At 64.4% G+C, this 57033-nt stretch carries 52 protein-coding genes and 1 tRNA gene (2 of these 53 cut by a window edge); 44 read left to right on the top strand and 9 right to left on the bottom strand.

Going from position 1 to position 57033, the window contains the following annotated elements:
* Together C1926_RS17990 and C1926_RS17985 are read left to right on the top strand one after the other, a co-directional pair.
* Positions 1-224: the end of a M61 family metallopeptidase gene (locus C1926_RS17990; protein WP_108760140.1), read on the top strand. Its footprint begins 1660 nt before the window's first position; the window shows 224 of its 1884 coding nt (coding positions 1661-1884); its start codon lies beyond the left edge, outside the window; it ends in the stop codon at positions 222-224.
* Positions 221-898, top strand: coding sequence for a lysoplasmalogenase (locus tag C1926_RS17985; protein WP_108760139.1), 678 nt, complete (start codon positions 221-223; stop codon positions 896-898). Before C1926_RS17990 ends, C1926_RS17985 begins: the two co-directional genes overlap by 4 nt.
* 125 nt (positions 899-1023) lie before the next feature.
* Here the strand turns inward: C1926_RS17985 and treA are convergent, their stop codons facing one another.
* From treA to C1926_RS17965, 4 genes are all read right to left on the bottom strand, one after another.
* Positions 1024-2643 carry an alpha,alpha-trehalase TreA gene (gene treA / locus C1926_RS17980; RefSeq protein ID WP_108760138.1) on the bottom strand — a complete coding sequence of 540 codons (1620 nt, stop codon included), beginning with the start codon at positions 2641-2643 and terminating at the stop codon, positions 1024-1026.
* Between the two features lie 166 nt (positions 2644-2809).
* Positions 2810-5587, bottom strand: a complete 2778-nt coding sequence (locus C1926_RS17975) for a TonB-dependent receptor (RefSeq protein WP_108760137.1) — start codon at positions 5585-5587, stop codon at positions 2810-2812.
* A 10-nt stretch (positions 5588-5597) separates the two neighbouring features.
* A complete protein-coding gene (locus tag C1926_RS17970; RefSeq protein ID WP_108760136.1) occupies positions 5598-6566 on the bottom strand; it encodes a FecR domain-containing protein in 969 nt (322 codons plus the stop codon).
* Complete coding sequence (locus C1926_RS17965) at positions 6563-7165, bottom strand: sigma-70 family RNA polymerase sigma factor (RefSeq protein WP_174214103.1); 603 nt, start codon at positions 7163-7165, stop codon at positions 6563-6565. Before C1926_RS17965 ends, C1926_RS17970 begins: the two co-directional genes overlap by 4 nt.
* A 162-nt stretch (positions 7166-7327) precedes the next feature.
* Here C1926_RS17965 and C1926_RS17960 point away from each other — a divergent pair, with 162 nt between their 5' ends.
* The 13 genes from C1926_RS17960 (at position 7328) to C1926_RS21875 (ending at position 24033) form a co-directional block, all read left to right on the top strand.
* On the top strand, positions 7328-10213 hold the full coding sequence (locus C1926_RS17960) for an autotransporter domain-containing protein (RefSeq protein ID WP_108760135.1): 2886 nt from the start codon (positions 7328-7330) through the stop codon (positions 10211-10213).
* Positions 10214-10287: 74 nt separating this feature from the next.
* A complete protein-coding gene (locus C1926_RS17955) occupies positions 10288-11292 on the top strand; it encodes a 2-hydroxyacid dehydrogenase (protein WP_108760134.1) in 1005 nt (334 codons plus the stop codon).
* A 36-nt stretch (positions 11293-11328) separates the two neighbouring features.
* Positions 11329-11404, top strand: a tRNA-Thr gene (locus C1926_RS17950).
* Between the two features lie 359 nt (positions 11405-11763).
* Positions 11764-12135, top strand: a complete 372-nt coding sequence (locus tag C1926_RS17945; protein WP_254057322.1) for an RHS repeat-associated core domain-containing protein — start codon at positions 11764-11766, stop codon at positions 12133-12135.
* Between the two features lie 18 nt (positions 12136-12153).
* Entirely contained in the window at positions 12154-12492 is a 339-nt protein-coding gene (locus C1926_RS21625) for a hypothetical protein (protein WP_159095149.1), read from the top strand.
* Positions 12489-13016: a hypothetical protein gene (locus C1926_RS21620; protein ID WP_159095148.1), complete on the top strand. Its 528-nt coding sequence runs from the start codon at positions 12489-12491 to the stop codon at positions 13014-13016. The genes C1926_RS21625 and C1926_RS21620 overlap by 4 nt, the downstream gene beginning before the upstream one ends.
* A 460-nt stretch (positions 13017-13476) precedes the next feature.
* Positions 13477-14409: an RHS repeat-associated core domain-containing protein gene (locus C1926_RS17935; protein ID WP_108760132.1), complete on the top strand. Its 933-nt coding sequence runs from the start codon at positions 13477-13479 to the stop codon at positions 14407-14409.
* Positions 14409-14765: a hypothetical protein gene (locus tag C1926_RS21615; RefSeq protein WP_159095147.1), complete on the top strand. Its 357-nt coding sequence runs from the start codon at positions 14409-14411 to the stop codon at positions 14763-14765. Before C1926_RS17935 ends, C1926_RS21615 begins: the two co-directional genes overlap by 1 nt.
* 211 nt (positions 14766-14976) lie before the next feature.
* On the top strand, positions 14977-15216 hold the full coding sequence (locus tag C1926_RS17930; protein WP_108760131.1) for a hypothetical protein: 240 nt from the start codon (positions 14977-14979) through the stop codon (positions 15214-15216).
* A 184-nt stretch (positions 15217-15400) separates the two neighbouring features.
* Entirely contained in the window at positions 15401-16042 is a 642-nt protein-coding gene (locus C1926_RS21880; RefSeq protein ID WP_301554047.1) for a putative toxin, read from the top strand.
* Positions 16039-16473: a hypothetical protein gene (locus tag C1926_RS21605; protein ID WP_159095146.1), complete on the top strand. Its 435-nt coding sequence runs from the start codon at positions 16039-16041 to the stop codon at positions 16471-16473. Before C1926_RS21880 ends, C1926_RS21605 begins: the two co-directional genes overlap by 4 nt.
* A gap of 894 nt (positions 16474-17367) precedes the next feature.
* Positions 17368-22617: an RHS repeat domain-containing protein gene (locus tag C1926_RS17920; RefSeq protein WP_159095145.1), complete on the top strand. Its 5250-nt coding sequence runs from the start codon at positions 17368-17370 to the stop codon at positions 22615-22617.
* Between the two features lie 516 nt (positions 22618-23133).
* Positions 23134-24033, top strand: a complete 900-nt coding sequence (locus C1926_RS21875) for an RHS repeat-associated core domain-containing protein (RefSeq protein ID WP_254057321.1) — start codon at positions 23134-23136, stop codon at positions 24031-24033.
* 146 nt (positions 24034-24179) lie between these two features.
* On the opposite strand, the gene C1926_RS21600 is transcribed toward C1926_RS21875, so the two are convergent.
* Complete coding sequence (locus tag C1926_RS21600) at positions 24180-24401, bottom strand: hypothetical protein (RefSeq protein ID WP_159095144.1); 222 nt, start codon at positions 24399-24401, stop codon at positions 24180-24182.
* A gap of 608 nt (positions 24402-25009) precedes the next feature.
* Between C1926_RS21600 and C1926_RS21870 the strand changes: the two genes are divergently transcribed.
* The 11 genes from C1926_RS21870 to cyoD all read left to right on the top strand — a co-directional run bounded on the left by C1926_RS21870 (position 25010) and on the right by cyoD (position 34586).
* Positions 25010-25471, top strand: a complete 462-nt coding sequence (locus tag C1926_RS21870) for an RHS repeat-associated core domain-containing protein (protein WP_254057319.1) — start codon at positions 25010-25012, stop codon at positions 25469-25471.
* 310 nt (positions 25472-25781) lie between these two features.
* Positions 25782-26174: a hypothetical protein gene (locus C1926_RS21595; protein WP_159095143.1), complete on the top strand. Its 393-nt coding sequence runs from the start codon at positions 25782-25784 to the stop codon at positions 26172-26174.
* Between the two features lie 443 nt (positions 26175-26617).
* A complete protein-coding gene (locus C1926_RS17895) occupies positions 26618-27217 on the top strand; it encodes a hypothetical protein (RefSeq protein WP_159095142.1) in 600 nt (199 codons plus the stop codon).
* Between the two features lie 65 nt (positions 27218-27282).
* Positions 27283-27708, top strand: coding sequence for a hypothetical protein (locus C1926_RS17890; protein ID WP_159095141.1), 426 nt, complete (start codon positions 27283-27285; stop codon positions 27706-27708).
* A gap of 570 nt (positions 27709-28278) precedes the next feature.
* On the top strand, positions 28279-28635 hold the full coding sequence (locus C1926_RS17885; protein ID WP_079221112.1) for a hypothetical protein: 357 nt from the start codon (positions 28279-28281) through the stop codon (positions 28633-28635).
* A 115-nt stretch (positions 28636-28750) separates the two neighbouring features.
* A complete protein-coding gene (locus tag C1926_RS17880) occupies positions 28751-30001 on the top strand; it encodes a hypothetical protein (RefSeq protein ID WP_159095140.1) in 1251 nt (416 codons plus the stop codon).
* 33 nt (positions 30002-30034) lie between these two features.
* Positions 30035-30313, top strand: coding sequence for a hypothetical protein (locus C1926_RS17875; protein ID WP_159095139.1), 279 nt, complete (start codon positions 30035-30037; stop codon positions 30311-30313).
* A 253-nt stretch (positions 30314-30566) separates the two neighbouring features.
* Positions 30567-31610 (top strand): ubiquinol oxidase subunit II, encoded by a 1044-nt coding sequence (gene cyoA, locus C1926_RS17870; protein ID WP_108760123.1) that lies wholly within the window; start codon positions 30567-30569, stop codon positions 31608-31610.
* Positions 31611-31612: 2 nt separating this feature from the next.
* Positions 31613-33610 (top strand): cytochrome o ubiquinol oxidase subunit I, encoded by a 1998-nt coding sequence (cyoB, locus tag C1926_RS17865; RefSeq protein ID WP_108760758.1) that lies wholly within the window; start codon positions 31613-31615, stop codon positions 33608-33610.
* Positions 33607-34245, top strand: coding sequence for a cytochrome o ubiquinol oxidase subunit III (gene cyoC / locus C1926_RS17860; protein WP_108760122.1), 639 nt, complete (start codon positions 33607-33609; stop codon positions 34243-34245). Before cyoB ends, cyoC begins: the two co-directional genes overlap by 4 nt.
* Positions 34245-34586 carry a cytochrome o ubiquinol oxidase subunit IV gene (gene cyoD / locus C1926_RS17855; RefSeq protein WP_079221116.1) on the top strand — a complete coding sequence of 114 codons (342 nt, stop codon included), beginning with the start codon at positions 34245-34247 and terminating at the stop codon, positions 34584-34586. The genes cyoC and cyoD overlap by 1 nt, the downstream gene beginning before the upstream one ends.
* Before the next feature lie 607 nt (positions 34587-35193).
* Here cyoD and C1926_RS17850 read toward each other — a convergent pair.
* Positions 35194-37251: an EAL domain-containing protein gene (locus C1926_RS17850; protein WP_108760121.1), complete on the bottom strand. Its 2058-nt coding sequence runs from the start codon at positions 37249-37251 to the stop codon at positions 35194-35196.
* A 204-nt stretch (positions 37252-37455) separates the two neighbouring features.
* Here C1926_RS17850 and radA point away from each other — a divergent pair, with 204 nt between their 5' ends.
* The 4 genes from radA (at position 37456) to C1926_RS17830 (ending at position 43900) form a co-directional block, all read left to right on the top strand.
* Positions 37456-38835: a DNA repair protein RadA gene (radA, locus tag C1926_RS17845; RefSeq protein ID WP_079221118.1), complete on the top strand. Its 1380-nt coding sequence runs from the start codon at positions 37456-37458 to the stop codon at positions 38833-38835.
* Positions 38836-39109: 274 nt separating this feature from the next.
* Entirely contained in the window at positions 39110-40966 is a 1857-nt protein-coding gene (locus C1926_RS17840) for an ATP-binding protein (protein ID WP_108760120.1), read from the top strand.
* 56 nt (positions 40967-41022) lie between these two features.
* Positions 41023-43329 carry a tetratricopeptide repeat protein gene (locus tag C1926_RS17835; protein ID WP_108760119.1) on the top strand — a complete coding sequence of 769 codons (2307 nt, stop codon included), beginning with the start codon at positions 41023-41025 and terminating at the stop codon, positions 43327-43329.
* 103 nt (positions 43330-43432) lie between these two features.
* Positions 43433-43900 carry a hypothetical protein gene (locus C1926_RS17830; RefSeq protein WP_108760118.1) on the top strand — a complete coding sequence of 156 codons (468 nt, stop codon included), beginning with the start codon at positions 43433-43435 and terminating at the stop codon, positions 43898-43900.
* Positions 43901-43995: 95 nt separating this feature from the next.
* Here C1926_RS17830 and ccsA read toward each other — a convergent pair whose 3' ends face one another.
* Positions 43996-44790, bottom strand: a complete 795-nt coding sequence (ccsA, locus tag C1926_RS17825) for a cytochrome c biogenesis protein CcsA (RefSeq protein ID WP_108746211.1) — start codon at positions 44788-44790, stop codon at positions 43996-43998.
* Positions 44791-44912: 122 nt separating this feature from the next.
* Here ccsA and ffh point away from each other — a divergent pair, with 122 nt between their 5' ends.
* The 11 genes from ffh (at position 44913) to C1926_RS17770 (ending at position 52420) form a co-directional block, all read left to right on the top strand.
* Positions 44913-46289: a signal recognition particle protein gene (ffh, locus tag C1926_RS17820; RefSeq protein ID WP_079221123.1), complete on the top strand. Its 1377-nt coding sequence runs from the start codon at positions 44913-44915 to the stop codon at positions 46287-46289.
* A 91-nt stretch (positions 46290-46380) separates the two neighbouring features.
* Positions 46381-46815 carry a hypothetical protein gene (locus C1926_RS17815; protein ID WP_152027057.1) on the top strand — a complete coding sequence of 145 codons (435 nt, stop codon included), beginning with the start codon at positions 46381-46383 and terminating at the stop codon, positions 46813-46815.
* Positions 46816-46933: 118 nt separating this feature from the next.
* Entirely contained in the window at positions 46934-48010 is a 1077-nt protein-coding gene (locus C1926_RS17810) for a nitronate monooxygenase (RefSeq protein ID WP_108760117.1), read from the top strand.
* The gene (locus tag C1926_RS17805; protein WP_108760116.1) at positions 48007-48819 is read left to right on the top strand and encodes an aminotransferase class IV family protein; all 813 of its coding nucleotides are present in this window, start codon (positions 48007-48009) and stop codon (positions 48817-48819) included. Before C1926_RS17810 ends, C1926_RS17805 begins: the two co-directional genes overlap by 4 nt.
* A 99-nt stretch (positions 48820-48918) precedes the next feature.
* The gene (rpsP, locus tag C1926_RS17800) at positions 48919-49179 is read left to right on the top strand and encodes a 30S ribosomal protein S16 (RefSeq protein WP_079221127.1); all 261 of its coding nucleotides are present in this window, start codon (positions 48919-48921) and stop codon (positions 49177-49179) included.
* 44 nt (positions 49180-49223) lie between these two features.
* Positions 49224-49736, top strand: coding sequence for a ribosome maturation factor RimM (gene rimM, locus C1926_RS17795; RefSeq protein WP_108760115.1), 513 nt, complete (start codon positions 49224-49226; stop codon positions 49734-49736).
* Positions 49737-49744: 8 nt separating this feature from the next.
* Complete coding sequence (gene trmD / locus C1926_RS17790; protein WP_079225157.1) at positions 49745-50503, top strand: tRNA (guanosine(37)-N1)-methyltransferase TrmD; 759 nt, start codon at positions 49745-49747, stop codon at positions 50501-50503.
* A 154-nt stretch (positions 50504-50657) separates the two neighbouring features.
* Positions 50658-51059, top strand: coding sequence for a 50S ribosomal protein L19 (gene rplS / locus C1926_RS17785; RefSeq protein ID WP_079221128.1), 402 nt, complete (start codon positions 50658-50660; stop codon positions 51057-51059).
* A gap of 82 nt (positions 51060-51141) precedes the next feature.
* Positions 51142-51522, top strand: a complete 381-nt coding sequence (locus C1926_RS17780) for a DUF6404 family protein (protein ID WP_108760114.1) — start codon at positions 51142-51144, stop codon at positions 51520-51522.
* 24 nt (positions 51523-51546) lie between these two features.
* A complete protein-coding gene (locus C1926_RS17775; RefSeq protein ID WP_079221130.1) occupies positions 51547-51978 on the top strand; it encodes a DUF1801 domain-containing protein in 432 nt (143 codons plus the stop codon).
* Between the two features lie 34 nt (positions 51979-52012).
* Positions 52013-52420, top strand: a complete 408-nt coding sequence (locus C1926_RS17770) for a DUF1801 domain-containing protein (protein WP_108760113.1) — start codon at positions 52013-52015, stop codon at positions 52418-52420.
* Positions 52421-52589: 169 nt separating this feature from the next.
* Here C1926_RS17770 and C1926_RS17765 read toward each other — a convergent pair whose 3' ends face one another.
* Positions 52590-54044, bottom strand: coding sequence for an MATE family efflux transporter (locus C1926_RS17765; protein ID WP_079221132.1), 1455 nt, complete (start codon positions 54042-54044; stop codon positions 52590-52592).
* A 62-nt stretch (positions 54045-54106) separates the two neighbouring features.
* On the opposite strand from C1926_RS17765, the gene C1926_RS21950 reads away from it, so the two are divergent.
* The 3 genes from C1926_RS21950 (at position 54107) to C1926_RS17750 (ending at position 56117) form a co-directional block, all read left to right on the top strand.
* Entirely contained in the window at positions 54107-54343 is a 237-nt protein-coding gene (locus tag C1926_RS21950) for a hypothetical protein (protein WP_108760112.1), read from the top strand.
* A 9-nt stretch (positions 54344-54352) separates the two neighbouring features.
* Positions 54353-54760, top strand: coding sequence for an RNA-binding S4 domain-containing protein (locus C1926_RS17755; RefSeq protein WP_079221134.1), 408 nt, complete (start codon positions 54353-54355; stop codon positions 54758-54760).
* A gap of 163 nt (positions 54761-54923) precedes the next feature.
* Positions 54924-56117, top strand: coding sequence for a cellulase family glycosylhydrolase (locus C1926_RS17750; protein ID WP_108760111.1), 1194 nt, complete (start codon positions 54924-54926; stop codon positions 56115-56117).
* Between the two features lie 242 nt (positions 56118-56359).
* Here the strand turns inward: C1926_RS17750 and katG are convergent, their stop codons facing one another.
* Positions 56360-57033, bottom strand: the 3' end of a protein-coding gene (katG, locus tag C1926_RS17745) for a catalase/peroxidase HPI (RefSeq protein WP_108760110.1). The gene runs 1567 nt beyond the window's last position; the window shows 674 of its 2241 coding nt (coding positions 1568-2241); the start codon falls outside the window, past its right edge — the gene reads right to left on this strand; the stop codon is at positions 56360-56362.

Here is a 57033-nt window from a genome sequence, read left to right as displayed (position 1 = left end):
GCATGAAGGTGATTGCCGTCGGTGGACGCGAGTACAGCAGCGAACGCCTGAAGGATGCGGTGTCCTCCGCAGGCAAGGACAAGGCGCCCATCGTGCTGCTGGTCAAGCAGTTCGACCGCATCGACACGATGAACATCGACTACCACGGTGGCCTGCAGTACCCGGTGCTGGAACGCATCGCCGGCAAGCCGGACCGTCTTGCCGAGCTGTGGAAGGCACGATGATGTCGTGGCGCCGCGAAGGCCTGGTCCTGCTGGCAGCGATCCTGGCCATCGTCGGCGCCTTCCTGCACGGTGATGGCCGTTGGCTGCACTGGCTTGCCAAGCCGGCAACCACGCTGCTGATCGCAGCCATCGCCTGGCAGGCACGACCGGCGGCATCGCCGTCGTACCGGCACGCGGTGCTGGCCGGCATGCTGCTGTCCTGCGTGGGCGATATCGCACTGATGCTGCCGGTGGATGCGTTCGTTCCGGGGCTGGTGGCATTCCTGCTGGCCCACGTCTGCTACATCGTGGCCTTCCGTGCTGGCCTGCGTGCGGGCGCTGGGTTGTGGGGTGCGTTCGTGCTGCTGGGCGCGTTCGCCACGCTCAACGTGCTGGGCCTGTGGCCGCACCTGCCGGCGCCGATGCGAGTTCCGGTGCTCGCCTACGTGGTGGTGCTTGCCGCGATGGCGGTGCTGGCGCTGGCACGCGCGTGGGCGCGGCCGCAGCCGGCAGCTCCGGAATCGTGCAGCGCACGATGGGCCGCGATCGGCGCCGTGCTGTTCGTCGCCAGCGATTCACTGCTGGCCTGGGACCGTTTCGCTGGCGGCCTGCCGCTGGCCAGTCTGCTGGTGCTGTCCACGTACTATGCCGCGCAGTACGCCATCGCCCGTTCGGTGGGCAGGCGGCCTTTGTAGAGTCGAGCTTGCTCGACTTTGCCCTTTGTAGAGTCGAGCCATGCTCGACTGCTTCTGCCAACAGCAGTCGAGCAAGCTCGACTCTACAAAAGCGCAGCCGAGCACGGCTCGGCTCTACAACGCGCTCATTCGACGTCGGTCGCGCTTTCGCAGGTGCGCTCCGGTGCGCACAGGCGATCAAGCAGGGCCAAGGTCACGCCGTTGCTCCAGCCGAAACCATCCTGCAGCGGGTATTCACCGCCACCGCCGCCGCTGGCCGAGCCATCCACCACGTACTTCTCCACCAGCTTGCCGTCGCGGTCATAGACCGATTGCACCGTGCGCAGGAAGCGCACGCCCAGCGTCCGCGCCAGCGCCTGCTGGCCGTACTGCTGCAGCCCATCCACGGCCACCCACTGCAGCGGCGCCCAGCCGTTCGGGGCGTCCCATTGCTGCCCGGTATCGTGCTGCGTCGTCAGCAGGCCGCCTGAGCGCAGCAGGCCGGCTTCCACGGCATCGGCGGTGCGCCGCGCCTGTGCTGCATCGGCGATCTTCAGCCATAGCGGGAACAGCGCTGCGGCGGTGAGGGCAGGGCGTTGCTGGCCGCTGTCCAGGTCGCGGTCGACGTAGTAGCCCTGGCGCGCGTCCCACAACTGCGTATTGATGGCCGCGCGGCGCGAGGCCGCCAACTGCTGGTAATGGCGTGCATCGTCACGCGCGCCTGATGCTGTGCTGGCACGTGCCAACGTCTGTTCCAGCTGGAACAGCAGACTGTTCAGATCCACCGGCACGATGGCGGTCGTGCGGATGCTGGACAGCTGCCCCGGGTCATCCAGCCAGCGCGAGCTGAAATCCCAGCCGGATTCGGCACCGGCGCGCAGATCGCGGTAGACCTGCGATGGCGGTCGCTGCGATGCCTGCGCCGCGGTCGCCAGGTCATCCGTCCACGATTCGGTGCGCGGCACCGCACGCGCATCCCAGTAGCGGTTCAACAGTTGGCCATCGGCCAATCGCACCACGCGTTCGCGCGCCTGGCCCGGTGCAAGGCCCTCGGCGCCGTGCATCCAGAACGCGTGTTCGATGCGCAGCTGCGGCAGGTAGCGCCGGTATGCATCGTCACCTTCGTGGCGGGCCAGCAGTTCCACCATCAGGCTGAAGAACGGCGGCTGCGAACGGCTGAGGTAGTAGCTGCGGTTGCCGTTGGGAATGTGGCCGTACTGGTCCAGCTGCCAGGCGAAATTGTCGACCATGTCGCGCACCTGCTGCCAGCGTTGGCTGGACGCGAGGCCGAGCAGGGTGAAGTAGCTGTCCCAGTAGTAGACCTCGCGGAAGCGGCCGCCGGGCACCACGTACGGGTGCGGCAATGGCAGCAGCGAACCGTGCGGATCGACGGTGGTGGTGTGCCGCTGCAGCACCGGCCACAGGCCTTCGATGTGCGCGCGCAGTGTTTCCCCTGCGGGTGGCACGTAGGCTGGCGCATCGCCCGGTACCGTGAAGCGGGTCGCGACGAAATCGCGCAACGTGTAGCCGGGTTGCCGCTGTGCGGTCTGCCGGTCGGCCAGCACGGCCGCAGCCGGCTGATGCGGCACGGCATCGGCGAAGGTCTTCTGGTCGGCAAACAGGTGAGCGCGCTGCACCTGCTGGAACAGCGGCGCGAGTTGCTGGTCGGGAGGCTCAGGGGCGCGGGCGGTTTCTTCGGCTGTTGCATTGGCGATGCTGAGCACCAGTGCCAGCGACGCACCGGCCTGGAACATCGAGGGACGCATGGCGTGCCTCCAGAAGGGTGTGCGGCCACTGTAGCCCTGCATGCGTGAAAGCGGTTTGCCTTTTGTAGAGTCGAGCCATGCTCGACTGCTTGTGCCAACAGCAGTCGAGCATGGCTCGACTCTACAAACGCGGCAGCCGAGCATGGCTCGGCGCTGCAAAAACAGGTCAGCGGAACTGCAGGGTCAGCAGGAAGTAGCGGCCCAGCGGATCATCCAGCCCGGCCATCTGCCCGCCGCTGCCAACCAGGTAGTTCACTGGCGCGGTGTCCAGCACGTTGTGCACGTCCAGCGCGGCCACCACGCGCGGGCTCAGCTTGCGCGCCACGTGCAGGTTCCAGCGCAGCTGTGCCGGGTTCATGCAGCGGCGATCATCGTGCTGTTGTCGCGGGCAGTCCTCACCGGCCAGCCACGCACGCGTGCGGCCGACGCGGTTGCCACGCAGGGCGATGTCCCACGAGGGATTCTGCCACTGCACATTGACGATGCCGGCGAACGTGGGCGTGGCGTGGCCGCGCAGGTCCACCGCTTCGCCATGCGCGCGGTCCCGGCGCAGTTCCTGCTGCTTCAGGCCATCCAGCGAGAACAACCACTGGCCATCGCGGCCGGCATCGATGCGGTATTCGCCGCGCAGCACCCAGTTGCGCGAGGTGGTGCGGCCGATGTTGTCGAACGACAGGCGCAGGTCACGCAGGCGGCCCTGCTCATCCAGTTCCCACGTGTCGGGGTTCCACAGTGCATCGCTTGGCTGCAGGGCGAGGATCTCGTTGCGCAGCTCGACGATGTTGTGGGTCAGCGACAGCGAGAACGCGTCGGCGGGCGTCCAGCTGACGGCCAGCGAATGGCTGCGCGAGGTCTCTGCGCGCAGTGCATCGTTCTCCACCACATCCACTTCCACCGCGCAGCCACCGCCGCGCAGCGGCAGTGCGCACGGCGGCAGGGTGTCCGACGCGGGCAGCGCCAGCAGGCCGAAGTAGGCCGGCGGTCGCCGCCGCTCGAACAGGCTGGGCGCGCGGAAACCACGGCCGCTGGCCAGCAGGAACGACCAGTGCGGGCTGGGGCTCCAGCGCAGGCCGGCGCGCGGCGAGAACGCGCTGTCGCCATCATCGCGGTCCAGCCGTGCCGCCAGGTCCAGGCGCAGCGTCGAGGCCAGCGGCAGGCCGACTTCGGCGTAGGCCGCACTGCTCGGCCGCGACAGCCGGCGCTGTTCCAGCGGCAGGCCCAGCGCCAGCTCGCCCTTGCCCAGCAGCGGATCGGGCAGCGACGTCCAGCGCTCCTGGCGCAGGTCGATGCCGGTGGCCAGTTGCGCCTTGCCGCCGGGCAGGTTCATCAGTTCGCGCTGCACGCCCCACCAGCCCTGCAGCTGGCTGGTACGGCCGCGGTTGCGGATGTCGGGGAACAGTTCGTCGGCCAGGCCCGGTGGCAGCGTGGAAAAACCGGGCAGGAAGTCCAGCGCGAGCGCAGCCTCCAGCAGCCGTTCGCTGCGCACGGCGCCTCCGGTGCGCAGGTCCACCTGGCTGCGCTGCGCGCTCAGGCCGGCCTCCCAGCTGCGGCCGCTCTGGTCGCGGCCGATGCCCACGGTCAGGTCGCCTTCGCTGGCCCGCACCCGCGGCTGCACCTCGCCGCCCTCCTGCAGCACCACGTTGAGCAGGGCGTTGCGATTGAAGTTCAGTGCGACTGCGGTCGGCCCCAGTTCGAATCGCTGGCGGTTGTGGCTGGCGCGCGCCTCGACATAGGCATAGCGGCCATCGCCCCGCTCGTGGCGGTAGCGCAGGTAGCCTGCCACGGTGTCCGATGCTGGCTGCAGCGAACGCGGGCGCACGCTGTCGTACCAGCAGCCATCCTCTTCCTCCTGCAGCGGCGCGTGGCATTCGCTGGCGGGGTAGTAATCACCGTTGGCCAGGATCAGCCCGATCGGGTACAGCTCGCTGTCGGCATGCCAGCGGCGGCGGTCACCGGCCACGTGGCGCAGGCGGTGCAGATCGAGGCCGGCAAACCAGCGGTCACCGTTGTCGCGCACGCCACCGTTGGCGGCCTGCACGCGGTGCTGGTCGCCGTCGCCGCGGCTGCTGGCGCCGGTCTGCAGGGTGGCCTCCGGCCCGTCGGCCTGGTCGCGCAGGATGATGTTGACCACGCCGGACATCGCATCGGCACCGTAGATGGCCGATGCACCCCCGCGCACCAGTTCGATGCGCTCGACGAAACTGAGCGGAATGCCGCCCAGGTCGGTCAGGCCACCTTCCTCCAGCGACACCATCGGGTAGCGCGGCAGGCGGCGGCCGTTGACCAGGAACAGGGTGGCGCGCGGGCCCATGCCGTCCAGGCTGGTGGTGGCGGCGGCACCCACCGGCAGGTACAGCGAATCACCGCCGCGCGAGGTGCTCAGCGGCGGGTGGCCGTTCATGCCGGGCAGGTGGCGCAGCAGATCGAACAGCGTGCCGTAGCCGCTGCGCAGGATGTCCTCGCGTTCGATCACCGTCACCGGCAGGGTGGTCTGCACCGAGCTGCGTGGCAGGCGGCTGCCGGTGACATGGATCGGTGCCAGTTCCACCTGCGCCGGCCGCTGCGGTCGCGGTGGCGGGGCCGGGGACGGAGCAACCCGGGCAGGCGGTGCCGCAGCCACGGCATGGCGGCGCAGCACGAAGCCACCACTGGGGGTGCGCAGGATGTTGACCGGCTTGCCGGCCACCAGCGCTTTCAGTGCCGCGGCAGGTTCCTGCGGCCCCTGCGTGCCGGGGGTGCGCAGATCGGCCAGTTCGCGTGCATCGAACACCAGCGCCTGGCCGCTTTGCCGGGCCCACTGCTGCAGCGCCGGCACCAGTGGGCCGGCGGCGATGCGGTACTCGGTGGGTGCGGTGGCGGGCGCATCTGCAGCGGCCGTGGCGCCGGCCAGGGCAAGCCACAGCAGGACCATCAGGCCCTGTCGCAGTGCCCCGGGGCTGGGCATCCGCGCCGCCTCAGTAGGTGCGGCGCAGTTCCAGCGCGCCATCCTTGCGCGGCTGGCCAGCGATCGACCACCCCAGTTCCAGGGCAGACAGCAGTTCGTGCGCATCGCCGGCACGGAAGGTGCCGCTCACCGCCAGGTCGGCGATGTCCGGGTCGGCAATCACCAGCGGCGTGCTGCCGTAGCGGTTCATGCGTTCGACCACGGTGGACAGCGGCGTGGCGTCGAACACCAGCCGACCCTCGGGCCAGGCTTCGGCGGCGGCGGTGGTGGACAGTTGCGGGCCGGGCTGGATGCGGCCGGACGGCGACACCTGCAGCTGCTGGCCGGGGGCCAGCGTGTGCTGGGCGCTGCCGCTGGTCACTTCCACGGCGCCTTCCAGCAGCGCCACTTCCACCCGGCCATCGGTCAGCCGCTCGACCTGGAAGGTGGTGCCGATATCGCGGATGCTGCTGCCGCCGGCCTGCACCCGCAGCGCGCGCGAGGAGGCGGCCACCTGCAGCTGCATGCGGCCACGCTCCAGTTCCAGTTCGCGCTTGCGCCAGCCGAAGCGGGCGCTCAGCGTGGTGCCGGCATCGAGGGTGGCGACGCTGCCATCGGCCAGCGTGCGAACCTGCGGCTGGTGGCTGGCATTGGCGTAGATCTGTGGCGCCGGGTTGCCATCGGTGAAGACCATCCAGCCGATGCCCACCGCCAGGCAGACGCCGGCCGCTGCCGCCACCGAAGGCAGCCAGCGGCGTACCGGCACGCGGGCGGCACGGGCAGCGGCGGTGCGCAGCCACGGGTCACCGGCCAAACCGGCACTGCGCTGGTGCAGCGTCTCGGCCTGTGCCCAGGCGCTGACGTGGGAAGGGTGCTCGGCCAGCCAGTCCTCGAACGCTTCGCGCTCGATCGACGTGCAGTCGGGGGCTTCCAGCCGGGCTACCCAGGCGCTTGCGCGCTCGAACAGCAACGTGTCATCCATGTAGGCGTCGCGGGTCACTCACTATCTCCATCAGTGTGGAGAGGATTGCTGCCCAGCTCCTTGCGCAGGCCCTGGAGGGCACGGGCGATGTGTTTTTCCACCGTCTTGGCGGTGATGCCGCAGTGCCGGGCGATCTGTGCGTAGCTCATCCCGGTGATGCGGTTGAGCAGGTACACCTCGCGGGCACGTTCGGGAAGCTTGAACAGTGCCTGTCGCAGCAGCGCGATCATCTGGCCGGATTCTGCCTGACGCAGTGGATCGGGAGAAGTGCCCTGCGGCTCCTCGCTGCCATCGCGTTCACCGAGCGGCAGGTGGCTGCGCGCCTGCGACGAACGCCCGCGGTCGGCCAGGCGGTTGCGGGCAATGCGGTACAGCAGCAGGCGCAGTTCGTCGGTGCCGTGCCCGCGGTAGCGGATCAGCCGCTCCATGCTGTCCTGTGCAATGTCCTCGGCATCATCCGGGCCGACGCCGCGCATGCGCAGGAAAGCGCACAGCGGCGCGCGTTCCTCGCGGATGAAGGCGATGAAGGCATCCGGAACCCCGGCCGGGTCCGGCGCGCGACGGGGCAGGGGGGAGGGGGCGGACAGGGGAAGGGCCTCGAACGACGAACGCGTCATCGAGTTTTACAAGACGATGACCAAAGGGGGAAGTCCGTGTCGTATGCCAATGCGTTATGTGAACGCATTCAGATTTTCGTGCGCGACGCACTGGGGGAGATCGGCGCGCTGCGGCGTTCTGCTTTCGTCCCGCGTGGTGCGGGTTTGGAGAGAGAGACCGCAATGAAGCATTCGAAGTTGAGCCTGGCCCTGGCCGGCCTGGTGGGCATGGCAACGCTGGGCGCGATCGGCAACGCAGGGGCGATGAACTACCACGTGCAGGACGACCGCGTCGTCCTCAGTGGTGGCGTCACCTTCGCCGACGTGGTCGCGCTGCCGGCCCTGCTGGCCAAGGCACAGGCCGAAGGCCGGCCGATCCGCGAAGTCGTGCTGCGCACCTCCAACGGTGGCGCGCTGATTGCCGGTGAGTGGCTGCAGGCCATCATCCGCACCAACGGCCTGGACACCATCGTGTCCGGGCATTGCATCTCGTCGTGCTCGATCATGCAGTCCGGCGGCGTCAACCGTTACCTAGCGGGCGATCTGCCGACGGTCGACTCGGTGCAGATCCACGCCGCCAGCAGCGGCGGCCGCATCACCTACGCGCCGTCGCCGCGCATGACCCAGATCTACACCGACAACTATGGCGGCGGCATGGATGCCGGCCTGCTGCACAAGGCCATGTACGAAGTGGTGGCGCCCAACGGCCTGCTGGTGTTCCGCGACCCGACCCGCACCAACGGCACGTCGGTCAGCTTCGATCCCGATGGCAGCGGCCGCAACCTGCAGCTCTTCCCGGGCCAGGACATCTACAGCAACAACATCATCACCGAGGCCGGTTACCGCAACCCCGGCGATACCCTGACCGTCGCCGGCAACGTCAGCGGTGACATCAACCCGGGCTACATGTCCACTGCCCGCCAGCTGCAGGCCTTCGTCGAGGACGACTTCTCGCGCTGGAACGACGCCGGCTACGCCACCACCTACATCAACCTTGCGGTCAGCATCTACAACGCCGCCAGCGACGGCCCCAACGGCATCGGCGATGCCTCGGTGCAGGACTACCTCAATGACCCGGGCATCCAGCAGCTGCTGCTGGGCAAGCTGCGCCTGGGTGAACTCGATGCCTCCGCGCTGGCCAACTCGGCCGGCGTGATCCGCGTGGCCAAGGGCGGCACCTGGCGTACCTCGGCCACCACCGGCGCCGATTTCATGCTGGTCGACGGCGGCACCATCGCCCTGGAAGGTGGCGCGCTGCGCGCACCGGAAGTGCGGGTGATGCCCGGTGGCATGGTGGTCGGCCACGGCGACATCGCCTCGCTGGAAACCGATACCGACGCGCTGCTCGGCGCGACCGGCCCGTCGCTGCGCGAGGACGGCTTCAACCGCCTGCGCGTGTACGGCACCCTGATGCCGCGCGGTGGCGACCTGGTCACCCACGGCTACGTCAACATCATGCCGGGCGGCAACGTGCTGTTCGACGTCACCGAAGCCGGTGGCAGCGATACCGGCCGCCTGCGCGTGGGCACCTTCTTCGACGGCGGGCAGACCGACGGCGCGCTGGTGATCTCGCCCGGCGCGCACCTGGAGTTGAACGTCGCCCAGGGCTTCTATGCCGGCAACTACCAGCGCGAACTGGTCACCGGGCCGATCTACGAGGACGGTTTCGCCGATGCCGTGCGCCTGGGTGATACGGGCTACAGCGCCAGCATCACCGACAACGAAGTCTTCCGCCCGCGCCACAACTCGCTGCTCAGCTTCAACATCAACCAGACCGAAGACGGCCTGTCGCTGACCGCCAACCCGGGCTTCGACCAGTTGGCACAGCTGACCGCCAGCAACGGCAACGAGAGCCTGGGCGTTGCCCTGGCTGCGGCGGGTGACCGCCAGGATGCCCGCCTGAAGTCGCTGCTGGGTGCGCTGCAGTTTGCCGACCGCGATGTCATCGCACAGCAGGCCGGTGCCCTGCGTGGTGACGGGCACGCCACCCTGCGTCTGGCCGACAACGCCCTGCTGGGCAGCATCGGCAGCGTGGTGACGCAGCACCAGGCCGGCCTGCGCAGCGGCAGCGGCGATGCCGGCGGCCTGGCAGCGCAGGCGGCACAGTCGGCTGCAGCGCAGCCCGGCATGGCCAGCGGCAGCCTGTTCAACCAGCTGGCCATGCATCTGGTCGAGCCTGCCGCGCAGGCCGTGGCCGGCACTGACAGCGGCGCCGGTGCGCGCAACCACGGCTTCTGGGGCCGCGGCTTCGGCAGCCATGGCCGCATCGATGGCGAAGGCGGCGTGGCCGGCCTGAGCCACACCGTGGGCGGCATCGTGCTGGGCGCCGATACGCGCGTGGCCGATGACCGCGTCAGCCTGGGCGTGAGCGTGGCGGCGGCAGACATGTCGACCAAGGCGCGCGACGGTTCCGGCTTCACCGGTGACGTGCGCGCGCTGGATATCGGTGGCTACATCGATGCCACCTACGCGCGTGGCTACCTGTCGGCCGCCGTGCGCTACACCGACCTGCGCCACGACACCCGCCGCGGCATTGCGGGCATCGACGGCCTGAACGATTCGCTGCGCGCCAAGTACAACAACGATGCGATTTCCGCGCGCCTGGAGCACGGCTTCAGCTTCACCACCGGCAACGGGCTGGTGGTGCAGCCGCTGCTGCCGGTGGTGGACTACGCGCGCACCTCGGCCACCCGCTTCAACGAAGGGCAGGGCGCGGGCGCACTGGCCGGCCGTGGCGACAGCCTGGAAAGCATCCGCGTGGGTGCCGGCCTGCAGCTGTTCAAGACCTTCAACCGTGCCAACGGCGAGCGCATCACCCCGCGCGCGCGCGTGGTCTGGCAGAAGGAACTGGGCGACACCCAGGCCCGCTACAGCACCGGCTTCGCCGCCGCCCCGGACCTGGTGTTCGGCAGCAGCAGCCAGACCCTGGGCGAGCAGGTGCTGGCCTGGAACCTGGGCGTCACCAGTCGCGCCAGTGACCGCCTGTCGGTGATGGTGGACTACGTGGGCGAGCGCCGCGATGGCCAGGTGCAGAACGGCGTGATGCTGGGTCTCGGCTACGCGTTCTGAGTAAAGGGCGCACCGGCGGCAGCATTGCCGCCGGTGCGCTATGGTCTGCGCAGGATTCCCGTGCAGGCCCGCCCATGCAGATCGCCGTCTTCAGCGCCCGTCCCTACGACCGCCGCTTCCTGGAAGAAGCCAACGCGCGCGATGGCGCCGGGCAGGGCTTCCGGTTCGTCCACTTCGATGCCGCGCTGGACGTGCACACCGCCGCACTGGCGCAGGACTGCGCCGCCGTCTGCGTATTCGTCAACGACCGCCTTGATGCCCCCGTGCTGCAGGCGCTGCATGCACAGGGCGTGCGCGCCGTGCTGCTGCGCTGCGCGGGCTTCAACAATGTCGACCTGGCCGAGGCCGCGCGCCTGGGCCTGTTCGTCGCCCGCGTGCCGGCCTATTCGCCCGAGGCCGTGGCCGAACACGCGCTGGCGCTGGTGATGACCCTCAACCGGCAGACCCACCGCGCCTACAACCGCGTGCGCGAAGGCAACTTCATGCTGGATGGCCTGCTGGGCCGCACCCTGCACGGGCGCACGGTGGGCATCGTCGGTACCGGCAAGATCGGCTTGGCCACCGCGCGCATCTTTCGTGGCATGGGCTGTACGGTGCTCGGCCATGACCCGTACCCATCAGCGGATTTCGCCGGGCTGGGGGACATGGTCGCGCTGGACGAACTGCTGGCGCGCGCGGATATCGTTTCGCTGCACTGCCCGCTGACACCCGACACCCAGCACCTCATCAACGACGCCTCGCTGGCGCGCATGAAGCCCGGCGCGATGCTGGTCAACACCTCGCGTGGCGGCCTGGTGGATACCCACGCGGTGATCCGCGCGCTGAAGTCGCGCCGGCTGGGCCATCTGGCCATCGACGTCTACGAGCAGGAAAGCGCGCTGTTCTTCCAGGACCTGTCCGGCGAGATCATCGACGACGAGGCCTTCCAGCGCCTGATGACCTTCCCCAACGTGCTGGTGACCGGCCACCAGGGCTTCTTCACCGTGGAGGCGCTGCAGGAGATCTCGGCCATCACCCTGGGCAACCTGGCTGATTTCGCCGCCGGGCGGGCCTGTGGCAACCGGGTAGGGTCGGATTGACCGGCGGGGTGGGCTACCCGTAAAATCGCCTGCTCAGCCGGAATAGCTCAGTTGGTAGAGCGGCGCATTCGTAATGCGTAGGTCGCAGGTTCGACTCCTGTTTCCGGCACCAGTTGTAGAAAAGCCCCGGCCTTGGTCGGGGCTTTTTTTTGCTCTGGTAGCGCCGGGCCATGCCCGGCGGAATGCTGGTTCTCTGGTAGTGCCAGCCCATGGCTGGCAGCCCCCAATTTCCGAATCTCGCAGCCCACCAGCCCGCCGGCTTCCCAGGCGCTTAGCGCCGCGCCCTGTTCCTGACCTGGCAACCGCAGCCATGCATTCCTGTGCTATGAATATCAAGCCTTGCTTCAAGGCTCTTTCAGGGATTGGAAGGATGCGCAGGCTAGGGGAACTGCAGGCGGTTTGTCGTCCCGCTTCAGGGGATTTGAAGTTCGAATTCGGAAGTCGGGAGCATTAGGCTCCTGGCTGTGCTGCGTGCTGCTCATTGGCCTTGGCGTGTCGACATCCGCTATCGCCCGGACGACGGTTACATACATCCACCCGGACGCCTTGGCTTCGGTTGTGGCCGAGAGCGACGCCAATGGCAACGTGATCAAGCGCTATGACTACGAGCCTTACGGCGCCGTGGTGGGTGGACAGGCCACGGACGGGCCGGGGTATACCGGGCACGTAAGTGACTCGGCTACCGGGCTGAACTACATGCAGCAGCGCTACATGGACCCGCAGTTGGGGGTGTTCCTGTCCGTGGATCCTGTGGCGGCGTATAGCAATCCGATAGGGCAGTTCAATCGGTACCGGTACGCGAACAGCAATCCGTACAAGTTCACGGATCCGGATGGGCGGTAGAGCATTGCTGCATGCGGAATGAATCCTGCAAATGCTGCAGCATGCGCTGAAGCCGGTATCGCGACGGGGGGAGGGGCCTCAGGAGCAGGGGGGACCAGTGGCGGCGGTAACGGCGATGTTCATCCTGGTGGTCAGGAGGCTGCCGACGCGGCATGGGATAGCATCAAAGGTGTAGGTGAAACAAAACGCTATGAAGATCGACATGGCAATGTAACCGAGGTCAAGGATCTCGATGGTGGTGGTGTGGCTGACAGGCACACGAGTACAAAGAGTGATCACAAAGGTGCGCCCACCATTAAGATTCGTGATGCAGAAAGTAAAGTTATTCAAACCACGCGCTATGAGAAGAGTCAATGAATCAGGAATCGAATTGCGTTGATCGCAATGAGGTGGAGAAAATGCTGAGTGATCAGCAGTTCCCAGCTTTCCCTTTCAAGGACGAGACATGGCGAGGGCTGTTCTTCAATCGTGATCTTCATGGGCTTGGAGGGGTGCCAAAAAGCATCTTTGATGCCTTGATAAACCAGCTCGAAGCGCGAGGCGCGATGCCGCTGTGGTTTGTTCCTGCGGTAACAGTAAGCTCGGGCGAGGATGTGTTTCCGTATGCCGATATCGATGGGTGGGGTCGATATGTTGATCTTCTTGGCTGTTTAGGTTTCTTTCCGGAGTACTACTTGGTACCAGCTGATCGATCAATTCTGCTGTGGTTTGATCCTGAGACAGTTCTGGTGGGCGGTGGAGCAGAATTAATCAGCGCGATTGCGGGTAACTGTGGCGGGGAGGAACTGGCGCGACTCTCGGTAAAGGAGTTTGGTGTCACATTGGATGATCACTGTTCTGATGTAGCAGTTTTTATCAAGCGCATCAGTGGCCTGGATTGATCTCGAGAGCTGCTCGTGGAAAATGCGGAATGGGAGCCATGGAAGCAGTCGGTAAACGTTAGACACGGTGCCCCGCAAGTGTGGGTGTTGGACATCCGTTTGGTCACGGACAACAACGTGCAGCTCTACATTGAGGATGGAGAGGTGTTTGAAGTGAACCTGAGTAGAGTGTAGGTCGCAGGTTCGACTCCTGTTTCCGGCACCAGTTGTAGAAAAGCCCCGGCCCAGGTCGGGGCTTTTTTTGTGCTGGTAGCGCCGGGCCATGGCCGGCGGGATGCCGGCCCCAGTAGTGCCAGCCCATGGCTGGCAGCCCCCAATTTCCGAATCTCGCTGCCCACCAGCCCGCCGGCGTCCCAGGCGCTTAGCGCCGCGCCCTGTTCCTGACCTGGCAACCTCAGCCGGCCATTTCCGTGCTATGAATACCCAGCCTTGCTTCAAGGCTCTTTCAGGGATTGGAAGGATGCGCAGGTTCGGGGGAACTGCAGGCGGTGTGTCGACCCGCTTCAGAAGATTTGAAGATCAAATTCGCAAGTTGGGGGCATTTTGCACCTGGCTTTGCTGCGTGCTGCTCATTGGTCTTTGCGTGTCGCCAGCCGCAATGGCGCAGACGACAGTCACCTACATCCACACGGACGCGCTGGGCTCTGTTGTGGCTGAAAGCGATGCCAACGGCAATGTGATCAGACGCTATGACTATGAGCCCTACGGGGCTGTGGTCGGTGGTCAGGTCACGGACGGGCCGGGGTATACCGGGCACGTAAGTGACTCGGCTACCGGCCTGAGCTACATGCAGCAGCGCTACATGGACCCGCAGTTGGGTGTGTTCCTGTCGGTGGACCCGGTAACGGCGTATGAGCAGCCTGTGGGGGCGTTTAATCGCTACTGGTACGCGGCGAACAACCCTTACAGGTTTACTGATCCAGATGGACGGGCGGTCGGTGATCCATTCTTGACGAGAAGAGAGGCCGCTAAGGATGCCATTGTTTCAACGAACCCTAATTCAAAGTCTGAGAATCGAGAATATGCTGCGAGGATTTATAAAGTAGGCGAAAAATACTACTCGAGTCCTGCGGTTCGAGGTTCGGAAGATGGTGCCAACCCTCATGCGAGTCCAGTGCCGGAGGGTGCTGAGGTGGTGGGTGATTGGCATACCCATGCGGAGTACTCAATCAAAAATCCGGACGGAACGATTGTTGCTACAGGTGATCCTGCAAGAGATCATTTCGATAGTGATAATTTTTCGGAGACTGATAGGAGTGGGATAAGGGGGGATGCTGCTGCGAAGGCGCTTGCGGCTCCAGCAGGTTCTGATGATTATCGAGGATATCTGGGGACGCCTGGTGGCGTAGTTAAAGAGTACGATCCGGTTGCGCGTACAACGGAGGAGTTGTGATGAGAATTCTGTGGCATGGGTACATTGCACTTGGAGTGGTGCTTTGGGTTGCACTAATCGTTGGTGCCGTTTCGGCGCGAGAGAGTGATATGCCCAATAATGCAGAAATTGCGCTTGGCGGCACTGAATTGGTGGCGTTGGCTAGCGCGCTCCGTGAATTTCAAAAATTAGGGGCAGCGCTGGAGGGATATTCTGTTGTGATTCGACCTGATGGTGAAGGTTCGGAGTTGATTTTTTTGCCAAAAAGGGCGGTGGGTGATGAGGGGGTTAGGGGGGGCGGGACGCAACATGGAAAAGAAATCCATTACTTTATTTCTTCCGATGGAGTGGTTACTCGAATTTCCTATGCTAGGTAGGATCCGAATGCGGGTTCCCGCATGGGGTTTAGGTCAAAGCGCAGGAGAGGGTGAGTGCGGCAGACAGAATCAAAGACCGGGTTGCCGATCAGACGGAGGCAAAGAGCGCGTTCAATACACCTCAAACCGGGAACAATCCGAACCACCATGCTGTGGAACTCCCCAAGCCAGTAACGGAGAAAGTGGCTCAAAAGTTCAGTGAGGTTTGCAAATGAAGATCGACTTGATTGTGGAATGGTACGACGGTGAGTTGCAGCAAGTCATGGAAGATGGTGGTCGATACTTCTACGCAATCTGTGTGGAGGCGAATTTCAGCAAACCCTTGCAGGATAGAGTCTACTTCGTGATCAATATTATTGCGCAGGAAAAGCACATGATTAAGCGCTTTCTCGCTGATGCAGATATGGATGGCCTTGATCGTCTGCTGCGCGATGAACTGTACGGTCGCTGAGGTGCGATTTTCTTGGGTTGCCCAAACGATTGGAGGTTGGAGTCGGCTGATTTCAGTATTGAGTCAGCCCCCTATCTTAAATTCTTCGCGTTGCCAGTCGTCGACGCGCTGGCGGCCTGAATCTATGGATGGCGGCATCGTTATGGGTAATTTCCGCCCCGCTGGTTAACTAAGGCAGCGGCACATTGACCCGAAGTTGGGTGTGTTCCTGTCGGTGGACCCGGTAACGGCGTATGAGCAGCCTGTGGGGCAGTTCAATCGGTATCGGTATGCGAACGGTAATCCGTACAAATTCACAGATCCGGATGGGCGGCAGAGTCTGCCGCGTTCGGTCTACGAAACGGACTGGACGAAGCCTGAAACTAGACAAGCGTTCCGCGAAGCAGCCTCGATGGTCGCGGACTTCACCCCTATCGTCGGGGACGTCAAGGGGGCGATTACTGCGGTTCAAGATCCTTCTGCTATCAACATAGCTGCCGCAGCCGTTGGCCTAGTCCCCATCGTGGGTGATGGCGCTGGCGCGATGGCACGAGGGGTAGCGTCGGAAGTAAGAGTTCTTGGAGCGATTGGTGAAGTCAAGAATACGGATAAGGCGCTGACCTCGCACGGGGTGACAATTCCTGATTTCGAGAATTCTCGACAGGTTGGCGAAATTAAGGATACAAAACGACTATCTGATTCGTCGCAACTCAGAGCGCAGCGGGAACATGCTCAGGCGACTGGGCGAGAGCATGTTGTCGTCACGGGCACAAATACTAAGGTAAGCTCTACGGTGGAACGGCAGTCAACAGTTGTTCGACGAGATGACTTAGGACCTAAAAGATGACGCCCAAAGAGCAAGTCGAGATAATACTCGAAGACATGCTGAAGTTCGCCAGAAAGATGCTTGCAGAGCATGGAGAGTTTCATCCATTTGGAGTTTACCTTGCTTCTACTGGAGATATGGTGCATACGGGTGTCAAGATGGATGGTGGAGGCGCCGCAGATCGGATGAGGCTGCTTCAGTTGGCGCTGCAGGAGCGGAAGGGTTGTGCGATCGCATACGGCATAGCTTCCAATGTATGGTTGCCGCAGAATGATGGTTCTGGTCTGGATGCGGTTAAAGTGTTCTTGGAGCATCGGGATGGATATTGTGCGGAAGTGTTCTGCCCGTATGACCTATCCAAGAGTGATCCGCTGATAGTTGCGGAAATTTTTGCTCAAGAAGGCGATCCAGTCTTCTTCTCCCGCTCGCCCGCTGACGATGAGAGGTGTTGAGCCTGACCGCTGAATGCCTGGTAGCGCCGTTCGATAGGTGAGTCGTTGTGGCGTAGGTCGCAGGTTCGACTCCTGTTTCCGGCACCAGCTGTAGAAAAGCCCCGGCCTTGGTCGGGGCTTTTTTTGTGCTCTGGTAGCGCTGCGCCATGCCCGGCGGAGTGCCGACCCCAGTAGTGCCAGCCCATGGCTGGCAGTCCCCCGATTTCCGAACCCTCCAGCCTGCTGGCTCCTCCGACCTTCCAGTCGCTTGGTCTCCCCACTGTTTCTGAACCAAAAACCGCAGCCGGCAATACCTTTGCTATGAATACCAGCCTTGCTCTGAGGCATCTTAGGGAATTTCAGCCGCTCTCACGTTCGAGGTCTGATCATGGCTATCGGATCCGGATGGACGGATCCTCAAGTAGGCGGAGTCGACCGACAAGCTCTGGCCTATGGATCTCGTGATTTATCGCACTGCCGAAGAGCCGTTTAGATAAAGTCGGGAATGTAATGAGCCTGGTTGCTGAAAGCAGGGCGCGTCGCGCCTGTGCATGGCCCGTCGATGCTCTCTCCAAGCAAAGATAGGAGTGACTGCGATTGGGCGTGGCTGCCGGGCATCTCGAGAGCGATGGTGACCAGCAGTGCTTCGCATCTGATGGATACCGTCTCCCCAGTCCTGAAAATCCAGCGCTCAGGGTAAATTGTTCAGGGCATCCCTGACGGGGAGCCTCCAGAGCGCCTGGTTCAAGCCGTCCTATGAAAGCTCAAAGCTCATTCTTTCAAGACGAACTTTTGAGGCGAAGGCTGTGCTAACGTCGCGATTGCGAGGCGCTGAGCAGTGCTGCGCTCGCATGGGGCTGGTCCGGCGTAACGCGGGATCTCGGGGTTGATGGATTCATAATCAAGGAAGGCGTTGTGATCAAAGGATTGCATGCTTCTGCAGTGCGTTGTCTCGTTGTTCTGGCTGCAGGCATGGGGCTGCCGTTTCCCGGTGCTCTTTCCGCGCAGACGGTGGCAGACGGAATTCATCCCTATCTGGAGTACCAGAAGCGGGTCAAGGCAGCGGAGTCGCTATCTGCACTCGATACCGGCCTGTTTGGTGAAGGGGTAAGTCTCTACGACGGCAGTACTCAGTTTCGTGTCGTGGAGATTGATCTTCCGGGAAATAGTGAGCTACCGGTCCAGCTATCGAGGCGGCTTAACGTACAGCTGCAGCCTCAGGGAACCATCAGGGATCACGATGCCCGCTTGCTTGGCTTGGGCAACTGGGACATTGATGTTCCTTATGTGACGGCCACATATGCAAGCTCATCCGGGCTTCCTGCTCAGATATGCACTGTCGGTAGCGTTCCTGGTGGAGGAGTGTTCAGTGTCCGCGAATTCTGGAGCGGGTTGAACGTCCATCTGCCTGGGCGCGGCGACACCGCAATGCTTTCCATCGTCTCCGGGACCCCATTGCCTACAGGCGGTGTGAGTACGCGATTGACGACAAAGGAGCGGGATGCGATTGACTGCATCAGCATGAACGGTGGTAGTAGAGATGGTTTTCGACTCACCACGAGCTCCGGTGAGAAGTACTACTTCAACCAGCTCACCACCCGTCGGGAGGCACCGCTGCAAAAGGGAGTTCCGAGGACGGACGGATCGCCTCCGATCTCGATGATGCTTGAACGTACTCGCTACTACATGCTGGCTACCCGAATTGAAGATCGGTTCGGCAACAGTGTTCAGTTCACTTACAACGCCAATGGTCACCCTACTCGTATATGGGCGAACGATGGCCGGGAAATTACTTTTACCTACGACCAGCAACGCATGGCTGGCGCCAGCGTCAACGGACGTTCGTGGACGTTTCAATACAACGATGGGCAGGTCGAAAAACAGTTGATCCGTGTTGTCAGGCCTGACAGTAGTACATGGTCCTACAGCTACTCGGATACATTGCTGCCCGCCGCACCTGCGAACATCGATTCGCTTCCACTGGCACCGTGGTGCAGAAGCGCTCAGCTGCCGCTGTCGGCATCGTACGTGATCGTCGCCACCCATCCTGCTGGAGCCGTCGGTACATTCTCATTCTCCAATCGAAGGCATTGGCGCCAGGGTGTGCACCAGACGGAATGCAACAGGAAGGGCGTAGACCGGGAGAATCCTGAATATGTTCTCGAAGTGCCAAACTACTTCGACGTGTTGAGCATTACGGATAAGTCGATTGCGGGCCCAGGGCTCGATACGATGCGCTGGAGCTATGACTTCGGTGGCACACCTTCGACGTTCTGGGGCACTGAGACGGAGTCCCCCGTGTATCCATGCACTACGTGTACGCGGACGAAGGTAGTGCATGTTGGGCGCCCGGACGGGACAACCCAACGGCTTACCTTTGGCAATCTCTATATGTTCAATGACGGCCAGGAGCTTGGGGAACAGCTGTTGGACGCCCAAGGGCAGGTCGTGCAGAGTCGGACAAATGAGTACCTCGCCGAGAACGCTGTTGCCGGCCAGCCGTTTATTGGTGTGTTCGGCAGCATCCTCGGCGGTTTGAGCGATCCTGCAACTGCTCGTATCCGACCGCTTACGCAGACGTTGCTGCAACAGGACGGGACTGACTATCTTTGGCAGGTCAAAGCATTCGACCGGTTTGCACGGCCCACGGAGCGTGTGCGGACCGGTCCCAGTGGATCCGTGCGCGAGCGCCTTGACTATCATGACAATACTGATCTCTGGGTTTTGGGGCAGCTTGCAAAGCTGACGGACCTTGGCAGTGGCAGGGTCGTTGCCGAGGCCGCGTTCGACGCCAAAGCGATGCCAGCGGAGACCTATGCATTTGGGAGGCGCACGCAGACGAGGACATACCAGCCCGACGGCACGATAGGGGCGCTCTCGGATCCAAACGGAAAGACGACAACTCTGTCTGGATGGAAGCGTGGCATTCCTGCCTTGGTGCAATACCCGGATTCGACCTCGTCGCGCGTCAGCATTGATGATAACGGCTGGATCTTAAGCTCAACCGACGAGAACGGCTTCACCACAAGCTATGGCTACGATGCACTGGGCAGAGTGTCCAGTGTGAGCTATCCGGTGGGCGACTCGGTCGCCTGGGCGCCGATTGGTCGAACGTTTGTCCAGATCGGTCAGGTTGAATACGGTGTGGGCGCCGGCCACTGGCGGCAAATAACGACCATCGGAGGCGGGCGCGCGGAGACCTACTACGACGCGCTTTGGCGTCCGTTGATTACACGTGAATATGACGTATCAGACATACAAGGGACGCAGCGATTCCAGCGCTTTGCTTATGATCATGAAGGAAAGCAGCTGTTCGCCTCATATCCAGGTAGCAGGCATGATCTAGTCACAGGAAACTGGAGCGAGTATGACGCGCTTGGGCGTAGAACGGCGGCTGTCCAAGACAGTGAGCTGGGTGCAATTGTTGCATTGACGGAGTACCTGCCCGGCTCCCGAACCAGATTTACTGACGCGCGTGGAAAGCAGACGACCACCAGTTTCCAATCGTATGACAAGCCCCAGTTTGAGGCGCCCATTGCGATTGCCAAGCCGGAGGGCGTCGTGCTGGACATTGCACGCGACGTCTTCGGAAAGCCGACCAGCGTCACTCAGCGTAGCGCTGATGGTGCGGTTTCCTTGACGCGACGCTATGTGTATGACGCGAACCAGCGTCTTTGTAAGACAGTCGAGCCGGAGACGGGGGCGACAGTTGTGGGCTACGATGCTGCCGACAACGTATTGTGGTCCGCAGCGGGAACAAGTCTGCTGAATGCTACGAACTGTGACAGCGCAGCCGCGTATGCATCCGGCCGGAGGGTGGATCGGACCTATGATGCTCGAAATCGCTTAAAGAGCCTCGCCTTCCCCGACGGTAATGGCAATCAGGACTGGACATACACTGCCGATGGCTTGCCTCAGCAGGTCTCCACCCAGAACGGTATCAGCCTTGGGCCAGTCGTCAATACCTACGTATACAACAGGCGACGCCTGCTGATAGGCGAAAATGTCGCCGTGACAGGCGTGTTCGACTGGGCGATGGGCTATGGATATGACACGAGGGGCGCCGCTGCAAGCGTTCAGTATCCGAGCGGGCTATCGGTCGCAATGGCACCCAACGGTCTGGGGCAGCCTACGCGTGCGGGTGGCTTCGCTCTTGGCGTGTCTTACTATCCTGGTGGTGGCATGCGGCAATTCACCTATGGAAATGGCATCGTTCATTCCATGACGCAGAATGCGCGTCAGCTTCCTGCGAGGTCCACGGACTCGGGGGGAGCCATGGACAACAGCTACAGCTACGATGCGAATGGCAATGTCACCGTGATCGGGGATGCCCTGAGTTCCGTGCGCAAACGTTCCATGCAGTACGACGATCTGGATAGGCTGACACAGGCGGCGTCCATGGCCTTTGGTGGCGATGGTGTGATGCGTTACAGCTACGACGCGCTTGATAACATGCGGTCGGCGCGGCTTGCTGGCGTTAAGGACCATGGTTACTGGTATGACGCAAGCAACCGGCTCACCAATGTGCAGTCCGCGACGGGTTCAACCATTATGGGGTTGAGCTACGACGCTCAGGGTAATCTGGCGTCGCGTAATGGACAGATCTTTCGATTCGATTTTGGTAATAGACTGCGCGAAGTCGTGGGGTCTGAAGAATATGCATATGACGCAAATGGTCGCCGAGTCCTGAGTAAAGCGGCTGGTGGCGATGTCATTTCCATGTACGACAGTGCAGGCGTACTCCGCCGCCAGGAAAGCCAGCGGACAGGCGAGGGCACGGAGTACATTCACCTCAACGGAAGTCTCCTTGCGAAGTCGACAACCTCTGTAGCGCCCGGGGTCCCGGTCGTTTCCGCGCCGTCCTTCAGCAGTAACGGAACTTTCCAGGTCAGTTGGTCCTCAGTCGCCGGCGTCTCTGCTTACGAACTGCAGCAGCGTGCGGGGCAGGGTGAATGGGCTGCGGCCTACCGTGGTGCAGCAAAGACCTGGACTGCTACGGGCAAGGCTGCGGGCAGCTACCAGTTGCGGGCCCGCGCGTGTCGTTCTTCCCTCTGCGGCGGCTGGAGTGCCGTAGCCACTGTCGTTGTGGAGTTGCCGCCAGCGCAAGCGCCTGTATTGACCGCGCCTTCAACCGCCAGTGGCGGCAATTACGTTGTCAGTTGGAGTGCGGTCGCGGGCGCAACTACCTACCGTCTGGATGAACAGAGGGGAGACGGCGCATGGGTGCAGATCCAGGATTCGGCCGAACGCACTCGGTCCTTCAGTGCAATGCCCCCTGGCGTTTACAGGTATGGAGTGCGTGCCTGCAACAATAGCGGATGTGGTAGTTACAGTAGCCGCATCCCTGTGCAGTCTGTGCATCTTCCGACTTCTGCCCCCGCCTTGGCCGCACCGTCAAAGTCGCTGGGTTCGTCCTACTCAATCAGTTGGTCAGCCGTTGCCAATTCTACTTCCTACCAACTTGACGAGCGCTCTAGTGGTGGGAGTTGGGCGACCATTGCCAATGGCTCATCGACGGCTCAAGCAGTTTCTGGCCGTGCTCAAGGAACGTACGAGTATCGGGTACGCGGTTGCGCTTCGGTGGGGTGTGGTCCCTACTCGGCGGTTGCTTCTGTCCAGGTAGTAGTCGCTCCGTCGGCAGTTCCTTCAATCAGTGCGCCTGAATCAAGTGGCACGGGAAGCTATGCCGTGACCTGGTCAACATCGGGACGGGCAACCTCCTATCAATTGCAAGAGCGGATCAACAGCGGGGGCTTTGCTGTCATCCAGAATAGTGGATTGCTGCAGCGCTCTTTCGGCGGCAAGGTCGATGGGACCTATGGCTATCGAGTCGCTGCGTGCAACGAGGCCGGTTGCAGCGGCTTTAGCGCGACGGCTTCCGTGGTGGTGGATCTGCCGCCGCCAGTGCCTGCGGCGCCACAGTTGATCAATGCCATGTACTTCTATTCCGGTGGGAACACCACCTACCAAGGCGGCTGGACGGCAGTTGCAGGGGCTACACGTTACGAGTTCAGCGGGGGTGCCGGCTGTGTCACCACTCGACTACTGTGCTCGGTTACCGTTCGTGGAGCTCCGAAAGTGGTGCCAAGTACCGTTCGCGCCTGCAACGACGTTGGGTGTTCCGTGCCATCGAACGCTGTGATTCCGGATAATGGTCTTGAGTGATCGCCTGTATTTTGTGTGCAGGAAGTTTAGTGGGCGCAGCCAGGTAACGTGCTTTAAATGTGCTTGGTCAGCTGGCTGCTCAAACCCAATCGCCCGGTTCGATCCGGGTTGCTAAGGGCGTTCGCGCTACTGCCGTGCTTCAGGACGGCTATGGCTATGGCGAATGAAGAGCGGATGGTCGAAGGTGTGATCCAAGAACGTCGATGATGCGCGCGCACGGCTCAGAGCTCCAGCCAGCGCGCGGGTCAAAGGACCGATTCGCTACTTCTTGATGAGAAGCCCCGGACTTGGTCGGGGCTTCTCTTTTGCTCTGGTAGTGCCAGCCCTCGGCTGGCAGCCCAGGATTTCCGAGCCTCGCGCTTTCCTCGCTTTACCCGATTCCCAAGTGCTTGCATTCCTGCCGTGTTCTGACATGGAGCCGCACCCGGCCATTTTCGTGCTATGAATACCCAGCCTTGCTTCAAGGCTCTTTCAGGGATTGGAAGGATGCGCAGGTTCGGGGGAACTGCAGGCGGTGTGTCGACCCGCTTCAGAGGATTTGAAGATCGATTTCGCAAGTCGGGGGCATTTTGCACCTGGCTGTGCTGCGTGCTGCTCATTGGCCTTGGCCTGTCGCCAGCGGTAGTCGCACAGACGACGGTCACCTACATCCACACGGACGCGCTGGGCTCTGTTGTCGCCGAGAGCGATGCCAATGGCAATGTGATCAAGCGCTATGACTACGAGCCATATGGGGCCGTGGTGGGTGGTCAGGTCACGGACGGGCCGGGGTATACCGGGCATGTAAGTGACTCGGCCACTGGCCTGAGCTACATGCAGCAGCGTTACATGGATCCGCAGCTGGGGGTGTTCCTGTCTGTGGATCCGGTGACGGCGTATGAGCAGCCGGTGGGGCAGTTCAATCGGTATCGGTATGCGAACGGCAATCCGTACAAATTCAAGGACCCGGATGGCCACAGTGCAACTCTCGTCGCGCCTATCGTGTTGGTGCCGATAATCATCGCCACAGGCTACTACGCGACGACTACCCCTCAGCAGCGTGAAAAAGCGGGCGAAGCTCTCATACGTGGAATAAAAGGCCTATTTCAGAAAAGTGAGTCGAACAATTCGAGTGGTGGGGAAGGTGGTGGCGTAAGACAACTCGGTGATCTGGAGCCAATTCATGATCCAAATCACTCTCAGAATGATCCTGCTATCGGAAAACTCTCTGACAAAGAGTTGGGAGACGCGATCAATAACCCGAAGAATGGCGATGAAGTTACGGTTCGAGGGAATAGGGTGCTCGACGGCAATACTAGGATCAACGAAGCGAAGGCTAGAGGTTGGTCGGATTCGACCAAGATTCCAGTTCGAGAGCTTGATGATAGTCCCATAAATGTTGATGACGATCCCTTGGGTCCATACAGAGGTCTGTGACGTGAATGATGAGTTCGAAGCGAGACGAAAAAGGGATGTAGTCCATCACATGCTTAGCTTGGCGCTTGTTGAAATAAGAGCTGCGGAATCAGGGGATGTTGCTAGGAGGATCGCAGGCGTTTTTCACGCTGTACCGGTAGCGCTCATCAATTGTTCTTCTTCTGAAGACTACGATAGGCAGCTCGATGAGATAATTCAAAGGTCTCGGCGAGCAGGGCTTGAAACTTATGTTCGCGGGTTGCAATCGACTGCGGAACGGTCTGTTGCGAAGTCTCGTCCCGGTGTTTGATGGTGCTGGAACCATTACGTTGGACTAGGCAGGCTTTGGTTGACGCTTTGAAGTCACAATGGATGGCAACGATAGACATGTCTGTATGCAACGAGAGAAAAAAGACGTTGACCGGCAAGGCTTTCGCGGAAATTCATGGGCCGCTTTGCGCGGGTCTGTGCATGGCGCAGCGGTCACTTGGCATCGCCTTGATGAGCTAATGGTGAATTGGGGGGGGCAGTTGTTCCCAGGCACATGTCCCATATCCTCCCGACTCTAAGTCCCGCGGAGGGCAGCCTTTGGCCAGGAGGGCGACGCTGCGGACAATCCTTATCCAAACACAGCCTCGCATCCTGTCCTAAGTTGGCCTTATCGCCACTTACGGACCTCCCGCCCGATGTCATCCGCCCTTACCAAGCGCATTGTTCTCACAGCAGAACCCCGAGATCGCCCCTACGAGCTCAGGGACGCTCAGGTTCGCGGCCTGATTCTGCGAGTGCAACCCTCGGGCCACAAAGCTTGGATTGTCACCTGGGCGCACGGTAAGCGTCGTACCTTGGGGTCGGTCGAGCACTTGACGCTCGACCAGGCCCGGGACTAAGCCCGTCAAGCAGTTGCTGAGTACGTTCAGTCTGGGCTGCCCGCGCTCGCGAGGTCGAAGCCCACTAGTTGCACGCTGGAAACACTGCTCAACGAGCATTTCGAGCCGTGGGCGATGACTATGAGCCCTACGGGGCTGTGGTCGGTGGTCAGGTCACGGATGGACCCGGGTACACAGGGCATGTGAGCGACTCGGCTACCGGGCTGAGCTACATGCAGCAGCGGTACATGGATCCGCAGTTGGGTGTTTTTCTGTCGGTCGACCCGGTGACGGCGTATGAGCAGCCGGTTGGGCAGTTCAATCGGTATCGGTACGCGAACGGGAATCCGTACAAGTTCCTTGATCCTGATGGACGGCAGAGTCTGCCGCGCTCGGTTTACGAGACCGACTGGACGAAGCCTGAAACTAGACAGGCGTTCCGTGAAGCTGCGTCCATGGTCGCAGACTTTACCCCCATTGCTGGCGACATAAAGGGAGGCGTAGAAGCTGTTCAGGATCCATCTGCTGTCAACATAGCTGCCGCAGTAGTAGGGCTTGTCCCCGTGGTAGGGATGGGGCTGGAAAGCTGATAAAAGGTGCCGAAAACATAGCGGATGGGGTCAGATTGAATAAGCAACTTGCCAGCGAGCAGCAGCTTGGCGAGCTGATTTCAGGGCAAGGGGACATCATTGCTGGCGGCCCTAGTGAAGTGTTGCTGCGGGATTCGGCGCGTCTTAGCGCTGTGCACGGAGGCCAGGCGTCAGATTGGACCAAGGTGTCAAGCTCTTCTCATAAGGCGCCAGATGGGCAGCAGTTTTCCACTCACGCATATCGGAATCAGGCGAGCGGACAGGTTGTTGAGCCAAAAACAAAGATCATTGAAGAGGGGGAAGTAGTTCAATGCGAGTTAAAGTTATCGATGAATGGGAGAGCGTTCTCGCTGGTCTCGGTGCAGAGGGTAAGCTAAAGCCTAGATTGTCCGTTACTCGCGGGAGGGAATACACGGTTTATGGGCTTAGCCTGCATGAAGCCTCATCTGTGTATCGGGAAGGTGTACTTACCTGTCAGCTGGTCAGCGATCATGGGAATCTGATTTTTGCGCCGGTTAATATATTTTCAGTGACTGATGGAAAATTCCCGGACTGTTGGAGGGCTGAAATTCGCGGTGGCAGCGTTTTTATCTGGCCAGATATTTTCTACAGGGAATTCTTCTTCGATGACCTGTCAGATGGCGTTCCGGAATGTGTCGCAGCCTTCCGACATCTGCAGTCGCAGCTGGAAGGTGCGGGCTGACTGAATTGTCTGAAATAGTAAAAAGGAAGGGAAGGGCATCGATATGAAGGCTAACGCGGGCACGTTGGTCGCGGACGATCCGCATCCAAACATCGCTTCGCATCCTGTCCTAAGTTGGCCTTACCGTCACTTACGGACAGTCCGCCCGATGTCATCCGCCCTCACCAAGCGCATCGTTCTTACAGCAGAACCCCGTGATCGGCAGGAGTAGCCCGGTTGCATTTACCTGCTCTTTGACCAGAAGATATCGAAGCGAGTGGCGTATTCCTTTCTGGGATGCCTTGAAGAGTGTTTAGCCTGCATAGAGCGGGCGCAGCTCGCCCAGGTGAGAGTCGACCCAGCCGGGGGGGGGGGCAATAGTGGGAGCTGAGGATTACGCCTTTCTTGCACACCTGCTTGAGTCAGGTCTGTTGGCCGTTGGCAGCGGGACCGATCCAGTGCAGATGGACGCGTATTGGTCGGGAGACATCGGGATTCCGGCGCCGATTGATGCGGACGTTGCGACGTATCTGTTGCGTGCGGATTCCGATGCGTTGATCCGCGCCGCCCTGTGGGTCGTGCGAGGTCACTTCCTGTCAGCGACCCATCCCGCATTGCATATGCGCGTCGTTCGCTGGCTGTTCGCCCGGGATCGGCTCGCACGGTCCGAGCTGCCCGGCTTGCTTGCCCTGATGTCGCGCCAAGGGCTGGGCCATGACGGTGAGGCAATCGCCCTGATTGCGATGGACGCGGTGGAAGAGGGAAGGCTGGACGAAGGCGAGGAGCTGATTGTTCCCATGCTGTGGTGCATCGGCGCGTCTTCCGCGAGACTCTTTGTTGATTTCAACAACTGCGATGCCGACGGCCACCTGCGGCTCGATCTATGCGGCATGCAGAACGACGTTGCCGCACAGTCGCTCGTTCTGCAGGATGGGTTGATCGCCACCGGCTACGACGGCGACCTGGCCGCGGCTATCATCGTGATCGGGCCGGGCAGCGAAGGTGTGTGGCGAGCCAGGACCGTGGATGGCCCTTGGGAGGAGTTGCGTACGTTGAATGTGTGAGGTTACGGAGGCGGAAGCCTAGGCTGCCGCAGTTCAATGGAAGAATGTTTCACTTGAGTGCCACGATGAAGATGGTTGGTTTGGTTCTTGCGAGTCTGGTTTTATTGTCATTGTCCGGCTGTGAAGCCCCGCCGCGCTTTGACATCTGTAAGTATCGTGGAAACTCAAGTTCTGAAAATTTCTGCGTTGTCTCCTATGTTTATCTGATGGCACATCCCGAGCAGTTTGAGGGCCGGGATGTGGAGTTCCGGGCCTGGGTTCGCGTGGCCAGTGATGCCACCCTCTTATTCCCGACCAAGGAGGCCATGGACGATGGTGAGTCTGTCTCGTCCGTGGTTGTTTATGGGGAAGCGATGGCTCCTGATCTTCTGCAGAGAGCGCGCGTTGCACGCGTTCTTGTACGGGGCAGGTTCTATCTGTCTGAAGGGAAGGTGCATCCCTTGGACGCCGAGCGACTTGGTGTCATTCAGAACGCCGTGATCCTGCCTTAGGCCGGAGTGCCGCCGGCCCATCCTTCGCCCTGGCTGTCGGTTCCTGCACGCTAAATAGGCCGATTGCGTCATAACGGCCCAAGCCACGCGTTGTCCATCAACGGTGCGAAAATTCGCAGTACAACAATTGGGAAGCGAAAAGCGTCACGTGCCCCGCTGATTTCCGGTCCATTCGCGGCTCCAGATGTCGCATAAGCCTCTACATCAGTGCGCTCGCGACGTTCCTCGTCGCCTACGCCACTCACCCCGCATGCAACACTTCCCACCGCACTCTCGATTCCCTCCGAACCTTTCGGATTTTTCTCATTGAATCGAACGTGCAGGCGTAGACAACATGGCGCGCCACCGGAAAAGGGTGGCCGGGTGTGCAAACCCGAGCATAGCTGTAAACGCTTGCCAGCCGGCACCGTCCTGAAGCGGTGCCGGCTGGCAATCCGTCGGCCTTTATGGCGGGCGGTGCGTGGGGGTCTCCGGACCCACCGGCTAGCTATGCCCGGTTTGCAACCCGCACCGTCCGCCACCCGCCTCCGCGCGGTGGCGTTGTCAAATACAGCCACGGAAGCCGATGCCATGACCACGCGCAAGAACCCGCCGCTCCATGTTGTTGATGCCGTCAACGACGATGAAGACCCCACCTCCGATATCAGCACCTTCCAGGGCTGCCTCACCCGCATCCGGGATGGCGAAGGCTCCGATGGCATGCTCTGGCCAGAAGAGAATCTGTCCGACGGCCGCAGACAATCCCTGGCGCGGATCGACCGTGCGGCCGTGGCCATCCTCACGGCGGCGGAGATGCTGCACGCGGCCAACCGCTGCAAGACCATGGCCACGCCGCGCCGCCACCTCGATGAGGGCGTGGTGGAAGGGCTGTTCTTCGCCTGTCGCGAGCTGGCGGAACTGGTGTGCCGGGAAATCAGGCCGTCCTGACGTCCTGACATCCTGGCGGGGCAAGCGGGATCGTATAAACCCGCTGTCCTGGCCCGGGGCTGCCTGATACGCTGCGCCAGCGCGCCCCGTCGCGGGGCCTCAGGGATCGTGTGCCATGGCATCAGGGAATGTGTTGCGCCGAACCATCCTTGCCGCAGCCCTCGTGGTTCCGGTAGCGCTTCCTGCGCTGGCATGGGCCGCGCAGGAGGCCGAGACCACCCGTTTCGTACGGGAAGCGCGGCAGCTGGAAGCCTCTCCGCTGCAGCCCGGTGCGCAGGACATGCGGCGGTGGCTGCTCAACTGGACGATGGAAACGCCGGATTATCAGGTGATTATCTGCCCTGTCCTTGGGCTGCCCGAGACTGTGGATGAGGAAACCTCCATAGCGCCGGAGGTGCTTGCACAGCAGATGTTCGGAAACCTGGCCTACCAGATCACGCAGGGCAGTGACGGCGACGAGGTGGACCGGCAGGTGGCCGGCGTGGAAAGTGCACTCAAGGCCTACGCGGTGTTTCTGAAGGCTGATCCCTCGTTGAAGATCCCGGGCGTGGATCACCTGGCCGCGTTGCAGAAGGCCGGCACCCTGCGCATGCATGTGGCGGCGGTCCTTGAGGAAAAGTGCAGCGGCGATGCTCCCAGGGAAACCCTGAGACTGGACGCGGACGATGCAGCGCCGTCGGACCTCACGGTGTTTCTGGGCGATTTTCTGCGCGGCACCAGCGTGGTCTATCCGATGCAGGTGGGCCAGTGGCACGCAGTGGATGAGCGCCGGTACGAAGATGTGCTCGGTGGCGCTTCCATCCGCTTCGCGAGGCCGGGCGACACCAGCGGCTGGATCGACCTGTATTTCTATCCCGTCGGCCTGCAGGAGCCGGCCGAGCAACAGACGATGGCCGAGGGCGAGCGCGAGTCGCTGCTGGACGCGCGCAAGGAATTGATGGCCAGCGAACGGGACATGTCCGCGCTGCAGCCGATGGTGGTACCGGTGGCCAGCTTGGGCGTTGGTGGACCGGCGCAGGTGGACGCGAACGCGCTGGACTTCAGCTACAGCAGCAAGGGCAAGGCGTACAGCTCGGTGATGATCTTTGCGGTTGACCGCATGTACGCCATCAAGCTGCGCTACAGCGTGGAGGCGGCGACAGCCAGCCGCCAGCAGGCGAGCCGGGAGGCAGAGGCCTTCTTCAGGAAGATGCTGTCGGGCGTGCAGGTCACCAGCTTCGGAACCTGCGGCCGGGTACCTGCGGCGGATCAGCTGCGGCTGCGCGCCGGCTGCGTGGGCGTCGATCCGCTGCTGCCGGTGGTGGGGGAGGGCCAGCGCGAACTGCGCTTCGAGTACCCCGCGCCCCATGGCGCTGCGGCGCGGTAAGGGGTGCCAGCCATGCAGCCGGACGATCTCTACATGCACCACGCCCTCTGGAAGCGCCTGCCGCACGGCGCCTGCGTGCGCTATACGGTGCTGCACCACCTGGGCAGCGGCCGTTACGCGGTGCAGAGTGCCGATTTCTTCACCGATGACGACCCGGCGGCGTTCACCCGGTTCGAGCGGCAGTTCGTCGAACTGCTGCGCGAGCAGTGCCCGCTGCAGCGCTGCCACTGGTTCGATTCAATCGAGAAGGCGGTGCAGGCGCACGACCAGGACTTCGCGGGGCAGGTCGGCACACCCTGGCTGCATTCCTGAATGCGTTCATCGGGCTTTGCCGATTCCGGCATCCCCGCCCCCTGCGCACCCGGTGCGACAACGTGTCGCAGCGATATCCGGCCACTTCCTGCGCTGGATCATTGTCAATGCCCTTCTTAAATGTTGCGTGACGGCCTAAAATTGAAAGGCTGACTCGACCCCACCTCACTGCCTGTCTCAACCGCAGGCGGGACCGGCTTTGGCCGGAGCGGGCAGGACGGGGAACGGCATTCCCTCGCAATTGGATCGACCGATGATTCCGTTGAAAACCCTTGGGCGCTGGTTGCGCCCGGGCCTGCTGCTGTCGTTGCTGGTGATGCTCACCGGTTGCGATGCAGTGGCCATCCTCAGTCCGAAGGGCCAGATCGGCCAGGATGAGAAGACCCTGCTGATCACGGCTACCGTGCTCATGCTGCTGGTCGTCATCCCGGTCATCATCATGACCCTGACCTTCGCGTGGAAGTATCGCGCCTCCAACACCAAGGCCCGCTACGAGCCGAAGTGGTCCCACTCGACGGCGATCGAGGTGGTGGTGTGGTCGATCCCCTGCATGATCGTGCTGGTCCTGGCGGTGCTGACCTGGCGGTCCTCGCACGCGCTTGACCCGTACAAGCCGCTGGAATCGGACGTCAAGCCGGTCACCATCGAGGCGATCTCGCTGGACTGGAAGTGGCTGTTCATCTATCCGGAAGAGAAGGTTGCGGTCGTCAACGAGATCAAGTTCCCGGTCAACACCCCGCTGAACTTCAAGATCACGTCCGACACGGTGATGAATGCATTCTTCATCCCGCACCTGGGCAGCATGATCTATTCGATGGCGGCGATGGAGACCAAGCTCCACCTGATCGCCAACGAGACCGGTGAATTCCCGGGCATGTCCTCGCACTACAGCGGCCTGGGCTTCGCCAAGATGCATTTCACCGCGTATTCGGTCACCGATGCCGAGTACCGCCAGTGGCTGGACCAGGTCCGCGCCGGCACGGAAACGCTCGACAAGGCCACCTTCAAGGCCCTGGGCGAAGCGAAGAACTCCGAGTGGTACCCGGTCACCTACTACGGCACCGTGGAAGAAGGCCTGTTCAACTGGGTCATCGCCAAGCACATGGGTGACAACAAGCACTACGGCATGAAGCATTCCCACGCGGGTGCTGCTGCGGCAGATGCGGCCAGCCATGAAGCGCACGAGGGGCACGCCCCGATGGACGCGCATGACTCCAAGGAATCCGGGAAGAACCTGGACGCCACCGAAGAACACGAACACGCTGGCCATGAAGGCCACATGGGTTCGGGAGAATGAACATGCTGGGAAAACTCTCTCTTGAGTCGATCCCCCACGATCCGATCGTGTTGACCACCCTGGTCGGCGCGGTGCTGGGTGGCCTGGGCGTCATGGCCCTGATCACCAAGTTCAAGCTGTGGGGCTATCTGTGGAAAGAGTGGTTCACTTCGGTGGACCACAAGAAGATCGGCGTGATGTACCTCATCGTCGCCTTCGTCATGCTGCTGCGCGGTTTCTCCGACGCCATCATGATGCGTACCCAGCAGGCCATCGCCGTCGGCGGGTCCGAGGGTTACCTGCCGCCGCACCACTACGACCAGATCTTCACCGCCCACGGCGTGATCATGATCTTCTTCGTGGCGATGCCGCTCATCACCGGCCTGATGAACCTGGCCGTGCCGCTGCAGATCGGTGCGCGCGACGTCGCGTTCCCGTTCGTCAACTCGCTCAGCTTCTGGCTGTTCGTGTCCGGCGCGGTGCTGATCATGCTGTCGCTGTGGATCGGTGAATTCGCCGCCACCGGCTGGCTGGCCTTCCCACCATTGTCGGGTATCGAGTACAGCAACAATGTAGGTATGGACTACTACATATGGGGCCTACAGGTCGCGGGCCTGGGTACCACCCTGAGTGGTATCAACTTCTTCATTACCATCCTGAAGATGCGCACCCCGAGCATGAAGCTGATGCAGATGCCGGTGTTCACCTGGACTGCCCTGGTGACCAACGTGCTGATCGTCGCTGCCTTCCCGGTGCTGACCATCACCCTGGTGCTGCTGACCCTGGACCGTTACCTGGGTACGCACTTCTTCACCAATGATGGTGGCGGCAACGCCATGCTGTACATCAACCTGATCTGGATCTGGGGCCACCCGGAAGTCTATATCCTGGTGCTGCCGGCCTTCGGCGTGTTCTCCGAAGTCATCGCGACCTTCTCGCGCAAGGCACTGTTCGGCTACAAGGGCATGGTCTACGCCACCGCCTGCATCGGCGTGCTGTCGTTCATCGTGTGGCTGCACCACTTCTTCACCATGGGCTCGGGTGCCAACGTCAATGCCTTCTTCGGCATCACGACGATGATCATCTCGATCCCCACCGGCGTGAAGATCTTCAACTGGCTGTTCACCATGTTCCGCGGTCGCGTGCAGTTCACCACGCCCGTGCTGTGGACCATCGGCTTCATGGTCACCTTCACCATCGGCGGCATGACCGGCGTGATGCTGGCGATCCCGGCCATCGACTTCGTGCTGCACAACAGCCTGTTCCTGATCGCCCACTTCCACAACGTCATCATCGGCGGCGTGGTGTTCGGCATGTTCGCCGGCATCACCTACTGGTGGCCGAAGATGTTCGGCTTCCGCCTGAACGAGTTCTGGGGCAAGTGCGCGTTCTGGTGCTGGTTCATCGGCTTCTACGTGACCTTCATGCCGATGTACGTGCTGGGCTTCATGGGCATGACCCGTCGCCTGCAGAGCACCGTCAACCCGGCCTACGAGCCGTTCCTGCTGGTTGCCGCCGTGGGCGCCTTCATCGTGGGTGCCGGCATCCTGTGCCAGATCATCCAGGTGGCCGTGTCCATCCGCGACCGCAAGAAGACCGCCGACCTGACCGGCGACCCGTGGGATGCCCGTACGCTGGAGTGGGAAACCTCTTCGCCGCCGGCCTTCTACAACTTCGGCGCCCTGCCGGAAGTCACCGAGCTGGACGATTTCTGGGAGCGCAAGCAGCGTGGTGAAGCCTGGCCGAAGCCGGCCAAGTACACCGACATCCACATGCCGCGCAACACCGGCACGGGCGTGGTGATCGGCGCCTTCAGCATGGTCTTCGGTTTCGCGATGATCTGGCACATCTGGTGGCTGGCCATCATTGGCTTCGTCGGCATGATCGCCACGTTCATCTACCGCACCTTCGACCAGGACGTGGACTACTGGGTCCCGGCCGCCGAGGTGGAACGCATCGAGAACGAACACCGCAAGCACCTGGAATCCCAGGGCCTGGTGAAGTCGGAGCTGAAGGCATGAGCACCAATACCTCGACCCTGAGCCACGGGCACGCCGCGCAAGCGGCGGCCCATGGCCATGACGACCACGAGCACCACGACACCGGCGGCAACACCGTCTTCGGTTTCTGGGTGTACCTGATGAGCGACTGCCTCATCTTCGCCTCGCTGTTCGCCACCTACGTGGTGCTGGCCGGCGGCACCGACGGTGGCCCGGGTCCGAAGGACCTGTTCGAGCTGCCGTTCGTGGCGTGGGAAACCGCGCTGCTGCTGACCTCGTCGCTGACCTTCGGCCTGGGCATGATCGCCATGCACCGCAAGCAGGTCGGCCAGATGTTCCTGTGGCTGGCCGTCACCTGGCTGCTGGGCTTCGGCTTCATGTGCATGGAAGTCTATGAATTCCATCACCTGATCCATCAGGGCTATGGTCCGGACCGCAGTGCCTTCCTGTCGGCGTTCTTCGCCCTGGTCGGTACCCACGGCCTGCACGTCAGCGCTGGCCTGCTGTGGCTGCTGGTGATGTTCGTGCAGCTGAAGAAGTACGGCCTGACCCCGACCAACAAGACCCGCATGGCGTGCCTGAGCCTGTTCTGGCACTTCCTGGATCTCATCTGGATCGGCGTGTTCTCCGTCGTCTACCTCAATGGAGCGCTGTAATGGCACATGACAACCATGCACACGACCACGCAGCCGGTGGCGAGAGCCACGGCAGCGTCAAGTCCTACCTGATCGGCTTCGTGCTGGCGGTGGTGCTGACCGTCATCCCGTTCTGGGTGGTGATGTCCGGCGACTTCTCGCGCACTGTCAGCGGTGTGGTCATCGCGGTCACCGCGGTGCTGCAGATGCTGGTCCACCTGGTGTTCTTCCTGCACCTGGACCGCTCTTCGGAAAGCCGCTGGAACGTCAACGCTGCTGCCTTCACCGTCGTGGTGATCGGCATCATCGTGATCGGCACCCTGTGGGTCATGCACAACATGAACGTGCACATGATGCACTGACGTCTTCGCGACGTTGCCACACGCGAAAAGGCCGCCCTTCGGGGCGGCCTTTTTGTTTGGGTGATGATCGCGAACCGGTAGTGCCGGCCGCTGGCCGGCAGCAGTAGATCCACGCCATGCGTGGATGCGCTTGGGGTCAGAGCCCTTTCCTGCGGAAAGGGATCCGACCCCGGCCATCTGCGGTAGTGCCGGCCGCTGGCCGGCAGCAGTAGGTCCACGCCATGCGTGGATGCGCTTGGGGTCAGAGCCCTTTCCTGCGGAAAGGGATCCGACCCCGGCCATCTGCGGTAGTGCCGGCCGCTGGCCGGCAGCAGTAGATCCACGCCATGCGTGGATGCGCTTGGGGTCAGAGCCCTTTCCCGCGGAAAGGGATCCGACCCCGGCCATCTGCGGTAGTGCCGGCCGCTGGCCGGCAGCAGTAGATCCACGCCATGCGTGGATGCGCTTGGGGTCAGAGCCCTTTCCTGCGGAAAGGGATCCGACCCCGGCCATCTGCGGTAGTGCCGGGCATGGCCCAGCGGCAGTAGATCCACGCCATGCGTGGATGCGCTTGGGGTCAGAGCCCTTTCCTGCGGAAAGGGATCCGACCCCGGCTACTTCGCCCGGCTCACCCCACCTTGCGCAGGAACTCGTCCGGATCCATCGGCCGGCCCAGGTGGTACCCCTGCAACTGGTCACAGCCCAGCCCGCTCAGGTACTCCTGCTGCTCGCGCGTCTCCACGCCCTCGGCCACCACCTGCAGCTGCAGCGAGCGGCCCAGCGCCACGATCGACGACACGATCGCCGCGTCTTCGGCGTTCTGCTCCAGGTCGCGTACGAACGCGCGATCGATCTTCAGCTCGGTCGCCGGCATGCGCTTCAGGTACAACAGGCTGGAATAGCCCGTACCGAAATCATCGATGGAGATGTGCACGCCCATCGCGGTCAGGTCGTTGAGGATGGCCAGGCTGGCTTCCACGTCCTTCATCGCCGTGGTTTCGGTGATCTCCAGGGTCAGCCGTTCCGGCGCGATCGCATGGCGCGCCAGCACGTCGCGCACGTTGTCCACCAGCGACGGCGAGGAGAACTGCAGCGGCGACAGGTTCACTGCCATCGTCCATTCGGGATGGCCCGAATCGTGCCAGCTGCGCAGCTGCGCGCAGGCCTGGTCCAGCACCCATTCGCCGATCGGCAGGATCAGCCCGCTGCGCTCGGCGATGGGGATGAACACATCCGGCGCCAGCATGCCCAGCTCCGGGTGCTGCCAGCGCAGCAGCGCCTCGGCGCCTACGGCGGGCGTGCCGGCGGCGACGAACTTGGGCTGGTAGTGCAGGCGCAGCTCGCCCCGGTCGGCGGCGCGGCGCAGGTCCTGCAGCAGCCGCAGCTGGCGGTTGGCGCTGACCTGCATCGACGGGGTAAAGAACGTATAGCCATTCCGGCCGCCGTCCTTGGTGTGGTACATCGCCGCGTCGGCGTGCGCCATCAGTTCGCGCTCGGTGGCGCCATCGTCCGGGTACAGGGCGATGCCGAGGCTGGCGCTGACCTGCAGCTCGGCCGCGTCGATCAGGAACGGCTCGGCCACGGCAGCAATGATGCGCTCGGCCACCACCACCGCGTCGTCCGGCTCATCCACGGCCAGCACGATCACGAACTCGTCGCCGCCCAGCCGGGCGAAGGTGTCCTGCGGGCGCAGCAGACCGCTGACCCGCTCGCTCATGCGCACCAGCAGGCGGTCGCCCAGCTGGTGGCCATAGGCATCGTTGACCGCCTTGAAGCCGTCCAGATCGCAGAACATCACCGCCAGGCCGTGGTTGCGGCGGCGTGCCTTCTCGATGGACTGCTCGATGCGATCCTGCAGCAGCATGCGGTTGGGCAGCTGGGTCAGCGGGTCGTGCAGGGCCGCCTGCAGCAGCTTGTCGTTGGCCTTTTCCAGCGATTCGGCCAGCAGGCCGGTGCGCTCGCGCATCTGCCGGTCGAACAGCGAGGCGACCAGCGCGATGCCGATGGTGCCCAGGGTGGTGACGATGACCAGTATCGCCAGCCAGCGGCTGTCGATGCCGCCGTCGATCACCGCGCCGCAGAGGCTGCCATCGGGGAAGCGGGCGGCGGCCATGCCGGTGTAGTGCATGCCGACGATGGCCAGGCCCATCACCAGCGAGGCCAGCAGGCGCAGGCGCAGGGTGCGCTCACCCTCCTTGCGCAGGCGGAAGGCGATCCACAGCGCCGCACCGGCGGCACCGATGGCGATCAGGATCGAGGCGGCAAACCACAGCGGGTCGTAATCGATGCCCGGCTGCATGCGCATCGCGGCCATGCCCAGGTAGTGCATGGTGGCGATGCCCAGCCCCATCAGCACCGCACCGGCCAGCAGGCGGCGGCGCGGCAGCTGCGGGCGCGAGACCAGCCACAGGGCGTAGGCCGAGGCGCTGACCGACACCGCCAGCGAGTACAGGGTGATGGCCAGGTCGAAGCCGATCGGGATTGGCAGGTTGAACGCCAGCATGCCCACGAAGTGCATGGACCAGATGCCCAGGCCCATGGCCGTGGCGCCGCCGGCCAGCCACCACCGCGCCACCCGGCCCTCGGTCGTGGCCAGACGCCCGGCCATGTCCAGGGCGGTATAGGACGCCAGGATGGCGACCAGCAGCGAAAAAACAACCAGACTCTGGCTGTAGGTGCCAGTCATTGAGGGTCCTTCGGGGGAGCGTGGAGGGGGCGCAGCGGCGCGGACTATAGCGGCCGCGTGGAGCGCAACCTTAGAGCATTAAAGTGTGATGTTCATCTCATATTCGAGAATGTCATGACCGGGCCGCCCTCATGCCGGGGGTCGCAGCGCCTGCGACTGGCCTCGGCTATCCTCCTTCACCTCCCCGCACCGAAGTCCTGCCCCATGGCCAAAGCCCGCCTCACTGCCTACGTCTGCAACGAATGCGGCGCCGAGTACAGCAAGTGGCAGGGCCAGTGCACCGAGTGCAACGCCTGGAACTCATTGTCGGAAATCGTGCTGGAGAGCGCGGCGGCGGCCAAGGCGCCTGCGTCGCGCCGCGCCGGCTGGGCCGGCAAGATCGATCCGCCGAAGATCACCGCGCTGAAGGACGTCGAGCAGACCGAGCACCGCCGGGTCAGCACCGGCATCGGTGAGTTCGACCGCGTGCTGGGCGGCGGCCTGGTCGAAGGCGCGGTGGTGCTGGTCGGCGGCGACCCGGGCATCGGCAAATCCACCTTGCTGCTGCAGGCGGTGGCGAAGATGGCGGCCGTGCTGCCGGTGCTGTATGTCACCGGCGAAGAGTCGCTGGCCCAGGTGGCCGGGCGTGCGCACCGGCTGGAACTGCCGCTGGACGGTGTGAACGCGCTGGCCGAGACCGGCGTCGAGTCGATCCTGCAGCATGCGTCCAAGGCTGGCCCGCGGCTGATCGTGGCCGACTCGGTGCAGACGCTGTGGACCGAAACCCTCACTGCCGCCCCCGGCTCGGTCAGCCAGGTACGCGAGAGTGCCGCGCGGCTGGTGCGCTTTGCCAAGGAAACCGGCACCGCCGTGTTCCTGGTCGGCCACGTGACCAAGGAAGGTGGCATCGCCGGCCCGCGCGTGCTCGAACACATGGTCGACGCCGTGCTGTATTTCGAAGGCGAGAGCGGCAGCCGCTTCCGCCTGCTGCGTGCGTTCAAGAACCGCTTCGGCGCGGTCAACGAACTGGGCGTGTTCGCCATGGGCGACAAGGGCCTGAAGGAAGTCTCCAACCCGTCGGCCATTTTCCTGTCCGGTGCCAGTACTCATCAGCCAGGCAGCTGCGTGATGGTCACCCGCGAGGGTACCCGGCCGCTGCTGGTGGAAGTGCAGGCGCTGGTCGATGCCTCGCCGCTGTCCAACCCACGCCGTGTCGCAGTTGGCCTGGAACAGAACCGACTGGCCATGTTGCTGGCGGTGCTGCACCGCCATGGCGGCGTGCTGGTGGGCGACCAGGACGTGTTCGTCAATGTCGTGGGTGGCATCCGCGTGCAGGAGACGGCCGCCGATCTGCCGGTACTGCTGGCCGTGCTGTCGTCGCTGCAGGACCGGCCGTTGGCGGAGAAGACGATTGCCTTCGGCGAGGTCGGCCTGTCCGGCGAGATCCGCCCGGTGCCCAATGGCGAAGACCGCCTGCGCGAGGCCGCCACCCATGGTTTCAAGCGCGCCATCGTGCCCAAGGCCAATGCGCCCAAGGGCGGCACGGTGAAGGGCATGGAAGTGATCGCGGTCGAGCGCCTGTCCGAGGCCATCGACGCAGCGTGACCCGCGTCCTGACTTTTGTAGAGTCGAGCCATGCTCGACTGCTTTTTGATCGACCGTTCTTCGAACAGCAGTCGAGCATGGCTCGACTCTACAAAGAGCGGAGCGCAGTCGAGCATGGCTCGACTCTACAAAGAGCGGAGCGCAGTCGAGCATGGCTCGACTCTACAAACAGCTGCACGCATCCGATGCAGTAACGGTCAGCTTCACTGTGCTAGTTTTCCCGCTCGACGACGGCGCCTCGTGGCGCCTTGTGTGGCAAGGAGTAACCGATTTCATGCAGGACCCGACGCTCAGCACCCCCGCCGCCGAAATCCGTCGCGCAGGGGTCGATCTCAATGGACTGATGACGGTGCTGGGCAAGCACCTGTATTCCACCCCGATGGTGGCCCTGCGCGAGCTGGTGCAGAACGCGCACGATTCGATCATCCGCCGCCGCCTTGAACAGCCGGGCATCGAGCTGCCTTCGCGTATCGACGTGCGGGTGGATGCTGCAGCCGGCGTGCTGCGCATCATCGATACCGGTGCCGGCCTGACCCGCCAGGAAATCCACGATTACCTGGCAACCGTCGGTGTCGGCTACACCCGTGGCCTGCGCCAGGGCGGTGACGACCAGGACGGCCTGATCGGCATGTTCGGCCTGGGCTTCCTCTCGGCCTTCGTGCTGGCGCGGCGGGTGAGTGTCCGCACCACCTCGTACCAGACGCCGGAGCTGGGCCATCTTTACGTGTCCAGCAATGCCGAGCAGTACACCGTCAGCGAAGTCCCGGCACGCGCCATCGGCACCGAGGTGGAGCTGGAGCTGCACCCGGATTTCCTGCCGCTGGCCAACGAGGCGCGCCTGTACGAGGTGCTGGGCCGCTACTGTGCGCTGCTGTCCGAGCCGATCTTCATCGGCGCTGCGGCCGAGGCCCTCAACCCCGAGCCGCCGCCGTGGCGCGGGCAGGGCGACGTGGCACTGCATCCGGTGCAGGCGCGCCGCCAGGCACTGCAGTTCGCTGCGCGGTTCGAGCATGACTTCGAACCCATCGTGACCGTGCCGCTGCGCGCCGACGCCGACAGCGATGCCACCGGCATGCTGTGGGTGCAGGATGGCGCGACCTACGGCACCAGCGACAACCGCAACCTGTCCGTGTTCGTGCGCGGCATGCTGCTGGATGACGATGCGCGTGACCTGCTGCCGCCGTGGGCGGGCTTCATCGGCGGGGTGATCGAGTCCTCGCGCCTGACCCCGACCGCCAGCCGCGAGGACCTGCAGCGCGACGACCAGTACCGCGCCGTGCAGCATGCGCTGCTGGAAGCGCTGATCGACGGCCTGGCCGAGGTCGCGCGGCAGCAGCCCGAAGCCTGGCGACGCGTGCTGGCCCGCCACAACGAAGCACTGCTCGGTGCGGCGCTGTGCGATGAACGCCTGTTCGAGCTGCTGCTGGAGCACGTGCGCGTGCCGACCTCGCAGGGCGACCTGCCGGCCGCCGCGCTGCCGTCGCGCGGCGCCGTGCATGTGATCCTCGACAACGGCGGCGGCTTCGAGGAAATGCTGTTCCGTGCGATGGGCGTGCCGGTCGCGCACGGCCACCGCTATGCGGTGGTGCCGTTCCTGCGCCGCTGGACCCAGGCCAAGGGCCTGCGCCTGGTCGAGCTGGGCACCGAGCAGGGCAACCGCGCTTTGTTCCGCACCGATGACAGCCTGGATGCGGCGCAGCTGGCATGGCTGGGCGAACATCTGGGCGATGGCGAGCAGCTGTTGCCGGCGCGTTTCAGCCCCGAAGCGTTGCCGGTGGTGGTCGTGCCCGACCGCGAAGCCGAACTGAAGCAGCGCCTGGAAGACGACGAGAACGACAAGCGCGTGTCGATGGCGGCATTGCGGCTGGCCCGCCAGTTCACCGCCCGCATCGAGGCGCGCGCGCCATCGCGGCTGTACCTCAACCTCGACAACCCCGCCGTGCAGGCCTTGCTGCAGGCACAGCGCGAGGGGCATGCGCAGGCGCCGGCGGCCGCGCGCCTGCTGCGCTCGCTGAAGATCATCGTCTCTGCCCAGGGGCGCCCGCTGGCCCGTGGCGCCGCAACGCCCGGCCCGGACCTCAATGGCGCCTTCAGCGAAATCGCCACGGCCCTGCAGCAGATGCTGCGCTGAGCATTCCACACACTTTCTCTCATCCAGCCTCACGCTAGACAGGAGCACCAACCCCCATGGATATTTGGAACTGGGTCGAAAAGCTGCAGGAAGACCTGCGCCAGGCAGGCCAGGCGCAGAACGCGCACCTGCTGACCCGCCTTGCCGACGAAGTCAGTGAACTGCAGGTCGACCGCGTCGATGCGCTGCTGCCCGAGGCGCGTGCGCTGGGCAAGGCGCTGGACAACCCCTGGGTCGACGTCTATGTCGGCCACTGGGCGCTGCGCAACCGCGTGGGCAACCGCGTCGAGGGCGAGAGCGCACTGGGCGAAGCCGTATCGCTGTTCGAGCGCGCGCACCGCGAAGACACCCTGGAGTGCCCGCAGTCGATCTGCGTGACCCAGGATCTGGCCGCCTGCTACGGCAACATCGACGGCCCGGGCTGGGTGCCCGAGCGCATCGAAGTGTGCGATGAAACGCTGGCGCGCATCGATCCGACCTGGGCCTGCTTCCAGTGCCTGAGCTGCGAAAAGGCTGATGCCCTGCTCGATGACGGCCGTGCGCAGGATGCGCTGGATTACCTGAAGGCGCAGGCCGATGCGGTGGAAGCGCGCGGCAAGGAAGTGTTCGACAGCTTCCCGGAAATGCAGATCAAGATCCTGCTGGCCAGCGGCCGCGCCGAAGAGGCGATGGTGCTGATCGAGCAGCGCGAAGCCGAAGTGGCCGCCGCTGGCGAATACGAACCGGCCAACTGCACGGTGCCGCGCCGCCTGTCGCGCGCCTGGGCGCTGGCCCAGCTGGGCCGCGATGAAGAGGCGCTGCAGCAGCTGGTGCCGTGGAGCGAACTGACCCCGAACACCTGGCGGCTGTGGGCCACGACGGTGGCGCTGCTGTGCAGCCGCGACCCGGCCCGCAACACCTGGAACCTGGGCACGCGTTTCAACACCATCATCGAGCACTTCGCCAGCGTCGGCGCGCACCGCCTGGTGATCGAGCTGGCGGCACTGAGCCTGGAACTGGCCCTGCAGCGCGGCGCGCGCTGGGTGGCACAGCGCCAGCTCGGCCTGGCCCGCACCCATCTGGCGCAGCTGCGCCAGGATCGGGGTGCCAGCGAGCGCGTGGCTGGCCTGGCCGCACGCATCGACGCACTGCCCGAGGTGGAACCGCTGCCGGTGCCGGCGGCCGAACTGCTGGCGTGGCTGGAAGCGCGCGGCGAGCAGGACCAGTCGCGCGATCCCGAGCGCGAAGCGCAGTGGCTGCTGCAGGCGCACGCGCAGTGCCCGGACGACGAAGCGCTGGCCGAGGTGGCCGCATCGGCGCTCAATGCCTGTGGTGCGCAGGCTGAGGCGCGCACGCTGCTATGGGACTTCGTGCGTGCCCATGCCCATGAAGATGGTGCCGCTGCCTACACCCTGATGCGCTGGTTGACCGAGCAGGGCGACGACGATGGCCTGCGCCGCCTGGCTGACACCTATCGCGGCAGCGTGCCGGTGTTCGCGCACTGGTGCGAGGTGCAGCGCGCACGCCGCGTGTCCGACTGGCCGGCGCTGGAGCAGGCCGCGCAGGCGCTGCTGGCGCTGTCGCCGGGTTCGCACGGCGCACGTGGCACGCTCGCCCGCATGTACATGGAAACCGGCCGCTTCAGCGATGCACAGGCCTGCTACGCGCAGCTGGTGGAGACGCTGGAAGATGCCAACGCCGCACACTGGGACCACATGAGCGCGGCCAGTGCCGCAGGCGACTGGGAGGCGGTGCGCCGCTCGGCCGCCGCCATCGGCATGGAACTGACCAGCCAGGACGGCGTGGTCGAGGAACCGTGGGGCTGGGTGATCATCCGCAGCCTGGAACAGGGCGAGCCGATGGAGTACTACGCACGCCGCACCGGCCCGGTGACCGCGCGCATCGTCGAGAACGCACCGGCCAACCGTGCCCAGCAGGTGGGCGACTGGGTGGTGTTCGATGCCGCGCTGGTGCATCCGGCGCCGGAGGAAGAAGAGCAGCGTCAGCACTTCATCCCGACCTATGCGCAGGTGCACGTGCTGGAGCGCGGCGGCTTCGAGCGCAGCTGGCTGATCGACGGCGCGCACCCGGGCGAGGAGGCCTGGAACGCATTTGTGGAAGGCGCCGAAGCGCAGGGCTGGCAGGTCTGGGCGCACAGCCGCCCCGACTACACCGTGACCGATCCGGATGCGGAGGAGGGCACCCTGCCGGGCCTGCTGTTCACCGTGGCCCAGCCGCAGGGGCATGCGCCGCTGGCGCTGCATCGCTACCTGCAGCAGTCTACCGCCGGCTGGTCGCACCCGCAGTGCTGGCTGCGCCTGGCCGAAGCCTGCGACCAGGAACGGCAGCCGCACCTGGATGTGATCGAGCGGTACGGCCTGTAGGTTTCACCGCGCTGCGCGCTCGCCGGGCATGGCCCGGCGCTACCCCCGCGCGAATCCGGTAGCGCCGGGCCATGCCCGGCGTCCCCACATCAAGGAGAGAACCATGCGGAAAACACGGATGCTGATGGTCGCCAGCCTGCTGCTGGCCCCGGCCGCGTACGCTGCACCGGCCTGCGAGAATGCAGCGGGCGTGGCCCGTGCGTTCTTCGAGGCCACCTCCGGTGACGACGGCCGCGTGCTGGACGCGCCGCCGGCCCTGGTCAGCCCGGCCTTCGCCAAGGCGCTGCGCGAGGAACGTGCCTGCCAGGTGCGCGAAGAGGGCATCTGCACGATCGATTCGGACCTCTGGCTGGATGGCCAGGACGGCGAGATCGACAGCGCCGTGCGCTACGGCTGGAAGCCCGTCTCGGCCACGGCCGGCGAGGTCACGCTGAGCTACTCGGTGTGGAAGAGCGCCCACCTCACCCGCCTGCCGATGGTCCGCCACGGCAAGGGCTGCTGGCAGGTGGACGACGTGATCACCAACGGCGGCCAGTCGGTGCGGAGAATCCTCGCCCAGCCCGTGCCCTGAAGGTAGTGCCGGCCGCTGGCCGGCAATGGCATGGGATTGTGTTGCCGGCCAGCGGCCGGCACTACCGTGGGTACCGACCGTCGGTCGGCACGCCTTTACCGCGTATGCCCGAACACCAGTTCGATCACGAACTGGCTGCCGAAGAACGCCAGCAGCAGCAACAGCATCGCCGACAGCGTCCAGTGTACCGCCTTCACCCCGCGCCAGCCGTAGCGGCGGCGGCCGATCAGCAGCACGCCGAACACGATCCACGACAGCACGCTGAGCACGGTCTTGTGCACCAGCTTCTGCGCCAGCAGGTCATCGACGAACAGCACGCCGGTGACCAGGGTGAGGGTGAGCAGGGCGAAGCCGACGGTGATGACCCGGAACAGCAGTGCTTCCAGGTCGGCCAGCGGCGGCAGCGCACGCAGCCACGGGCGGAATTCACGACGGCGCAGCGCCCGTTCCTGCAGCCACAGCATGATCGCCAGCAGGGCGGCGATGCTCAGCGTGGCGTAGGCCAGCAGGGCCAGCCAGGCGTGGCTGGCCAGGCGCCAGCCCAGCAGCTTGCTCGGTTCGTGGCCATAGCCGTGGTAGACCGCCAGCAGCAGCGCGGCCAGCGGGAACACCACCACGCCCAGCGCCGACATGCGCCCGCGCGCGCCCACCAGCGAGGTCAGCCAGGCCATGCCCAGGCCGACCAGCGACAGCGCGGCGAAGAAATGCATGTCCGGGCCGCCGGTCGTGCGCATCGCCACCAGCACGTGGTAACCGCCGTGCAGCAGCATGGCCGGCAGCGCCGGCCACAGCCAGACGGGCGAGCCGACGGCATCATCGCGGCCAAGCGCACGCACCAGCAGGGCGCTGGCGGCCAGATAGAGCAGGGCGGCGATGAGAACGATTAACATCGTTGCAGTTTCGCATACCCCCGGGATGCTGGCGACGGCCCCGTGGTCGCAGCCCGGCAGGGTGGACGGACCCGCTATACTGTCTGCCTTATTGTCCCCCGCTTTCAGACAGGTTGCGCCGCATGTTCGAGTCCCTGACCCAGCGCCTTTCCGGCACCATCGAGCGCCTGCGTGGCCGTGGCCGCCTGACCGAGGAGAACATCCGCGAGGCGACCCGCGAAGTACGCATCGCGCTGCTCGAGGCCGACGTCGCGCTGCCGGTGGTGCAGGCCCTGATCGAGCGCATCAAGGTGCGTGCGGTCGGCCAGGAAGTGCTGAAGTCGCTGACCCCGGGCCAGGCCCTCATCAAGGTCGTGCGCGACGAGCTGACCGCGGTGATGGGCGCCGAAGCCAGCGACCTGAACCTCAATGTTCCCGCCCCGGCCATCATCCTGATGGCAGGCCTGCAGGGCGCCGGCAAGACCACCACGGTGGGCAAGCTGGCCAAGCACCTGAAGGAAAAGCGCAAGAAGAAGGTGATGGTGGTCTCGGCCGACGTCTACCGTCCGGCCGCGATCGAGCAGCTGAAGACCCTGGCCGAGCAGGTCGGCGTGCTGTTCTTCCCGTCCAGCGCGGACCAGAAGCCGGAAGCCATCGTGCGCGCGGCCATCGACGATGCACGCAGGTCGTTCGTCGACGTGCTGCTGGTCGATACCGCCGGCCGCCTGGCCATCGACGAAGCGATGATGGCCGAGATCAAGGCCCTGCACGCGGCGGTCAACCCGGCTGAAACCCTGTTCGTGGTCGACGCCATGACCGGCCAGGACGCGGCCAACACCGCCAAGGCCTTCGGCGATGCGCTGCCGCTGACCGGCGTGGTGCTGACCAAGACCGACGGTGACGCCCGTGGCGGTGCCGCGCTGAGCGTGCGCTACATCACCGGCAAGCCGATCAAGTTCGTCGGTGTCAGCGAAAAGCCGGAAGGCCTGGACGTGTTCCACCCGGACCGTATCGCCAGCCGCATCCTGGACATGGGCGACGTGCTGTCGCTGGTCGAGCAGGTCGAGCAGCAGGTCGACAAGGACAAGGCCGCCAAGCTGGCCGAGAAGGTGGCCAAGGGCAAGAAGTTCGACCTGAACGACATGCGCGACCAGCTCGAGCAGATGCAGAACATGGGCGGCATCGGCGGCCTGATGGACAAGCTGCCGGGCCTGGGCAACATCCCCGAGCACCTGAAGCAGCAGGTCAGCCAGGGCAAGGAAGTGCCGCGCATGATCGCCATCATCAGCTCGATGACCAAGAAGGAACGGCGCAACCCGAACCTGCTCAACGGCTCGCGCCGCGCGCGCATTGCCAAGGGCTCGGGCGTGACCCCGGCCGACGTCAACAAGCTCATGAAGCAGTACATGCAGATGGAAAAGATGATGAGCAAGATGGCCGGCGGTGGCATGAAGGGCATGATGCGCAGCATGAAGGGCATGATGGGTGCCATGGGCGGCCGCGGCCTGCCGTTCCGTTGATGCCGGAGGGCGGCGCGGGTGCCGGCATCGGCACTTGCGTGGCCCTGGTTGTATTGCTTGACTACGCGCTACATCTGACAAGGGAATGCTGATGAACAAGTCGATCATGGTGATGGCGCTGGCCTTGGCGCTGGTTGCCTGCAAGGACGACACCTCGATGTCGCAGAAGGCCGGCAGCGCCATCAGTGGCACCGCCGCCGATTTCGTGGCCGGGCTGGGCGAAGGCGTGGACAAGAAGATGAACGTGACGCTGCAGGTCGATCCGGGCTTGGCCGCGCACGGGCTCACGGTCACCCTGGGCAAGAGCCGTGGCATGGGCTCCAAGGAAGCGGCGGTGTACGTCGTGGCTGACAAGGCATTCAAGGGCAAGCTGGTGGCACGCGCGCTGGACGGCGAGGGTGCCGAGATCGGCCGTGCCAGTGCCGAAGAGGAATTCGCGGCCGACGACGCGCGCTATGTGACCTTCCAGTTCAACGAGGAAATGGACAGCCAGCTGGTCCGCACCTACGCGGTGTCGGCACGCTGAGCCGCGCCCCCGTAGAGTCGAGCTTGCTCGACTGCGCCAGGCGCACGACAGTCGAGCAAGCTCGACTCTACCCCTCTGATGCGCGCACCATGGGGGCCTGTCCGAAACGATAGGCCCCATGCAGATGTCTGCTGTTACTTCCCGCGCCGAGGCGTTCTGCCAGCGCTTCGGCGTTTCCGTACCGATCCTGCTGGCGCCGATGGCCGGTGCCTGTCCGGTGCCGCTGTCGGCCGCGCTGGCCAATGCCGGCAGCATGGGTGCGATGGGCGCGGTGCTGTCACCGGCCGCCGATATCGGCCGCTGGATGGACGATTTCCGCGCCGCGTCCGCAGGCCCGGCACAGGTGAATCTGTGGCTGCCGGATCCGTCGCCCGCCCGTGACGTCACCGCTGAAGCGGCCAGCCGTGCCTTCCTCGCGCAGTGGGGGCCGGAGGTGCCTGCCAGCGCCGCCGACGCCACCCCGGCCGATTTCGACGAACAGTTCGCGGCACTGCTCGCTGCGCGCCCGGCCGTGGCCTCGACCATCATGGGCGTGCTGTCGCCGCGCCAGGTGCAGCAGTTGAAGGACGCCGGCATTGCCTGGATCGCCTGCGCGACCACGCTGGCCGAAGCGCGCGCCGCGCAGGACGCGGGTGCTGACGCGGTGGTGGCGCAGGGCGCCGAAGCCGGTGGCCATCGCGGCGCGTTCGATCCCAGCCTGGCCGAGCGCCAGCTGGTGGGCCTGTTCGCGCTGCTGCCCCGCCTGGCCGACCACCTGCAGATACCGGTGATCGCCGCCGGCGGCATTGCCGATGGACGCGGCATCGCGGCCGCACTGACCCTCGGCGCCAGCGCAGTGCAGATCGGCACCGCTTTCCTGCGCACGCCGGAAGCGGCGATCGCTTCGGCGTGGGCGGACGGGCTGGCCGCGAGCGAACCCGAAGACATCTGGCCGACCCGCGCCTTCAGTGGCCGCCTGGGCCGTGGCCTGGCAACGCCGTATGTGCGTGCGGCCGTTGCCGAAGGTGCTCCGGCGCCGCGCCCGTATCCGGTGCAGCGCGGCCTGACCGCGCCGATGCGCAAGCAGGCGGCGCAGGAAAACCGCCTGGCCGCGATGCAGGCCTGGGCTGGGCAGTCGGCATGGATGGCACCGGCGCAACCGGCTGCCGACGTGCTGCGCGGCATGTGGCAACAGGCGCAGGCCCTGCTGCGATGACGGTGTTCTGCAATGGCCGGCGGGCGCAGGTGGAGGATCTGCTGCCGGCCCTGGTCAACTATGGCCACTTCACCTCGATGCAGGTGCGTGGCCACGCCGTGCAGGGGCTGGCGCTGCACCTGGCGCGGCTGTCGCAGGCGACGTCCGAACTGTTCGGCAGTGCGCTGGATGTCATGCAGGTGCGGGCGTGGATGGCGCAGGCGCTGCAGCAGGCAGGGCAGGGCGATGCCTCGCTGCGGGTGACGGTGTATTCGCGCTGCTTCGATTTCCGCAATCCGCTGGCGGCCGTGCCGGTGGACGTACTGGTGGCGGTGTCGGCACCGGTGGCGCTGACCGCACCGAAGCGCGTGCGCAGCGTGGTCTGGCAGCGCGAGCTGCCGCAGATCAAGCATGTGGGCACGTTCGGCCTGTTTGCCGAGCGCCGGGGGGCGATGGCCGCGGGCTTCGACGATGTGCTGTTCGTGTCGGCCGCAGGCGAGATCAGCGAGGGCAGCACCTGGAACCTGGCGCTGCATGATGGCGAACGCCTGCTCTGGCCACAGGCCCCGGCCCTGCGCGGGACGGCCGAGGCGTTGCTGCAGCAGTACTGGCAGGGCGCACAGGCCACGCAGCCGCTGCGGCTGGCCGAACTGACCGGTGTGAAGGCGGCTTTTGCCTGCAATGCCAGTGGCCTGTGGGCGCTGGACGCCATCGACGGGCAGGTTCTGCCGGGGTCGCAGGCGCTGGCTGAACAGGGCAGGGCGATGCTGGCGGGGGTGGGCTGGGATCTTTTGGGGTCAGAGCCCTTTTGCGGTGCAAAAGGGGTCTGACCCCGGCCAGCAGGCCGTGGGGTTGGCTCGGCCGCGCTCTGCCGCTATAATCGCCCGCTTACCTCGCCATCCTGGCGACTGGGCAATAGGAAAAACACCATGGTCAAGATTCGACTGACCCGCGGCGGCGCCAAGAAGCGTCCGTTCTACCACATCATCGTGACCGACGTGCGCAGCGCGCGCGACGGCCGCAACATCGAGCGCGTTGGTTTCTACAACCCGGTCGCCCAGGGCGGCGAGAAGCGCATCGAGCTGGACCTGGCCCGCGTTGACCATTGGGTCAAGAACGGCGCCCAGCCGACCGAAAAGGTCCGCAACCTGATCAAGGAAGCGGCCAAGTCCCAGGCCGTCGCGGCCTGAGTCTGAAGGGCCACGCTTCGGCGTGGCCCTCTCGGTTGACGAAGATGAAAGATATCGAGCGCCGCATCCTGCTGGGCAGGGTTGTCGGCGCTTTTGGTGTGCGCGGCGAAATCAAGCTCGAGTCCTGGACCGAGCCTCGTTCCGCCATTTTCCGTTATCAGCCGTGGATCCTGCGCAGCCCCAACGGGCAGGAATCGACGCTTGAAGGCGCTCGTGGCCGTGACATCGGCAAGCACCTGGTCGCCCGGTTCCCCGGCGTCGAGGATCGCGACGTGGTCGAGGCAATGCACGGCACCGAGGTCTACGTGGCCCGCAGTGCGCTGCCGCCGCCGAGCGCCGACGAGTATTACTGGGTCGATCTGGAAGGCCTTGATGTGAAGACCACCGAGGGCGTTGCCCTGGGCCAGGTCTCGCACCTGTTCAGCACCGGCGCCAATGATGTGGTCGTGGTCCGTGGCGATCGCGAGCGGATGATCCCGTTCGTGCAGCCGGACTTCGTCAAGTCGGTCGACTTCGAGGCCAACCTGGTCGTGGTCGACTGGGATCCCGAGTTCTGAGTGTGAGCATGCGGTTCGACGTCATCACCCTGTTCCCCGAGTTCCTCGCCCAGTCCGCTGGGCTGGGTGTGGTCGGGCGCGCGCAGGAGAAGGGTCTTTTCAGCCTGCATGGCTGGAACCCCCGTGATTACGCCGAAGGCAACTACCGCCGGGTGGACGATCGTCCGTTCGGTGGTGGCCCGGGCATGGTGATGCTGATCGAGCCCTTGCAGGCCTGCCTGCAGGCGATCCGCGACGCCGACCCGACCCCGGCGCGGGTGATCTACCTCAGCCCGCAGGGCGCGCCGCTGACCCAGGCCAAGGTGCGGGAACTGGCGGCATTGCCGCGCATGGTCCTGCTCTGCGGCCGTTACGAAGGCATCGACGAGCGCTTCCTGGAGGCCAACGTCGACGAGGAGATTTCCCTCGGCGATTACGTGCTTTCCGGCGGCGAGCTGGGCGCGGCGGTCATCATCGATGCCGTGGCCCGCCTGCAGGAAGGTGCCCTGAACGACGCCGAATCGGCGGCCCAGGACAGCTTCGAAGGCGAACTCGGCCTGCTCGACTGCCCGCATTACAGCCAGCCGGCCCAGCACCCGCTGGGTGACGTGCCGGACGTGCTGCGCTCGGGCAACCATGCGGCCATCGCCGCCTGGCGCCGCCAGCAGTCGCTGGCCCGTACCGCTGCGCGGCGGCCGGACCTGCTGGATGAACAGGCGCTGGGCAAGGCCGACCGCAAGCTGCTGGACCAGGCCCGCCAGGCCCAGAAACAGAAGGCCAGCCCCTAGCGCAGGGCTGGCTTTATCGGCTATCATGGCCAATTCCCGCCAGCCCCGGCTGGTGCGCGCAGTACCCACAACAAACGTGCAGCACAGTTCCGTGACTGCATGAGCCTACGTTGTCGACACGACACGCCCACCCGAACAAGAATCGGTGTAACCCATGAGCAAGCTGAACAAGTCCATCGTCGCGGAATTCGAATCCGCCCAGATCACCCGCGAACTGCCGAAGTTCAGCCAGGGCGACACCGTTGTCGTCAACGTGAAGGTGAAGGAAGGTACCCGTGAGCGCGTGCAGGCCTATGAAGGCGTTGTCATCGCGACCAAGAACGGCGGCCTGAACTCCTCGTTCACCGTCCGCAAGATTTCGCACGGCTACGGCGTCGAGCGCGTCTTCCAGACCCACAGCGCCATCATCGACTCGGTCGAAGTGAAGCGTCGTGGTAAGGTCCGCGCCGGCAAGCTGTACTACCTGCGTGGCCTGGAAGGCAAGGCTGCCCGCATCAAGGAAGACCTGGCTGCTGCTGCTGCCGCCAAGGCTGCCCGTCTGGCCGAAAAGGCCTGATAAACAACTTCGGTTGTTGCCGCGACGGCCGCCTTCGGGCGGCCGTTTGCGTTTGTGCATCCGCCGGCGCTATGGTCGCGGCATGATCACAGCCGAACAGCGTTACCCGCCCAAGGTGCAGGCCGCCCTGCGCCATCTCGACCTTGCGGGCGTGCATCGCCGGCACTCGGCGCCGCCACTGCATCGCCTGCTGTGGCGCATGGGCTTCAACGCGCCACCGCCGATCCTGGCCAGCGTGGCATCCAACGCACTGCTGATGGGTACCTGGTTCACGGTAGGCTGGGGCGTGTTGATGTGGCTGCTGGTCTGGCGCAATACCCACATGCCGGCAGGGGGCGCGGTGTTCAGCGCGCTGCTGGCCGGCGTGCTGTTCGGCCTGCTGATGGCCGTCGTGATGCGCGTCATGCGCCTGCGCCGCGGTCTGCCGTTGTGGCGCGATCTGCCGGCTGCGCCAACCCGCTGACCCCGGACCACGGAGCGCCGCGCGATGCCCGCCAAGCAAGCTGCCGCCGCTGCGCCGAAGCTGCTGTCCGGTGGCAATCCGCAGATCGCGAAGGGGGAGGGCGATGCTCCGGTCCAGGCCTACATCGCCGCCATGCCCGGCTGGAAACGCGCTTTCGGCGAGCAGCTGGATGCGCTGATTACCGAGGCCATGCCCGGCGTGCACAAGGCGGTGCGCTGGAATTCGCCCATGTACGGCGTCGCCGAAGGGCAGGGCTGGTTTCTCAGCTTCCATTGCTGCACCCGCTACATCAAGGTGGCGCTGTTCCATGGCACGCTGCTGAAGCCCGAGCCGCCCGAGCCCTCGCGGCAGGCCACCACCCGTTACCTGCACCTGTACGAAGACAGCGTGCTGGACCGGGCACAACTGCGGGACTGGCTGCAGCAGGTCCGTGAACTGCCGGGCGTACGCTTCTAGTTTTCCTTTCCCACTGTTCCGCGTGAGCGCTGACATGCCCAGAAAAGCCCCGGAAACCGTCGAAGAAACGCGTCCTGCCGCCGAACTGATCGATGCCCGCATCGCCGAACTCGGCGACTGGCGCGGCCAGGCCCTGGCCCGCGTGCGCGCGCTGATCCACGAAGCGTTGCCCGACGTGGAGGAGACCTGGAAGTGGCGGGGTACGCCGGTGTGGGAACACAACGGCATTCTCTGCACCGGCGAGAGCTACAAGCAGGCGGTGAAACTGACGTTCGCCAACGGCGCGGCCCTGCCGGATCCGAAGCAGCTGTTCAACGCCAGCCTGGAAGGCAACACCCGGCGCGCGATCGACATCCATGAAGGTGCGATGCTTGATGCGACGGCGTTCAAGGCGCTGATGCGAGCAGCCGCCACGCACAATGCAGGCAAGAAGAAACGGTAGTGCCGGCCGCTGGCCGGCAACGCCCGCAGCACGTTCATGAATCACGATGTTGCCGGCCAGCGGCCGGCACTACCGGTTGGCAGCTGTGCAACGCCAGCCTGGCGGGTAGCGCCGGGCCATGCCCGGCGGATGTCTGGCAACCGCTGCGCTCGCCGGGCGTGGCCCGGCGCTACCGGGCCACGGCATCCGGGTCCGCCACCGGAGACGGCGGGCAGGCCGGGATTTCCGATGGCGTGGCCACGTGTTCTGCCGGTGGCGGGGTGATCATCTTCGCCTTGCGCCAGCCGCCCCAGCGGTAATACGCCAGCGACAGCAGCATCGACACCAGCGAGCCGGCCGGGAAGCTCCACCAGATCGCATCAGCGCCCCAGTACGGCTGCAGGAACTCGGCGAAGGGCACGCGCACGCCCCACAGCGAGGCCGCCAGGATCAGCAGTGGCGGAATGACCGCGCCCGTGGAGCGGACCACACCGGAAATGACGAAGCTGACGCCGAAGAACAAGAACGAACCGATCACGATGTGGTTGAGGTGGCGGGCGATCTGCAGCGATTCGCTGCCCTGCGGCAGGAACAGCGCCAGCGAATACTGGTCCAGCAGCACCAGCGGCAGGATCAGCGCACCGGTCAGCAGGAAGTTGAACAGGATGCCCTGGCGCGCGGTACCGCGGACACGATCCCAGCGCTGCGCGCCGACGTTCTGTGCCGCCATCGACGAACACGCCGCGCCGATGGCCATCGCCGGCATCTGCACGTAGTTCCACAACTGCAGCGACGCACCATAGGCAGCGCCGGTGGCCGTGCCGTACTGGTTGACCATGGTCATCAGCAGGATGACCGACAGCGAGATCAGCACCATCTGCAGGCCCATCGGCACGCCCTTGACCACCAGCGCGCGCAGGATGGTCAGGTCGAGCTTGAACAGGTGCATGTCGGCACGGCCCAGCCACAGCGTGTGCCGCTTGTGCCGCATGTACAGCAGCAGGCCGGTCAGCGACAGCGTCTGCGACACCAGCGTTGCCCAGGCCGAACCGGCGATGCCCAGTGCCGGGAACGGGCCGAGGCCGAAGATCAGCACCGGGTTCAGCGCGATGTCCAGCAGCACCGACACCAGCAGGAAGCGGAACGGCGTGCGCGAATCACCGGCACCGCGCAGGGCGGCGCTGAGGAAGGCGAATGCGTACAGCGTCGGCATGGCCAAGAAGATGATGCGCAGGTAGGCCTCGGCCAGCGGCAGCGAGGCGGCCGGCGTGCCCATGGCGGCCAGCAGCGGGTGGGCCAGGAACCAGCCTGCGATGGCGATGATCACCGACAGGCCGATGAAGAAGGTGGCACTGGTGCCGACCACGCGGCGGGCCTGGGCGATGTCGCGTGCGCCGATGGCCTGGCCGATCAGGATGGTCGAGGCCATGCCGAAACCGAACACCGAGCCGATCAGGAAGAACATGATGTTGTTGGCGTTGGCCGTGGCGGTCAGCGCTGCCTCGCCGAGGAAGCGCCCCACCCACACCGCATTCACCGAACCGTTCAGCGACTGGGCGATGTTGCCTGCCAGGATCGGCAGCGCGAACAGCAGCAGGTTGCGGCCGATGGGGCCGGAGGTCAGGTCGAGCGGCGCTTTGGCCATGGGCTGGTGATCGATTCCCGGGAGGCGCACACTAGCATCAAGCCGGTTTGCGGGGTGTGGCAATGCATCAACGACGACAGCTGGCGCGGCACTGCGTGGGGGCCTTGATCGTGGCCACGCTGGCCGCATGTTCGACGGGTGACCGACTGGGTGATGCCCAGGTGCGGCCCGCCGACCGCGCTGAGTGCCTGGTCGGCAACCAGCGCCAGGACCTGGCGGGCACGCCGACGTTGATGGGGGGCACTGGCTGCCGCAGCGATCCCGCCAACCCGCGACCCCTGAACAAGCGCACGGAGTAGTACCTGCCGATGTCCGAGCTTTCCCCGCTGTCGCCCAGTGTCCGCCTGGATATCTGGTTGTGGGCGGCCCGTTTCTACAAGACCCGCAGCCTGGCCAAGCAGGCCATCGAAACCGGCAAGGTGGCCGTGGCCGGGCAGCGCCCGAAATCCTCGCGCGCGGTGCGCGTGGGCGAGCAGCTGCAGGTGGACCGCGGCGAAGAGCATTTCGAGGTGCAGGTGCTGGGAGTGAGCGACCAGCGCGGCCCGGCGCCGGTGGCGCAGCAGCTGTATGCCGAAAGCGAGGCGTCCAAGGCGCGCCGTGCCGAACAGCGCGCGCTGCGCATCGCCGCACGCGATGGTTTCCAGCCGCCGGAGCACAAGCCGGACAAGCGCGCGCGGCGGTTGATCCGCGCATTGGGTGATCTGGACGCGCTTTGACCGAGAGCGTGCGAACCAACGGTTCGCACCCACCAGAGCGGGCGGTTCGCACCCACCAGAGCGCGTCGGTAGCGCCGGGCCATGCCCGGCGAACACGCGCGCACTCAGCCAGCGTTCGGTTTGTGCCCCGCAGGTTGGATCTTCCTTTTCATGGAAGACCCGCATGTTCCTCCGCCGCACACTGCTGTGCCTGGCCCTCGCCACCGCCGCCCCGGCGTTCGCCGCTGACATCACCTTCTGGGATACGCCCCAGCGCGGCGGCAACAGCTTCAACGAAAGCCCGCCCGACCGCGCCTACTTCCAGGCGCTGCGGGACACCGGCGCGACCTGGGTGCGGTTGAGCCCGGACAAGTGGAAAAGTGCCGGCGGCCGCGACTTCCTGATGGGCGATGCCGACCACTACCAAGGGCTGGTGCAGGCCGACGTGGCCACCCTGCGCCGTGCGCTGGATGACGCCAATGCCTCGGGCCTGAAGGTGGTGCTGGTGCCGCTGTCGCTGCCCCTGCTGCGCTGGAAGCAGAAGAACAATGACGTGGTCGACCAGCGGTTGTGGCAGTCGATGGACAACCACCTGCCTGCGCAGCGCTTCTGGCGTGACCTGGCCACCGCGTTGAAGGGCCACCCCGCGCTTGCCGCCTACAACCTCATCAACGAGCCGGCGCCGGAATACGGCACCGCGCTGGCCGAACATGCCCCGCGCGAGGCGATGAAGCAGTGGTATGCCGATGTGCAGGACGGTCCGCGTGATCTGCGCGTGCTGTACCGCGGGCTGATCGCCAGCGTGCGCGCAGTGGATGCGGACATGCCGCTGATGCTCGATGCCGGCTGGTATGCGGCGGCCGATGCCTTCGATTACTGGTCGGCGCCGCTGGACGATACGAAGCTGCTGTACAGCGTGCACATGTACGAGCCCTATGCGGCCACCAGTGCGCCCAACCAGAAGCGCGCCACGCCGTACCGCTACCCGGCCGTGGTGCCGTTCGGCGCGGGAAAGCAGCGCTGGGATGCGGAGCGCGTGCGCAGTTACCTGCAGCAGCCGATGGACTGGGCGAAGACCCATGGCATCGGTGCCAACCGGATGGTGATCGGCGAGTTCGGCTGCATGCGCCGCTGGCCGGATTGCGGCACCTACCTGCGTGACGTGCTGGCCGTGGCCGAGCAGCAGAAAGTGCACTGGGCGTTCTATGCCTTCCGCGAGGATGGCTGGGATGGCATGGATTACGAACTGGGCGACAAGGCGCTGCCGTGGTCGTACTGGCAGGCGCTGGAGAAGGGCGAGGCGGTGCAGCCACCGCGGTCGCTGCAGGCGCCGTTGTTTGCGCCGATCCTGCAGCGGTTGAAAGACGGGGCGCGTTGAAAGCGTAGCGGCTGCGGAGAGCGTGCGAACCAACGGTTCGCACCCACCAGAGCGGGAGAGCGTGCGAACCAAGGTTGGCAACTACCGGGGCATGACGGCCGCGTGCCAACCACGGTGGGCAACGACCGTGGGATTGCTCTGGTAGTCGCCCACCTTGGTGGGCGGATCTGTGCATGCCAACCAAGGTTGGCATCTACCGGGGCATGGCCGCCGGGCCATGCCCGGCGACCACCCGGATCACCTCAACCGTGCAGGTCGTAGCGGTCCAGTTCCATCACCCGCGTCCAGGCGGCGATGAAATCCTGCACGAACTTCTTTTCGCCATCGGCGCTGGCATAGACCTCGGCCAGTGCGCGCAGCACGGCGTTGGAGCCGAACACCAGGTCGGCACGGGTGCCGGTCCAGCGTGCGTTGCCTTCGCCCCGGGCGCGGCCTTCATAGCTCTCGCGGCCAGTGGCCTTCCACTGCGTGCCCATGTCCAGCAGGTTGACGAAGAAGTCGTTGCTCAACGTGCCCGTGCGTGCGGTGAACACGCCGTGCTTGCCGCCATCGGCATTGGCACCGAGCACGCGCAGGCCGCCGACCAGGGCGGTCATCTCCGGCGCGGTCAGGGTCAGCAGCTGTGCCTTGTCGATCAGCAGCGCTTCGCCCGGCACGCTGTAAGCGCCCTTGAGATAGTTGCGGAAGCCATCGGCGGCCGGCTCCAGCACCGCGAACGACTCGACGTCGGTCTGTTCCTGGCTGGCATCGGTGCGGCCCGGGGTGAACGGCACGCTCACCTCATGGCCACCGGCCTTGGCGGCCTGTTCGACACCCACGCCACCGGCCAGCACGATCAGGTCGGCCAGCGACACCTGCTTGCTGCCGCCGCCATTGAGCTCAGCCTGCACCTTTTCCAGCGCGGCCAGCACCTTGG

This window comes from Stenotrophomonas sp. ZAC14A_NAIMI4_1 (assembly GCF_003086915.1).
Lineage (GTDB): Bacteria > Pseudomonadota > Gammaproteobacteria > Xanthomonadales > Xanthomonadaceae > Stenotrophomonas.
The sequence above is the reverse complement of the archived record's forward strand: the minus strand, read 5'-3'. Positions and strand labels throughout refer to the sequence as shown.

What these genes read in the sequence shown, in the direction of transcription:
- C1926_RS17895 (WP_159095142.1), top strand. Translation starts at nt 26,618, where the DNA reads ATGGACGCGTATTGGTCGGGAGACATCGGGATTCCGGCGCCGATTGAT.
- ccsA (WP_108746211.1), bottom strand. Translation starts at nt 44,790, where the DNA reads ATGTTAATCGTTCTCATCGCCGCCCTGCTCTATCTGGCCGCCAGCGCC.
- C1926_RS17765 (WP_079221132.1), bottom strand. Translation starts at nt 54,044, where the DNA reads ATGGCCAAAGCGCCGCTCGACCTGACCTCCGGCCCCATCGGCCGCAAC.
- C1926_RS17780 (WP_108760114.1), top strand. Translation starts at nt 51,142, where the DNA reads ATGATCACAGCCGAACAGCGTTACCCGCCCAAGGTGCAGGCCGCCCTG.
- trmD (WP_079225157.1), top strand. Translation starts at nt 49,745, where the DNA reads ATGCGGTTCGACGTCATCACCCTGTTCCCCGAGTTCCTCGCCCAGTCC.
- cyoA (WP_108760123.1), top strand. Translation starts at nt 30,567, where the DNA reads ATGATTCCGTTGAAAACCCTTGGGCGCTGGTTGCGCCCGGGCCTGCTG.
- C1926_RS17835 (WP_108760119.1), top strand. Translation starts at nt 41,023, where the DNA reads ATGGATATTTGGAACTGGGTCGAAAAGCTGCAGGAAGACCTGCGCCAG.
- C1926_RS17775 (WP_079221130.1), top strand. Translation starts at nt 51,547, where the DNA reads ATGCCCGCCAAGCAAGCTGCCGCCGCTGCGCCGAAGCTGCTGTCCGGT.
- C1926_RS17890 (WP_159095141.1), top strand. Translation starts at nt 27,283, where the DNA reads ATGAAGATGGTTGGTTTGGTTCTTGCGAGTCTGGTTTTATTGTCATTG.
- C1926_RS17850 (WP_108760121.1), bottom strand. Translation starts at nt 37,251, where the DNA reads ATGACTGGCACCTACAGCCAGAGTCTGGTTGTTTTTTCGCTGCTGGTC.
- C1926_RS17930 (WP_108760131.1), top strand. Translation starts at nt 14,977, where the DNA reads ATGAAGATCGACTTGATTGTGGAATGGTACGACGGTGAGTTGCAGCAA.
- treA (WP_108760138.1), bottom strand. Translation starts at nt 2,643, where the DNA reads ATGCGTCCCTCGATGTTCCAGGCCGGTGCGTCGCTGGCACTGGTGCTC.
- C1926_RS21605 (WP_159095146.1), top strand. Translation starts at nt 16,039, where the DNA reads ATGACGCCCAAAGAGCAAGTCGAGATAATACTCGAAGACATGCTGAAG.
- C1926_RS21595 (WP_159095143.1), top strand. Translation starts at nt 25,782, where the DNA reads ATGCGAGTTAAAGTTATCGATGAATGGGAGAGCGTTCTCGCTGGTCTC.
- C1926_RS17875 (WP_159095139.1), top strand. Translation starts at nt 30,035, where the DNA reads ATGCACCACGCCCTCTGGAAGCGCCTGCCGCACGGCGCCTGCGTGCGC.
- C1926_RS21950 (WP_108760112.1), top strand. Translation starts at nt 54,107, where the DNA reads ATGCATCAACGACGACAGCTGGCGCGGCACTGCGTGGGGGCCTTGATC.
- cyoC (WP_108760122.1), top strand. Translation starts at nt 33,607, where the DNA reads ATGAGCACCAATACCTCGACCCTGAGCCACGGGCACGCCGCGCAAGCG.
- C1926_RS17810 (WP_108760117.1), top strand. Translation starts at nt 46,934, where the DNA reads ATGCAGATGTCTGCTGTTACTTCCCGCGCCGAGGCGTTCTGCCAGCGC.
- C1926_RS17975 (WP_108760137.1), bottom strand. Translation starts at nt 5,587, where the DNA reads ATGCCCAGCCCCGGGGCACTGCGACAGGGCCTGATGGTCCTGCTGTGG.
- cyoD (WP_079221116.1), top strand. Translation starts at nt 34,245, where the DNA reads ATGGCACATGACAACCATGCACACGACCACGCAGCCGGTGGCGAGAGC.
- C1926_RS17755 (WP_079221134.1), top strand. Translation starts at nt 54,353, where the DNA reads ATGTCCGAGCTTTCCCCGCTGTCGCCCAGTGTCCGCCTGGATATCTGG.
- rplS (WP_079221128.1), top strand. Translation starts at nt 50,658, where the DNA reads ATGAGCAAGCTGAACAAGTCCATCGTCGCGGAATTCGAATCCGCCCAG.
- cyoB (WP_108760758.1), top strand. Translation starts at nt 31,613, where the DNA reads ATGCTGGGAAAACTCTCTCTTGAGTCGATCCCCCACGATCCGATCGTG.
- C1926_RS17955 (WP_108760134.1), top strand. Translation starts at nt 10,288, where the DNA reads ATGCAGATCGCCGTCTTCAGCGCCCGTCCCTACGACCGCCGCTTCCTG.
- radA (WP_079221118.1), top strand. Translation starts at nt 37,456, where the DNA reads ATGGCCAAAGCCCGCCTCACTGCCTACGTCTGCAACGAATGCGGCGCC.
- C1926_RS17880 (WP_159095140.1), top strand. Translation starts at nt 28,751, where the DNA reads ATGGCATCAGGGAATGTGTTGCGCCGAACCATCCTTGCCGCAGCCCTC.
- C1926_RS17885 (WP_079221112.1), top strand. Translation starts at nt 28,279, where the DNA reads ATGACCACGCGCAAGAACCCGCCGCTCCATGTTGTTGATGCCGTCAAC.
- C1926_RS17830 (WP_108760118.1), top strand. Translation starts at nt 43,433, where the DNA reads ATGCGGAAAACACGGATGCTGATGGTCGCCAGCCTGCTGCTGGCCCCG.
- rpsP (WP_079221127.1), top strand. Translation starts at nt 48,919, where the DNA reads ATGGTCAAGATTCGACTGACCCGCGGCGGCGCCAAGAAGCGTCCGTTC.
- C1926_RS17815 (WP_152027057.1), top strand. Translation starts at nt 46,381, where the DNA reads ATGAACAAGTCGATCATGGTGATGGCGCTGGCCTTGGCGCTGGTTGCC.
- C1926_RS17965 (WP_174214103.1), bottom strand. Translation starts at nt 7,165, where the DNA reads ATGACGCGTTCGTCGTTCGAGGCCCTTCCCCTGTCCGCCCCCTCCCCC.
- rimM (WP_108760115.1), top strand. Translation starts at nt 49,224, where the DNA reads ATGAAAGATATCGAGCGCCGCATCCTGCTGGGCAGGGTTGTCGGCGCT.
- C1926_RS21625 (WP_159095149.1), top strand. Translation starts at nt 12,154, where the DNA reads ATGAATCCTGCAAATGCTGCAGCATGCGCTGAAGCCGGTATCGCGACG.
- C1926_RS21615 (WP_159095147.1), top strand. Translation starts at nt 14,409, where the DNA reads ATGAGAATTCTGTGGCATGGGTACATTGCACTTGGAGTGGTGCTTTGG.
- C1926_RS21620 (WP_159095148.1), top strand. Translation starts at nt 12,489, where the DNA reads ATGAATCAGGAATCGAATTGCGTTGATCGCAATGAGGTGGAGAAAATG.
- C1926_RS17840 (WP_108760120.1), top strand. Translation starts at nt 39,110, where the DNA reads ATGCAGGACCCGACGCTCAGCACCCCCGCCGCCGAAATCCGTCGCGCA.
- C1926_RS17805 (WP_108760116.1), top strand. Translation starts at nt 48,007, where the DNA reads ATGACGGTGTTCTGCAATGGCCGGCGGGCGCAGGTGGAGGATCTGCTG.
- ffh (WP_079221123.1), top strand. Translation starts at nt 44,913, where the DNA reads ATGTTCGAGTCCCTGACCCAGCGCCTTTCCGGCACCATCGAGCGCCTG.
- C1926_RS17750 (WP_108760111.1), top strand. Translation starts at nt 54,924, where the DNA reads ATGTTCCTCCGCCGCACACTGCTGTGCCTGGCCCTCGCCACCGCCGCC.
- C1926_RS21600 (WP_159095144.1), bottom strand. Translation starts at nt 24,401, where the DNA reads ATGTCTATCGTTGCCATCCATTGTGACTTCAAAGCGTCAACCAAAGCC.
- C1926_RS17935 (WP_108760132.1), top strand. Translation starts at nt 13,477, where the DNA reads ATGCGCAGGTTCGGGGGAACTGCAGGCGGTGTGTCGACCCGCTTCAGA.
- C1926_RS17960 (WP_108760135.1), top strand. Translation starts at nt 7,328, where the DNA reads ATGAAGCATTCGAAGTTGAGCCTGGCCCTGGCCGGCCTGGTGGGCATG.
- C1926_RS17985 (WP_108760139.1), top strand. Translation starts at nt 221, where the DNA reads ATGATGTCGTGGCGCCGCGAAGGCCTGGTCCTGCTGGCAGCGATCCTG.
- C1926_RS17770 (WP_108760113.1), top strand. Translation starts at nt 52,013, where the DNA reads ATGCCCAGAAAAGCCCCGGAAACCGTCGAAGAAACGCGTCCTGCCGCC.